The sequence below is a fragment of the Microbacterium thalassium genome (genome assembly GCF_014208045.1).
GTDB lineage: Bacteria > Actinomycetota > Actinomycetes > Actinomycetales > Microbacteriaceae > Microbacterium > Microbacterium thalassium.
This window is the reverse complement of sequence record NZ_JACHML010000001.1, coordinates 1,484,802-1,542,472: the sequence shown is the minus strand read 5'-3', so window position 1 is coordinate 1,542,472 and position 57,671 is coordinate 1,484,802. Positions and strand designations below refer to the sequence as shown.

Below are 57,671 nucleotides of genomic sequence, written 5' to 3'. Positions count from 1 at the left end.
GATCTTCGGCCCCGTCGCGACGGTGACCCCGTTCGACGACGTCGACGAGGTGCTCGCGTGGGCGAACGACTCCCGCTACGGACTGGCGGCGAGCGTGTGGACCGAGGGCCTGAGCAACGCGCACCGCATCGCGGCGCGGCTGGAAGCGGGGACGGTGTGGGTGAACTGCCACTCGTTCCTCGGCCCCGAGCTCGTCAAGGGCGGGCACAAGGAATCCGGGTGGGGGTACGAGAACGGGCCCCAGGGCCTGGAGAACTACCTCGAGACCAAGTCCGTCGTGGCGGTGATCTGAATGGCGAAGCGAATCGCGCTCGGCGTCTTCGAGATGATGAACCCCAGCAACGGGATGCCGACCTGGACCGACCCGCGCGGACGCGGCGACGACTGGGACCGCCTCGAGTACTGGGTCGACCTGGCGAAGATGCTCGATGCCGCCGGCTTCGACTTCCTCTTCTTCGCCGACACCTACGGCTACGCGACGCTGCAGGGGGTCATGCCCGAGGAGGTCGCCGCCCACGGCATCCAGTTCCCCGCACTCGACCCCATGCTCGCGATCCCGGCGCTCGCCCGCGAGACCGCGTCGCTCGGGTTCGTCGTCACCTCGCCCACCACGGTCGAGCGCCCCTACGCGACCGCACGCCGGTTCGCCTCGCTCGACCGGTTCACCGACGGCCGGATCGGCTGGAACGTCGTCACCGGCAGCTCTCAGGCCACGACCGACGAGCTGTTCGGGGTGACCGCGAAGCTGAACCACGATGAACGCTACGACGCCGCCGACGACTTCCTCGACACGTGCCTTCGGTTCTGGGAGCACAGCTGGGACGATGACGCCGAGGTGCGTGATCGCTCCCGCGGCGTGTACGCCGACCCCGCGAAGCTCCACCGCGTCGAGGTGGACGCCCCCCACCAGCGCGCGCACGGCGTCTTCGCCGTTCCCCCGACGCCGCAGCGCACACCCGTGCTGTTCCAGGCCGGCACCTCAGACCGCGGCCGCGCGTATGCCGCCCGGAACGCCGAGGCGGTGTTCATCCAGGGTCAGTCGATCGTCTCCGCCGCCGCGCACGTCGCCGACATCCGCGCGCAGGCCGAGTCGCACGGGCGCGCGGGCTCGGAGGTCAAGGTGGTGACGGGCATGACCGTCACCGTCGCCCCGACCGAGGCCGAGGCTCGCGCGCTGCGCGCGGAGTACGAGGCGCTGCTGGGCCTCGACGATGCCGCCGTCATGTTCGCCGGCATCACCGGCATCGACCTGACCGGCGTGGACCCCGATACGCGCCTGACCGACCTGCGCACGGATCTCGGGCAGACGCTGGTCGACCGCTACGCGAAGAAGGACCCCGACGTCCGGGTGCGCGCCGTGCTGGACCAGTTCCGCACCAAGGCGATCCGCGGCTTCCAGGTCACCGGATCCCCCGAGCAGGTCGCCGACGAGATCGAGGAGATCGTCGACGGCTCCGGCATCGACGGGCTCATGCTCGAGCCCACCTTCGGCGGCCCCGCCGCATACCGCGCCTTCATCGACCTCGTCGTCCCGATCCTCGCCGAGCGGGGGCGTCTGACCGCCCCCGCGGGCCCCACGCTGCGCGAGCGCTTCGGCGGCGGCGCCCGACTGTCCCCCACGCACCGCGCTCACCGGCTCTCGGCGAGCGCCGCACCGAACGGAGAATCCGCATGAGAGCCGACGCCGTCGAGGCGGTGATCCGCGGCCTGAAGAAGGCCGGGGTCTCCGTCGCCACCTACCTGCCCGACTCGCTGCTGAAGGAGCTGTATCCGGCTCTGGACGCCGACCCCGACATCCGCACGATCCCCGTCACGAACGAGGGCGAGGGTGCCGCGATCGCCGGAGGCGTCTTCCTCTCGGGCAAGCGCGCCGTGCTCGTGATGGAGAACTCGGGCCTGCGCGCCGCCACCGAGCACCTGGCGCGCATGGGCCTGGGCGCCGGCATCCCGGTCGTCATGATCATGAGCTACCGCGGCGAGATGGGCGAGAACAACTGGTGGGCCATCCCCCACGGCATCACGATGGAGCCCCTGCTCCAGGCGCTGCGCACGCCCTACACGATCGTGCGGGACGTCGAGGAGCTCGAGACCGCGATCGTCCGCGCCTACGACACCGCCTACGCGTCGTACTACCACGCCGCCATCGTTCTCGGAGGGGATCTGGTCCGATGAGCTACTCCCGTTTCGAAGCCATGAAGCTGCTCGGGGCGCGCCTCGAGTCCGAGCTCGTCATCCTCTCCCTCGGGGGCGCCGTCGACGAGTGGTACAACGCCGCACCGCACATGCGCGACGCGAGCCTGTTCCAGCAGCAGCTCGGCTGCGTCACCCCCGAGGCGTTCGGCCTCGCCGTCGGCCTGCCGCACCGCCGCATCGTGTCGCTCGACACCGACGGCGGGCTGCTGTTCAACCTGGGCATCCTCGCCACCCTCGCCAACGAGCAGCCGCAGAACCTGTTCGTCGTCGTCTGGGACAACGAGCAGTACCAGTCGATCGGCGGTCCCCGCACCCACACGAAGGGCGGCCGCGTCGACCTCGCCGCGATCGCCCGCGGCGCCGGCGTCGAGAAGGCCTTCACGGCCGAGACGCTCGAGGAGTTCGACGCGCACTGCGCCGCCGGGCTCGCCGCGACCGAGCCGTACATCGTCGTCGCCAAGACCGACGGCATCCTCGAGCCCGGCATCAAGCGCAAGCACTCCGACGGGCGCGAGGACAAGTACATCTTCGTCCGTCACGTCGAAGACACCGAGGGCATCACCATCATGGGTCCGAGCGAGCACAACTGATGCCGGTCGTCACCTTCCCTGCCGCCGCCTACGACTTCGTGGTCGTGGGCGGCGGCGCCGCCGGATGCGTCGTCGCGGCACGGCTGTCCGAGGACCCCGCGGCACGTGTCCTCCTCGTCGAGGCGGGGCCCGATCACCAGGGCGTGCGCGAGATCCTCGAGGCCGCGCACTGGGACGCCATGATCGGCGGCCCGTACGACTACGGCTACGCCTCCACCCCCACCGAGCACGTGGTCGAGCGGTCGATCGCGATGCCGCGCGGGCGCGTGCTCGGCGGCAGTTCGAGCACGAACGCGATGCTCTGGTACCGCGGCGCGCGCGCCGACTACGACGCGTGGGCGGATGCCGGTGCCACCGGCTGGGGCTACGACGACCTGCTCCCCTACTTCCGGCGTTCCGAGTCACGGCCGGGCGGCGACCCCGCCTACCGCGGGCTCGACGGTCCGATGCGCGTGGCGCCGCTGACGCGTCGGCACACCATCGCCGACGCGCTCATCGATGCCGCCGCCGAGCGCGGGATCCCCGTGATCGACGACGCCAACGCCGCCTCGAACGAGGGCGCGACGTACGCCGACTACAACGCCGTCGAGGGCGAGGACGGCTCGTTCGAGCGCTGGAGCACCGCGCGCGCCTACCTCGAACCGGCCCTGACGCGCCCGAATCTCGACGTACTCGTCGACAGCCCGGTGCACGACCTCGTGCTCGACGGCATCGCCGTCGTCGGCATCCGCCACCGCGTCGACGGCACCGTGGTCACGACACGCGCCGACCGCGTCGTGCTCAGCGCCGGCGCCTTCGACACCCCGCGCCTGCTGCAACGCTCGGGCATCGGCGACCCGCTCCGCCTGCGCCACGCCGGGATCGACCCGCGTCACGCGCTGCCCGGCGTGGGCGAGAACTTCCAGGACCACCCGCTCATCCTGGGCGTGAACTTCCGCGCCCGCGCCGACCTGGGTCCCGTGCTCGGCAATGGCGGCGGCTCGATGGTCAACTGGCGGAGCTCCTACGCGGCCGCCGGCCCCGACCTGCACGCCGTCATCGCGCACGGCTCGCGGGGCGACGACCGGCTCCACGAGGAGTACGACCTGTCGGGCGACCGCGTGTTCGCGATGGTGCCGGGACTCTACGGCTCACGCAGCGTCGGCTGGGTGCGCTCGCGCTCGGCCGATCCCGATCTGCAGGCCGACGTCCAGCCGAACTACCTCGCCGACCCGCACGACCTCGCCGCCATGGTCGAGGCGCTCGAGGCCGTACAGGACCTGATCGCGAGCCCCGCATTCGCGGACATCGCCGAAGGCCCGATCACACCACCGTCGTCGATGACCGACCGCGCCGACCGCGTGTGGTTCGTCCGCCGGAACATCGGCTCGTTCTTCCACGGCGTGGGGACGGCCCGCATCGGCACCGATGAGGACGCGGTCGTGGACCCGCAGCTTCGCGTGCGGGGTCTGGACCGGCTGTGGGTGGCGGATGCCTCGGTGATGCCGACCATCCCCACCGCCAATACGCAGGCCCCCACCGTCGCGATCGCCGAGCGCGCCGCCGAGCTCATTCGAGCAGACTGAGCACCACCCGACCCGACCGACGGAGAAGATCATGACCGACATCACGACCGCCTTCACGATGGCGCTCCCCGACTGGCTCGCGTCCGAGATCCCCTCCCTGCCGCGAACCCTGGCGAGCGACGCCGAGCGCATGGCGCTGGTGAATGCGCTCGCCGACCGCAACTGGCGCGAGGGCAACGGCGGACCGTTCGCCGCGATCGTCGTCGACGAGGCGACCGGCGAGCTGATCTCCGTCGGCGTCAACGTCGTCCTCAGCACCCGCATCAGCTCCGGTCACGCCGAGGTGATGGCGCTCGCGCTCGCGCAGCGCAGGCTCGGTCGGTGGGATCTCGGCGAGGATGGAGCGCGCCTCGCGCTCGTCGTCAACTGGCGCCCGTGCGTCCAGTGCTACGGCGCCGCGATGTGGAGCGGCGTGCGTTCGCTCGTCGTCGCGGGCGACGGCCCCGAGCTCGAGGAGCTGACCGGGTTCGACGAGGGCCCCATGGTGGAGGACTGGGCCGACCAGTTCCGCGCTCGCGGCATCGACGTCACGATCGGAGTGGCCCGCGACGACGCGCTGGAGGTGTACCGGGCCTACGGCGCCAGCGAGAGCGTCGTCTACAACGCCCGCGGCGACGACTGATCGCCCGTGACGTCGCCGCGCCCCACCGCGACCCGGTCGATCACCCACGGCCCGAGCTCGGGCATGCGCACGTCGAACGCCCACGTCACGACCTCGCCGGCGCCGGTGTCGAGCACCGAGAACACCGCGTGGTCGTTGCTCTGGACGTAGGGCTGCGGCAGCCCGTCCTCACCCGTGAACGGCGCGACCGACGGGACGACGGGCTCGAGCCCCGCCGGGTCCCCCACCGCCCGATAGTCGCCGGCGTCCCACGGCGCGGGCGGGATGACGCGCTCGCGACCGCTGCCCCGCCAGAACGCGCCGTGCGTGTTGCCCACGTTCGAGGTCTCGAGGTAGACCGTGCCGGAGGCCGCGACGAAACGGTTCCACAGGTGCGAGTGGCCGCTGAGCACGAGGTCGACCCCGGCTTCATCGAGCAGCCCGGCGAGGTCGCGCAGCTGGTCGGCATCCGCGGGGTAGTCGTAGCGCACGCCGATGAGCTCGCCGTCGTCGGAGCGCTCCTCGATCCGCACCGGATCGGCGAACGGCGGCGAGATGTTCGCGCCCAGCCCGTGAGGTCCCTCGTGCATCATCACGACGCGATATCTCGCGCCCGTGAACTCCTCGGACGCGAGCTCGGCCCGCAGCCATTCGTGCTGCGGGCTGCCGGGCGCGAGCGAGGCGAAGATGTGCTCGCCGTGCCCCTGCGCCATCGGATCGGCGAGGTTCGCCGGCGCCTCCTGCCAGCGACTGGTCGTGGTGCGCTCGGCAGGGTCGGCGACGGCATCCGTCGGTCGCCACATGCGCGTCGCGAAGAGCGAGACGAGGCGGATGTCGCCGAAGCTCACGGCGTAGTACGTCGCACCGCCGGGCGAATCGGTGGGCAGCGTGAACATCTCGTCGTATGTGCGCGTGTTGAACGAGTTGCCCTCGATCCACGCGTCCTGCACGGCGGGATCCCCCGCCGGGTTCACGGATGCCGCGACACGCTCGTACTCGGCCGCGGCCACGGCGCGCGGCACGGCGCTGAAGATGGCAGACAGCATGTTGACGCTTCCCGCGGTGCGCCCCTGCACGTCGTGGTTTCCGACGGCGGGGAACAGCGGTGCGTGCTGCACGATCTCTCCTCCGCGGTACTGGACGAGCTCGTGCCGATCGGGGCGGGCGCCCCGGCCCTGCAGCAGCGCCCAGAACGCGCTCCCGCGGGTGTCGTCGAACCACTCCGACGCACGGTCGGGCAGGTTCGCGAGATCGCCGGCGGCGAAGACCGCGTCGAAGGGCCCTGCCGCCTCGACCGCCTTCTGCAGGTTGGCGGCGACGTTCGGCGCGGCCTGGTGGTCGCTGGTCAGCAGCACCCGCAGAGCGTCGCCCCGGCGTGGGGCCGGACCGAGGGTGAACACGTCCGAGACCGCGAATGAGTCGTCCCCGAGGGACACGACGCGGTACGGCATCCGCTCCCCCGCCGCGAGGGCGTCCACGAGCGCCTCGTGCCGCCAGATCTCGCGCGGCACGATCCCGTCGCGCGTGGTGGGCCGGCGCTCCTCGGGAACCCACGATCCGGCGTCCTCGGCCAGCTGCGAGAAGCGGCGCGAGGCCGCGACGACGACGCGCACGCCCGGCGCGGGAGCCGATCCGGATGCCGCGTCGCGGGCGGCATCCGCCGTCAGCCCCGTCACGCCGTCGCCGACGAGCACGGCATGGCGGATGCCGCGCGCCTCGGTCGCCCACGCCACGTGCACCGCGGCTTCGGACGGAAGCTGCAGGAACGGGTCGCTGAGCAGGGTGATCGGGTCCATCGTCCGCACCGTATCGCTCCTCGGTTTCGCGTTGCTGAACGACCCGGTCGAAAAGAAGAGCGGCCCGTGTGCTGGGGACACACGGGCCGCTGACCGCCAGAGAATCGCGGGCACAAGCACCCGAAGCATGGCCGGCGATGGCGGGTTGAAGCAGAGCGCTGGGAAGCTCTGTTGGCAACAACGCTACGGAGCCGCAAGAGATCTGTCTGTCGGCACTTTGGGGGACATCGGATCGTTTCGGCCGGCTCTCATGTTCGTCCACCACCCGCGCACCACGCCTCACGCGCGCTCCCACACCACACGCCTCACGCGCGATCCCACACGCCACGCCGCACGCACGCTCCCGCACGCCACGCCGCACGCACGCTCCACGCCGCACGCACGCTCCCGCACGTCACGCCGCACGCGCTCCACGGCGCACGTGTGCTCCGCACTGCTACCTACGCCGCTGAGCGAAACCGTCGCGGTGGCGGGGGCACGCCGTCCCATGCGTAGCGAAGGTGAAGTCGGCGCGGCAGCGGCAGTGGCGGTTCGTCGCCCGGTGGATGGAGTTCGAATTCATCGCCACCGCTGCGGGTGATCCGCCACCCGCCGTGGTGCAGAGCCATGTGATGGTAGCGACAGAGCAGGATTCCGCGATCGACGTCGGTCTTCCCGTCGGCGGCGGCCCATCCGTCGATGTGGTGCTTCGCAGTACGACGCGGGCCGGTCGCAGCTGCGCCACCGGCATCCGCCGTCGCGCACGGCGAGCGCGATCCGCTGCTTCGCCGAGAACAGACGCGATTCCCGCCCCAGGTAGAGCGGATTCCCGCCGGAATCGGTGATGACCTCGGTGTAGCCGAGGTCGCACCCTCGCCGGGCGACCAGCCAAGCCGGCAGCGTCGCGCCATCCTCCTCGAGGTGCCCGACGGCGGCGGGCGATTCGACGCTCTCGGCCATGATCACCATCCGCACCCCCGCCTGCCGCGTGCCGAACACCTGCTTGGCGTCGGCCAGAGCGCCCGCGCGCAGCACATCGATGAAGAGGTCGTAGGCCAGTTGCTCGTTGGTTCGCGGGTCGGCCACGAGGTCGTCGGCCCGGCTCTTCTCCTCGGCGTCGACGAAGCGGGGCCCACCCCGCCGGGGGCGCAGGCCTGCGTCCAGGATTGCGGCCGCCCACGCACCGCCTTCGTCGTCGAACGCGATCGACGCGCGGCGCACGCCGTCGCTGTCGGTGTAGAGCCGGAACGACCGACCCGTGTTGCGCTCGTCGAACCGGCGCTGCGCGCCTTCCGGGTCGAGGATGTCGCGGATCGACCGCGCCGCCTTGGCGAGTTCTTCGATGGTCCGGTTCGGAGCCTCGGCAACCAGCCTCTCCACCGCCAGCGACCACGCCTCGCGTGCATCGTCGGCCGACGATTCCACCGGCGCGCCCAGACCGCGCACGATCGCATCGTGCTGCGCGTTCGTGATCGTGCCGGTGATCAGCGCATCGTCGGCGGGGGCCCGCCACGTCCGCGCTGTCTGCGGATCCTCGGTCTGACGGGCGATCAGCGCGTCGACGTCCTGTTCGCCGCCCGTGGTCTGGGGCTCGTCCGACCCGGCCGACTCCGCCGCGGCGCCTAACACGAGCGACTCGCCGACACGAACCGCCTTCGTCGCCTCGGCCCGCGTCGACCCGGTGATCTCCTGCACCAGCGACTCGGGCGTGCGGTGCCCGCGCGTCTGGGCCGCTCCGGCGTGACCACGGTCGCGCGTCGACGCGGCGGCGACGACGCCCGCTGCGGTGGTTCGCAGCAGCTCGAGCGAACGGATCGCCTCGGTGACGTCGGTCATCATCTCGACCGCGGCGTCAGCCCCCAGCCCCACGACGCGCGCCGGCACTCCGGCGACGTCCACATCCTCACCGAACGTGGCTCGCACGCGGCCGATCGCCGCCTCGAGATCGGTGAAAATGAGCATGCTTCACGCTATCGCGACCCTCGGACATTAGTACTGATGTTCCCCGCAACCGCCCGCGCGTGCCATACAGCAGGGCGCGGCGAGCGCGACAAGACGGGCGAGGGGGGCGGATGCCGCCGCGCGCGGCATCCGCCCCCTTCACACGCCCGAAACACGCGTGGGGCATACTGGGCCGTGCAGCGTAAGCCGTTGTGGGCGCTCCGGGCCAAAAGAACCTGGCGGCGTGTGGAGGAGTCGTGTGCTCCACAGCCCAGAGCTACGTGGACTCGCGACATCTCCGTTCCCTGTCAATCGGTACGGATGTGAGCAGCAGATGTCGTTGAAAGTCATGGTCGTGGTCGGCAATCCCAAGCCGGCGTCGCGCACGCGCAAGGTCGCGGAGCTTCTCGTCGCGAAGCTCCTGACGCCGGGCGCGTACGAGCTCGAGGTCATCGATCTCGCCGATCACACCGACGAGATCTTCGCGTGGCCCTCGGAGAAGATGGCGGCGATGAACGCGGCCGTCGCTGAGAGCGACCTGGTCGTGTTTGCCTCGCCGACGTACAAGGCGACCTACACAGGTCTGCTCAAAGCCTTCCTCGACCGGTATCCGGCGAACGGCCTGGCGGGGGTCACCGCGATCCCGCTGCACACCGGCGCGGACTTCGTCCACGCCATGGGTCCGACCTTCACGCTGTCTCCGCTGCTGGTGGAACTCGGCGCGACCGTGCCCGGTCGCGGGTTCTACCTGTCGCTGAGCCAGATGGACAAGCTCGAGGAGGTCGTCGACACCGCCGTGGCGGAGTACACCGCGAACCTCGCCGGGCTCGCCAAGGTCCACGCGGCGACGACGACACCCGCTCACGTCTGACCGATTGCATCAACACAGATAAGGAGGAACACATATGTCGCAGTCCGTCACCCCGCCCACACCCATCGACGCCCGCCTCTTCCGCGACACCCTCGGCCACTACGCCTCGGGCATCACCATCGTCTCGGGCCTCGAAGGCGACGAGCCGATCGGCTTCACGTGCCAGTCGTTCTACTCGGTCTCGATCGACCCGCCGCTGGTCTCGTTCAGCGTCATGAAGACGTCGACGACCTATCCGCGCATCGCCGCCGACGGCAAGTTCGCCGTCAACGTGCTCGCGCACGACCAGGACCGCATCTCGAACCAGTTCGCCCGCAAGGGCACCGACAAGTGGGCCGGCATCGACTGGCAGCCCGCCGCGTCGGGCAACCCGATCATCGCCGACACCCTCATGTGGGTCGACTGCGAGATCTGGGCCGAGCACGAGGCCGGAGACCACCTGATCGTGATCGGCAAGGTCGTCGAGATGAGCCCCGCCGAGTGGCACCAGCGCGAGCCGCTCCTCTTCTTCAAGGGCGGGTACCGACACCTGCGGGAGCTGGATCAGCTAGCCGGCTGACCGGGAGTCACGTCGAGCGACTGGCGCGGGGGCGCGCACCGCTCTACTGAGGTCCGACCCTTGCTCTGCAGTAGCACTTTTCTGCGTTCAAGCACATTTTTGTGTGTTCAACGCTATGATTCTACGCATGGAGCTCCAGCATCCGCTCGCCGTCGTCACCGCCGGTGTCGACGGCGAGGTGCTTAATGCGTTGGCGTCGACGACGTCCGGCCTCACTGTCCCGCAGCTGGTCGCCGTCATCGGCGCGCGGTCGCCGGCAGGGATCCGCCGATCGCTGGAACGTCTGACGACCCAAGGGATCGTGACGCGTCAGGTCGTGGGCAGGACTCAGCTCTTCTCTCTCAATCGCGAGCACCTCGCCGCAGGCGCGATTCGCGATCTGGCCGGACTGCGTTCGAGGTTTCTCGAGCGCCTGCGCACGACGGTCGCGGCTTGGCCTGAGCCGCCCGTCTTCGGAGCGATCTATGGTTCCGCCGCCCGTGGCGAGATGCACGCAGACAGCGACATCGATCTGCTGCTCGTCCGCCCCCCGGGGGTGGGCGACGATCAGTGGACTTCCCGACTCGCCCAGCTGACGTCGCAGGTGACGCAATGGACCGGGAACGACGCCCGGATCGTCGACATGGACGAGAGCGAAGCTGCCGCCCGACGTGACTCCGAGTTCCTCCGCAACATCGTGCGGGACGCGGTCGTCTTTGCCGGTCGAGAAGACTGGCTCGAGCGAGCGGGTCGGGCGGGGCACGCGGCATGACTCCACGCGCGAAGCGAACTGTCACGTGCTCCCCCGTGGAGCGGGCGGGTCGCCAGGCGCGAGCCGAGGAATTCTGGCAGTCCGCAGAAGATCTCCGCGAGCTCGACGACGGCTCGAACGCCGTGCTGTCCCTCTACGTGCTCGCCGGCATCGCCGCGTCCGATGTCGTCTGCTGCGCGCGACTGGGCGAGTACTCGAAGTCCGAGAACCACGCCGACGCGATCGGTCTCCTCCGGCGAGCCGATCCCTCACTCGTGCCACCGCTTCAGCGGCTGCTCAGCAGAAAGAGCGAGTCCGCATACGGTGTCGCACCGATGTCGGCCACGCGGGTCACCGAGGCGCGCAGTGCGGCCGACAAGCTGGTCCGCGCCGCTCGCCGCCTCTAGCTGGTCTGCGCCCCTCGTCACCTCGCCGAAACAGGCCGCGCCTACGGTTGACGTGCTCGCTCCGTTCGCCAGGGCCGTCGCGTGGAGCGCGAGCGCAGATCCGAACAGAGACGGAGCCCGCAGATGCACACCGCCGCCCCCGAGCCGACCGACGCGGCCCCCAAGACCCTCCACTTCGGCGTCTTCGAAGTCACCGCACCCCAGGTGGGCGGCACGTACAGCTGGCCGCATCCGCGCAGCAGCAGCATCGACTTCCTCGATCCGCAGCACTGGATCCGCATCGCCCGCGTGCTCGAGGACACCGGGTTCGACTTCCTCTTCTTCGCCGACGGGTACGGCTACCCGATGATCGACGGCGACGTCGACCCGGTGGCGGTCGAGAAGGGCATCAACTTCTCGGGGGTGGACCCGGCGTTCGTCATCCCGATCCTGGCGCAGCACACCGACACGCTCGGGTTCGTCGTGACGCAGTCCACGGGACTCGACCACCCCGCGCAGATGGCGCGCCGCTTCTCGACGCTCGACCACCTCACGGGCGGCCGCATCGGCTGGAACATCGTCACGGGCGCGTCGCAGAACGCCGTCGCCGACCTGTTCGGGCACACCGAGATGGTCGCCCACGACACCCGCTACGCGATGGCGGCCGAATACGTCGAGCTGGCGTGCCGGTTCTGGGAGCAGGCATGGGACGACGACGCCCGCGTCGCCGATCGCGAGTCGGGGCTGTACGCCCGGCGCGACGGCATCCACCGCATCGTCTACGACGGGGAGCACTACCGGTCGCGCGGCTACTTCGGCGCTCCCCCGTCGCCGCAGCGCACTCCCGTCCTGTTCCAGGCGGGCACCTCGCCCGCCGGCCGCGCGTTCGCAGCGAACCACGCGGAGTGCGTGTTCGTGCAGGCGACGACCCCCGCGCGGACCGGCGCCGCGGTGGCCGACATCCGCCGTCTCGCCGCCGAAGCGGGGCGCGATCCGCAGGCGCTGAAGCTCATGGCCGGGCTCACCGTGTTCGTCGCCGACACCGAGGAGCAGGCGCGCGCGTACGAGGCCGAGTTCGACGCCATGCAGACCGACGAGATCGTCGCGTCGCTGTACGCGGGGAACACCGGCATCGACCTGCTCGCCCTGGACCCCGACCGCACGCTCCACCAGGTGCTCGACGCGGGCGGCCCGATCGGCCAGATGGGCACGAGCAACATCGACCGATTCCTCGGCGACGACGCCCCCACGGTGCGCGAGATCCTGGATCAGCTGCGCGGCCGCGGCACCCGCGGCTTCCGCATCGTCGGCGATGCGGCGCAGGTCGCGGACCAGATCGAGAGTCTCATCGCCGACACCGACCTCGACGGCTTCCTCATCGAGCCGGTCTTCCCGCCCAGCGACCTCGAGGACTTCGGTCGCCTCGTCATGCCGATCCTGCGCGAGCGCGGCCGCCTGCGCGACAGCGAGGCGGGCAGCACGCTTCGGGCGCGGATCACGGAACGGCCGGGGAACGATCGGCTGGGCGCCGGGCATCCGGTGCTCGTGCGCGATCGCGTCGCGCCCTGACGGTCCGCCCCGCCGTGATCGCCGCCCACACCGCGACGACGAACACCACCGAGGCGATCACGGCCGAGACCGGGTCGAGCGTCGTGAGAAGCGGATGCAGCAGCACCAGCGCGGCATTCCCGCCGGCGAACGCCAGCAGCGAGGAGCTGCCGAAGGGTCCCGGCGGCCGCCCGCGCGTGATGCCCCACTTCTCGACGACCACGTAGCAGAGCCCCAGCACGGTCATCGCGGCGAGGAACCCGAGCACGAAGTATCCCCAGTGGTTGGTCTGCCGCAGCACCGAGATGTCGATCCAGCCGGCGATCGTCTCGCCGACGCCGCGCTGGGCAACGAGGACGACGGCGGCGACGAGTGCCGCGACGATCAGACCGCCGGCCTCGAGCACGACGCGCCGCGGAACCTCTCCGCGCAGCTTCGCGCTCACGACCTGCCCGATCACCATGCCCGCCGCGACGAGCGCGAGCCCGTGGAACATCGACGGCCCGGCGCCGAAGCCGATGCCGAACACGGTCGACAGGAAGCGCGAGTTGCGGTCGATCATCGAGTCGATGAGTTCGGCGATCGGCCACCACGACAGGCACACGAGCAGCACCCCGAGCGGGCCGATCCGGTTGCGCAGCGGGATGAGCACCAAGCATGCGAGGCACGCGAACGCGTAGAACGCGAGGATGGCGCCGAACGGGACCGCTTGGCGCAGGGTGAGTCGGCGCAGGAGATCCGACCACGCCAGCCCGCCGGCGAGGACCCCCGCCAGCGCGACGAGCGCGTACCCGCCGTAGCACTGCAGCGCTCGCTTGAGCAGCGCCCGGCGCACCTGGACCTTCTCGCCCGCCTGCCACCGGCGCACGTGCACCAGTTCGACGGCGACGCCGAAGATCACGAGGAACGTCGGCGTCCCTGCGCGGACGACGACGAGGAGGGCATCCCACAGCCCGTCCGGCGCTGGCGCCGCCCATCCGCCGAGCATGTGCATCGCGTGCGAGAACAGCACCAGCGCGATGGCCGCACCGCGGGCGCGGTCGACGTATTCAGCGCGCGCACGCGTCACCGGAACGGCCGTGGCCCGGGTCTCCACAGAAGCGACTCTAGCGAGTCCCGCGCCAACCGGAGTGCGGTGTCCGCAGCCCGCCCGTCAACCGCCGTCGCAGACCGAACCGCCCCGGCAGGCCGACGCCGCGCGCGTCATTCGCCGGATGCCGCCCCCGCCGCCGCCCCGACCTGCTGCCGGCGGGCGCGATAGCGCGCGGCGTGCAGCCGGTTGCCGCACGTCTGGCTGTCGCAGTACCGGCGGGATGCGTTCTTCGAGACGTCGATGAAGACCTTGTCGCAGCCGTCGCCGTCGCACGTGCGGAAGCGGTCCGTCTCGCGCGTGGTGAGCAGGCGCGCGAGACCGATCGCCGTCAGCGCGGTGAGCTTCGACGAGAACGACGCGTCGTCCATCGTGTAGTGGAAGTGGGGGGCTTCGTCGCCCTCATGCGTTGCGAGCTGCGGCGTGCTGCCGGCCGAGATGAGCAGCGCATTGACGAGATCCAGGCGCTCCTGCTCATCGTCGTGGCGGAGGAACTCCTCGAGCCTGCTGCGCAGAAGCCTGATCTCGACGTCCTCGGCGCGCGTGCGCTCGGGCGAATAGGACAGGGCATTGTCGGCCACGATCGCATCGAGCGTCGCCGGGTCGTCGAGCAGCTCGTACTCGCCGGAGCGGCGCGCCGAGGAGTTCATGAGCTGGGTGATGACACCGAACGCGGCTCGTACGTCAGTCTCAAACAACATATGGATAGTGATCCTCTCCCGCGTCCACCGACTGCCGCACGCCGGATTCGCTCAGGTTGTCAATATAGCTTCGATCCTGATCCCGACGACCCGCCTGTGGAACACCACACGTGGCTCGATGCTCTCTGACGGCGTCAGAAGTGCTGGGCTCACGCTAGCCCCGCAGTACCCAGCACATCGCCGTCAGTCTCAAAAGCTATTTCGATCATGTTTCCATCCTGAAAACAGTCGCCGCAAGTGGTCATCTCACGTTGCAGCACACCTGTTCGGTCATTAGCTTTTGTTCAAATGACCCTGACACGGGGATTACCCGACCTCCCTCTCATCCCCGGGTCGAAGCATCGAACAGGAGACACGGCATGAGCACCATCCACACTCGCTTCACCCGGCGAGCCTGGACCGCACTGGGCGTCGCGGGCGTCGCGACTCTCGCACTCGCAGGCTGCGCGAGCACCGCGAGCGAGGCGGCCGAGGAGTCCATCGTCCCCGCCGCCGATCAGGGCGCACTGCTCGACAGCGTGCCCGAGGAGTTCGCCGACGGCATCACCGTCGCGACCCAGGCCGACATCGCCCCGCTGACCTACACCACCGACGAGGGCGACGTCGTCGGCTTCGACCAGGACCTGCTCGCCGCGATCTCGGACGTCCTCGGCGTCGAGATCACCGTCGAGCCCGTGACCTTCGAGAACCTGATCCTCGGACTCGAGTCGGGCACCTACGACTTCGTCGGCGACACCACCATCAAGAACGAGCGCCTCGAGAAGTACGACATGCTCTCGTACCTCACCTCGTCGTACAGCGTCGCGACGCTCGCGAGCGCCCCGGCGCTCGGCGACGATGTCACCGCCCTGTGCGGCACCTCGATGGGCGTCGTCACCGGCGAGCTCATCAGCGACTACGTCCAGACGGCGATCGACCCCGAGTGCGAGGCCGCCGGCCTCGAGCCGGTCGGTCTCACCGAGTACAAGGACTTCGCCTCGAACGTCCTCGCGGTCCAGAGCGAGAACGTCGAGGGCATGATCGTCGACACCATGACGTTCGGGTACTTCCAGAGCGGCGACGCCGGCGCCGACTTCGCGTTCAACGGCCCCAGCCGCATGACGCTGTCGGACTCGGGCTACTCGTTCCTGCAGACCCAGGAGCAGGTGCTCGCGCCGGTCATCCAGGAGGCCCTGACCCTGCTGGTGTCCGACGGCGTCTACGCCGAGCTGCTCGACAAGTACGGCCTGACCGAGTCGGGCATCGAGGGCGACCCGGTCCTCAACCCCGAAGCAACCATCTAAGGAGCCTTCCATGGCAGTCCTCGAAACGGGGACGACCGATGCGAAGCGGCTGGCCTTGGCCGAGCTCAACACTCGGCCGAGGCCGGCCTACGGTCGGTACGTCGCTGCAACCGTCGCGGTCGTCGCCGCGGCGCTGTTCATCTGGAGCCTCGCGATCAACGAGGCGGTCGACTGGAGCATCGTCGGCCGCTACCTGTTCAACAAGCGCATCCTCGACGGTGTCGTGGTCACCATCCAGATCACCGCGCTGTCGCTTCTGCTCGGGTTCTCGAGCGGTCTCGTCATCGCCCTCATGCGCCTGTCGGACAGCAGGATCCTGCAGACCCTCGCCACCGTGTGGGTGTGGTTCTTCCGCGCCGTCCCGGTGCTGGTGATCCTGATCCTGGTCAACAACATCGCCCTGCTCTACCCCGAACTCGGCATCGGGCTGCCGGGACTTCCGATGATCATCGGCGTCGATACGAACGCCGTCATCTCGCCGTTCCTCGCCGCCGTCGTCGCCTTCGGCGCGAACGAGGGCGCGTACGCCTCCGAGATCTTCCGCGCGTCGATCAAGAGCGTCCCCACGGGGCAGTTCGAGGCGGCCAAGGCGCTCGGCATGGGCTCCACCCGCATGTACTGGCGCATCGTGCTGCCGCAGGCGATGCGGATCGCGGTGCCGCCGCTGAGCAACAACACGATCAACATGCTCAAGAACACGTCGCTCGTCTCGTACATCGGCGTCTCCGATCTGCTCTACACGGCGCAGTCCATCTACGCGCAGAACTACGAGGTCATCGCCCTCCTCCTGGTGGCGTGCCTCTGGTACCTGCTGCTGGTCAGCATCCTGAGCGTCGCCCAGAGCATGATCGAGCGCCGGCTCGGCTTCGACCGCAAGAAGAAGCAGAAGGCCGTCCTGAGCTCGGAGGTGACCTCGAATGCCTGAGACTCTTCTCGAAGCGGTGGGCGTGACGAAGCGATTCGGTGACGACACCGTCCTCGACCACGTCAACCTCACCGTGAACAAGGGCGACATCGTCTGCCTGCTCGGCCCGTCCGGCGCGGGCAAGACGACGCTCCTGCGCTGCCTGAACCACCTGGAGAAGCCCAACTCGGGTGCGGTCTTCCTGGACGACGAGCTGCTCGGCTACCGCCGGGTCGGGGACTCGCTCATGGAGCTCCCGCCACGCCTCATCGCGCGCCAGCGACAGCGGATCGGCATGGTGTTCCAGTCGTTCAACCTGTTCCCGCACATGAGCGCGCTCGAGAACGTGATCGAGGCGCCGACCAGGATCGCGCGGGTGCCCAAGGCCGAGGCCGTGGCGTACGCGCGCGAGCTGCTGGACTCGGTCGGGCTCCTCCACAAGGCCGACTCGATGCCGCACGAGCTGTCGGGCGGCCAGCAGCAGCGCGTCGCGATCGCGCGCGCGCTGGCGATGCGCCCCGAGGTCGTGCTGTTCGACGAGCCGACCTCGGCGCTGGACCCGGAGTTCGTCGGCGAAGTGCTGCAGGTGATGCAGAAGCTCGCCGAGCAGGGCACCACCATGGTCATCGTCACCCACGAGATCGGGTTCGCCCGCGAGGTGTCGGCGCGCGCGGTCTTCATGGAGAAGGGGCGGATCCTCGAAGAGGGCACCGTCGAGTCGCTCACCGACTCCCCCAGGCACGAGCGCACGCGCGACTTCTTCGCGAAGGTCCTCTGACCGGCACCGAGCCGCGTCACGCGACACGAGGGGCGGGAGCACATCATGCGCGCTCCCGCCCCTCGTCGTCCCGCGGCTATTGCGCGGTGTACCCGCCGTCGGCGGCCAGCACCGCGCCGGTGATGAAGGACGCGCGGTCGGACAGCAGGAAGACGACCGGCTCGGCGATCTCCTCGGGCGCGCACGCCCGCCCCATCGGATGCGACGAGAGGATGCCGTCCCGAGCGGCTTCGGGGTCGGGGAGCCCGGCGAGGTACCCGTCGAGGAACTCGCCGCCGATCGACCCCGGCGAGACCGCGTTGCAGCGGATGCCTTCGCCGGCCAGGTCGACCGCCAGCTGCTTCGTCAGCATCTTCACGGCGCCCTTCGATGCGCAGTAGGCCACCTGCCCGGCGAGCCCGACTTCGCCCGAGATGGACGTGATGTTCACGATGGAACCCCCGCCGTGACGCCGGAAGCGCTCCACCGCCAGCTTGGCTCCGAGGAACGCACCGCGCGCGTTCACCCCCATCGCCCGGTCGAAGTCCTCGACCGACACCTCGTCGATCGCGCCCACGACCATGAGCCCGGCGTTGTTGACGACGCCGTCGACGCGCTCCCACTCCTGCTCGGCGAGGTCGAACGCGGCCCTGAAGGACTGCTGGTCGGCGACATCGACGCGGATGCCGCGAGCCTCGCCACCGGCATCCGTGATCCGCCGCGCGGTCTCGACCGCACCGGCCTCGTCGAGGTCGGCGACCACGACTCTGGCGCCCGCCGCCGCGGCACGCTCGCAGATCGCCCTGCCGGCTCCGCGAGCGCCGCCGGTGACGACGATCACCCTCCCCTGCAAGTCCTGCTGCTGCATCCTGTCTCCGTCTTCTCCGGTGAGGGGCGCGCTCGCGCGGAGGTCCCGCGACCGCACGCCCACTGGTGACTATCAAAAAGATGAAAGCCAATGATTGTGAACGCGGTGTTACGCCCTGTAAAGCATTGAGTCACTATCTAAAATAATTTGACTCCTGAGCCACGCGCTGGTTAGCGTCGAGGCAGGCAATCGTTGTGTGCGAGAAAGTAGAGACCGAAATGACGGCAAGGATCCGCGTCTGCGTGGTCGGAGCGGGTGTGACCGGACTGGTCGCCATCCGCGAGCTGGTGGATGCAGGCTGCGAGGTGCAGGCATACGAGCGCACCGACGACGTCATCGGCGTCTGGGCGGATGTGTACGACTCGGTCCAGCTGCTCACGCCGCGCGAGGCGACGTCGTTCCGCGGCTACCCGATGCCCGAGTCCTACCCCCAGTTCCCGACCGGCGAGCAGTACCGGCAGTACATCCGCTGGTTCGCCGACGCGGCAGGCCTGCGCCAGTACATCTCGTTCAACACCGAGGTCGTCGCCACGACGCCGATCAACGGCGGCACCGACGGCTGGTCGGTCGAGCTCGCCGACGGCACCGTCGAGCACTTCGACGTCCTCGTCGCCGCGCACGGCCACCTGCGGGCAGCCCGCATCCCCGAGTACCCGGGCACCTTCACCGGCAAGCAGCTGCACACGTCGCAGTACCGCAATCAGGACGACTTCGAAGGCGAGCGTGTGCTCGTCGTCGGATCGGGCAACTCGGCGTGCGACATGGTCACCGACGCGATCGCGTCGGGCCGCAGCGCCATGATGTCGCTGCGGTCGGGCACGTGGTTCGTGCCGCAGTCGTTCTTCGGCACGCCCCGCGGCAACCTCGACTTCCTCAAGCACGTGCCCTTCGGCACCCTCGACGACTTCAACCGCTTCCTGGTGAAGGCGACGGTCGGCGTGCCGAGCTCATACGGTTTCCCCGAGCCCGCGAACGACGACTGGGCCTCGACGCCGCCGACCTTCAGCACGCTCATCCCCTACTGGGCACAGCGCGGTCGCGTGCGCGCCGTCCCCGAGATCGCGCGGTTCGCCGGCGACCTGGTTCACTTCACCGACGGATCGGTCGAGAAGGTCGACACCATCATCTGGGCGACCGGCTACCGCGCTCCGGTGCCCTTCGCGCCCGAGGGCGTCGTGAGCGAGATCGGCGGATTCCCCGCCCGCATCGTCGGCGGTCTCATCTCGGCCGACGCCGACAACTTCTACTACTCGGGCATGTGCAGCCCCCGCGGCGGCGCCCCGCACAACTACGGCCTCGGCGCCCAGACGATCGCGAAGCTCGTGCTCGCCCGCGCCGCCCTGGGCGAGCGCCTGAGCGAGACCGTGTTCGCCGGCGAGACCCCCAGCGGCCGCATGGACTGGCTGCTGCCGGTCTGGATCAAGGAGCTCGAAGCCGCCGAGGCACGCCTCGACGCCGCCCTTGCGGATGCCGCGCAGCAGGACGCGGAGCAGGAGCTGCTGAGCGCGTGACCCCGCGCGTCTCCGGCCCCATGACGGCAGCGCCGGGCACGCTCCGCGCTAACCCGAGCCGCCCCGTCTCGGCGGGCGATGCGCGCCCTGTCGCCGAGAGCCCTCAGCCGGCGCTCGCGACCTCGGCCGTCGTGATCCTCGGATACGACTGATCCGAGCGGCCGGCCGACCATACTTCGCGGCGGTGACGCAGCCTCATCCGCGTCACCGCCGCGAATCCATGCCTGCAGGAGAGACGGATCGGCGCAGCAGTTGTCAATCTGAAGAGACTTCGATCGTCAATCTGAAGGCGTCCGCCGCCGCCACCACTCCGCGCCCTCGACGATCAGCAGTCCCACACACGCGCCGGTGACGTTCGCGACGATGTCGAGCACGCTCGGCACGCGCGCCGCCAGCAGCAGCGCCTGCACCGACTCGATCGACACCGTCGTCACGACCGCGATCGGCACGATCAGGTAGCGCCGGGTGAGCAGCAGTGCCAGCAGGGCCCCGAGCGGCACGAAGTAGAGGATGTTCGCGGCGAACTCGACCCGGTTGATCGTGACGGGAGGGATCACGCGGCCGACGGCATCGATCCACGGCCGCGCGCCCTGGTCGACCGGGGTCGGCCATACCGCGATCAGCACGAGCGCGATCGCGTAGGCGGCGAGCGCCCACATCGCGATGCGCCGGACGTCCCACGTCGCGATGCGGCGGACGTCCCACGTCGCGATGCGGCGGATGTCCCACGCACGGGGTCCCGCGGCCGCGCGGGCCGCGGCATCCACCTTCCCGGCCGCGGACGGTCGGGCCCCGACGGTCGGCGCCGGCACGGGCATCGGCGGCCGTGGAGGCACCGCAGCGGCGCGAACCGGCAGCGGCGGCCGCGGCGGCACGACGATCCCGGCGGGCTCGTCCCCGCGCTGCACGGGCGTCGCTCGCCCCGTGTCCTCGGTCATGCGGCCTCCCCGATATCGGGCGCCGCGACCTCGCCGCGCGTGTGGAGCGAGCATAGCCGAGCCGCCGCATCCTGACACCGCTGGAGTTCTCGGCACGCGATGCAAGCCGCCGGATGCCGATTGGCCCGCACACCCCGATCCACGGGCGCCGGATTGGCCCGCGACATCCGCCGTGGCCTGCGCTTGCCTGGACGCACGTCAACGCATTCGGCGAAAGGAGCGGTGCCGTGTTCATTCTGGTTCTGCTGGGAGTCCTCTCCCTCGCGGGTGTGGTCGCGTCGATCGCCGCGTTCCGCACCGACGGCTACGGGCGCGTCCCGACCCGCACCGGCTACGACACCCGGGCGCCGGCGCCCTGAGCATCAGCAAAGACGTGCAGGCCGCTCGCGTTCATTCACGGGCGGCGCTGCATCGTCCGCGCGCAATGGGCGAACTCGTCCTACGATGCACGCTTCGGGTCAGCCTGGCTCCGACACCGGGATGACACCGACATGGCGGATCGCGACCTCGGTGATGTCTTGACCGACATCGAAGAAGTCCTGCACTCCGACGGGGGTGAGGGCGGCGCCGCCGACGGCGGGCTCGACCTCGGTCAGTGCGAGATGCAGGCGCCCCGGCGTCGGATTGATCCCGCCATTGGTCACCTCGATCCCCACTTCGAATCCGGTCGTGGGGCACGTTCCCGTGCCGATGACTCGGATGTGCCGGCTCTCGCCGGTGTAGATCGCAAACGCTTCGAAGTCCTCCACGGACCACGAGCAAGACAGGCCATCCATGAGCAATCAATACACCCTCCGGCTGGCCGCACGCCATAGGTATGCGCGTTGCAGCTCGGCAGGCGGAACTCTTCTTCCGTCGGCCTATGGACCGACCGCACGGTTGGCTGTAGCTTGAGCGCAGATTCGGTCATTGTCGACGCGAAGGCGGGGGCGATATGCGCGACGAGATCTTGTATCGACTTCTCGTGCCGGACGGCCCGGAGCACCGGAGAACCGAGAGGGATGCACCATCCGAGCCACGGGCAAGGATGCTCTTCGACGGCGCCCGGGCACTGCAAGTCTCACGACCCGGACTGCAGGAGCCATCGCTGATTCCGAGCGCCGACGGCGCGATCGCCGAGATCCTGCTCGTGCTGCCGGACTGGGCCGTCACGCGCCCCGAGTTCGCGCAGGGATACCGATCGGTCATCGGCGAGTTGCGCCGCGGCACGCGCTTCGTCGTCGTGCACCAAGACGAACTCGACCTGATCTCCGGCTGGTTCACGGCCGCCGGCCATCACCTCGACCAGGTGACGTTCGTTCCCGTCCCCGGGTACGTCTCCTTGACCGATTGGGCAGAGGACGCCTACGTCGCTCTGCAGGACAGCGACTCCCCGCAGACGATCCTCATGGAGCCGTGGACGTTCGCGCGTTCCGGGGACGCGCTGATCGCCCAGTACGTGCAGGACTTCGCGGGCATCCCCGCGAGCCAGGCGCCGCTCATCTTCCAGGGCGGCAACATCCTGATCGGCGACTCGTTCTGGCTGCTCGGGCGCGACTACGTGGCCGAGTCGGCGGAACTGTTGGACTCACCGCGCCCGCCGGTGAAGGCGCCCGGTCAATCCATCGCTGAGACGCTTCGGAACCTGTTCAACCAGTACCTCGATGCCAACCGCGAGCTGCTGACGCTGGGGACGTCCCGGCCGATCCCGCTGCGGGAGTACTATGCGACGCGGTCCGAGCGCGGGTACACGCTCGACGCCCCGTCGGGCGGCGTCGGTGCGTTCCAGCCGATCTTCCACATCGACATGTTCGTGACACTCCTCGGGCGTGGCGAAGACGGTGCGTACGAGGTGACCGTCGGCAGTCCGCGCCTTGCGGACGAGGTGCTCGGCACCGTGTCCCCCTACGCGCTCGACGATGTGTACGACGCGATCGCGGGGGCGCTTGCATCGGCCGGCATGACCGTCAGTCGCAACCCGCTCGTGCACCGCCCGACCTTCGTCGAAACGCGAACTCTGTCTGAGGTCGACGAGGCTGCCGCCAAGCGCGACTCTGAGGACCTGCGGCTCGCGGCGGCCGAGCTGCGCCGCCTCGGCGCGGCGGCCGACGATGTCATCCATGTGCGCGACTGGCATCACATCACCTGGAACAACTGCCTCGTCGAGAACAGCGAGAGCGTGGGCAAGCACGTCTACATGCCCACCTACGGCGCCTCGAACCCCGATCTCGCCCCGATCGACGACGAGATGGAGCAGTGGTGGACCTCACGCGGCTTCACCGTGCACCGGCTCGCCGACTTCAGCTCGTTCGCCGAGCGCCAGGGCGTCGTGCACTGCATCAAGAAGTACCTCGCGCGGTCGGCGTAGGTGGGTCCGTCAGCGACGGGCTCGGTGACGACGGTCACCGACTATTTCCACCAAACCCTGCATTTCACTGTACAGTGAAACTGTGCGAGCAAATGAAGAGATGGCGGCTGCCGCCATCCGGCGTGTGCTTCCACCGGGCGCCGAGATGACGGAGTGGTTCGCCCCCGAGGCCGACTTCATGGTCGGATTCGCCGCGCACAGGGTGCCGATCGACATCACGTGGGCGGGGGCGGGCTACCCCCGTGACGTCAAGCGCGCCCTGGGCGAGCGCCCGCCGGGCCGCGAGGCAGAACTCGTCGTCGTGGCGAAGGAGTTCTCCGAGGGTTCCCGGGAACTGCTGTCCTCTCTTGGCGTCAGCTGGGTCTCGATGACGGGCTCCGCATCCCTTCGACTCGGCCCGATCTGGGTGGACCGGCAGGAGGTTCCGCCCAAACCCGCTCCACTCGCGCCATCCCCGCAGACATGGACTGCGGCCGTCTCAGAAGTCGCCGAAGTATGTCTCGCCGATCGCATCCACGGCGGCGAGCGGGTCCCCCGCGTGGAGGATCTGTCTGCTCGAACCGGCCGTTCGTTCGGCACCGTCTCGCGTGCTCTGCGGATGTTCGATGCCTCGCAGTGGACCGGGATCGCAGCAGAAGCGCATCGCGACGGGTCCCGGCGCGTGTGGATCGACCCGTCGGACATGCTGGACAGCTGGGCGGCGTATCAGCGCGACCACCGGACCGCCATCGCGTGGTTCCACACGCTGAGCGACGACCTCGATGTGATCGCCCGCCGACTGGAGGATGCACTCGGCCGGATCGCTATCACGGGCGGCTACGCCGCAGGCCTGCTGGCCCCATTTGCGACTGCCGTGACATCCGTCCGCTGCTACACACGCGACGAGCACATTCAGCCCGACGCGCTGCGCGAGGCCGGGCTGACACCCGTCGCGCGTCCGAGCCGCGTGGGCGTGTCGGTGGCTGGGCCGAGTATCCTGGGCGAGTCGTCGCGACACGACGGGCTCACAATCGCCTCGCCGGTACGCGTCTACGCCGATGTACTCACCGAGGGCGTCCGGGGCGAGGATCTCGCCGACCACCTGCGCACGCACGCGATCGGCTTCTGATCCATGACCGAGCAGCCGCGATCTCGCGAGGCGCGCGCACGTGCTGAGACTGCACTGGCCGCACTCCTCGATGCCACAGGGGAGCATTGGCGCGAGATCGTCGTGATCGGCGGGCTGGTGCCCGATGTCATCGCGCCGGGCGCCGTCGCACATCAGGGGACCGCCGACGTCGACGTCATGCTCGACCTCGCTCTCGTGTTCGACAGAGACGAGCAGGACTTCGGCTGGCTGGAGCAAGCCCTCACCGCGGTCGCCGCGTTCAGCGCAGCGTTCGAACCAGCGATGGACGATCGCAGTAATCCGTGACGCCGAGGGTCCGCCGTCTGCATCCCGCGGCCCCTCCGCGCGAGCGTCTGGCCATCATCGGTGAGATCGCCTCGCTGACCCTGTGCACTCGTCAGGCGGGCCCATCCCCCAGCCGCTCCGCGAGAAACTCCCGCACCTCGGCGATCGCGCGGTCGCTCGCATCCGGCCCGGTCAGCGTGGAGTGGGAGCGCCACCGGGGCTTGGCGAGGGTCGTCACGACGATGCGGTCCTTCAGCAGCTTCTTCGCCGCGGCCGCCTTGGAGGCCGGCGCCATCGCGTCGCATCCGAACCGGTACGCACGGACCCGCAGATCGGGATGCTCCTCCAGCGCGTCGCGGTCGTCCTGAGACAGTCCCAGCCCTCCGACCGGGAACAGCGGTGCCGCGTGCTGAGCCACGACGGCCGCGGCGACGGCTTCGTCCACGGCGAGCGCGAGCGCGTACCCACCGCTGAAGCACATCCCGATCACGCCGTACCGGCCCTGCGGGGCGAGGTGCTGCGCGGCGAACGCCTTCAGCCATCCGGTGGATCGGCTGGCGGCGCCGCTTCCGAACATGTGCACCTCGCGTCGCACGCAGACCTCGCGCGCACTGCCGATGAAGCCCGGATCGCCGTCCCTGCCCAGGATCGAGGGGACGAAGACCCGGAAGTCCGCCGACAGCGTGTTCGCGAGCCTCTCAAGGTGCCTGTCGATCCCGGGCAGCTCGTGCAAGAGGAGCACTGCCGGGCGCGACGGCGGATGCTTCTCGTGCTCGGCCTCGTAGAAGACGTGGGTCCGCCCGTCGTGCTCGAAGATGTCGCGACGCCAGCCTTCGGGGCACCAGAGTCGGTCGGTCGGTGAATCCGTCATCGCGCGCAACCCCTGTCCGCTGCCTTCCGAGAGCGATGCGATGAACAGTAGCGGCGCGATGCTCGCGAGGGACAGTCCCGGGGGTCGCCGATCTACCCCAGCCACGTCCCCGCAAGTGCCAGCACCACGAAGCTCGCGTTGTACACGACGTGCACCAGCACCGCACCCCAGATGCGCCCCGTCAGGAGCACCAGCGCCGAACACACCACACCGAGCACCGCGACCGACAGCACCTCCCCCGCGCCGTTCGCGCCGACCAGCCAGTGCCCGAGCACGAACAGACCGGTGCTCACCAGCCCGGCCGCGAGCCCCGCGACGAGCTTGCCGAACGGTCGCCGCAGGATCGTGTAGAGCGACACGAGCACGACCGCGCGGAAGAAAAACTCCTCGAGCACCGGCGCCACGACCACCGGGGCGATCAGGTCGGTGAAGACCCACCCGTCGGGCAGCGCCCCGCCGATGGTCGGGTACGACGGCAGCGCGCCGGTTCCCCCGGTGGCGACGTCGATCCACCCCTGGCACGTGCGCACGATGAGCCCCAGCCCGAGCCCCCACACGAGGTCCTTCGGCGAGAACCGCAGCAAGTATGCCGGCCGCGAGCGCAGGAACGCCCACAGGACGGTGCCGCCCATCGCGACCCACAGCACACCCGTGGCGACGAACCCCGATACGGATGCAGGCAGCAGCCGTTCCGCCCCGGCCCCGATCAGGACGCCGGCGCCGAGCGCGAGGATCGCGACCCCGAGCACCAACTCCCGCCATCGGGACGTCGTGCGCCCGCCGAGGCGCCAGTCGGTTCGGCGCGAACTCATCGAGCGTGAACGCCGGGTCGGCGTCTCCTCCGCGGGTTCAGCATCCGAATCCGGCCCGTAGCCGGCCGCCTCCGGCGCCCCCGCGGCGTCAGGATCGCGAAACCTGGCCAGGTCGGCCTGCTCGCCCTCGATCCCACCGTCCCGCACGCCGACGGGCTCATCGAGCTCGTCGGTAGAGTGGGTCGGCACGCGCCATACGCTACCGCCCTCCCGCGCGATCCGAATCACGTCACGGAGCACTCTTGGTCGAGATCCTCACTGTCTGCACGGGCAACATCTGCCGTTCTCCGCTCGCGGAGCTCCTGCTGCGCACGCGCCTGATGGACCTGCACCCGACCGTCTCGAGCGCCGGCACACGGGGTCTCGCCCGCGCCCCGATGACACCCGAGTCGGTCTCCCTCGCCGACCAGCTCGGTGTGCCTGCAGACATCGCCACGCAGCACCGCTCACGGTTCCTGACCGAGCACATGCTCAAGTCTCCCGATCTCATCCTCGCGATGAGCCGCAATCATCGCCGCGTCATCGCCGAACTCGCCCCCACCCGCCTCCGCTCGACCTTCACGGTGCGCGAGTTCGCGCGGCTCGCCGCTGACCTCTCCGACGCCGAGATCATCGAGGCCGCGACGACCGCCGGAACGGACGCCGCGTCCCGCGTTCGCGCCGCCGCAGCCCTCGTCGCCACGCGGCGCGGCATCGCCCCACCGCCGAAGTCGCAGACCGACGACGACGTAACCGACCCGTTCGGCCACTCATGGCAGACCTACGTCAGCAGCGCGAACCAGCTGGTGCCGGCCCTCGACGAGGTGGAGCGGGTCGTGCGAGCGGCGCTCGCCTGACCATCGCCGATGTCCGGCGCAACCGCGTAGGTCTCGCACCTGAGTAGGTTCCTCGAGCGGGTCCTATGCGCGCACCGGGTGACCAGGACGGCCAGACCTTCGCCATCGCTCAGGAAAGCCTCAGCATCCCCGCGACCATCGACTGTGATGAGACGTTGAGTGCCAAACTGGCTGTCCACTTCGCTCACTCCCAATGATCGGCAGGCCATGTGCTGTCAGGTTCCCGTCACGCGCGCGTCACACGACGCCGCTAACCTGCGTGCGGGGCTACATGGGGGAAGGGCCATTACGTGACGTCGAGCCTTGAGAAGGTCGACGCGACACCGACGTCGCGGTCCGACCCGGCAACCGCTCAGACAGACAACGAGCTCGACCCTGGAGTGTCATCTGCCCCGTCCGCGGCGACGAACGAACCTCGTCTTGCCGTGCCCCCCGATGGGTGGCGCAAGCGCTTCGCGCGGCGCCTGTGGATCAGCGACCTGCTCACGCTGATATGGGTCGTCTATGGCACGCAGATCGCATGGTTCGGTCTCGGCAATGCTCAGGTCTCGATGCGCGAGGACCATCGCCTGAGCGACATCTCCTACTGGATGTTCTCGGCGGCCCTGATCGTGCTCTGGATGTGGGTCCTGAGCCTGTCGGACTCACGCAGCGACCGCATCATGGGATCTGGCAATACCGAGTATGTGCGCATCGTGGACGCGAGCATCCGGCTGTTCGGCGTGATCGCGATCGGTGCGTTCCTCTTCCGGGTCGATGTCGCGCGCGGCTTCCTGCTGATCAGCCTGCCGCTTGGCATCTCCGTACTGCTCTTCGAGCGCTGGTTGTGGCGGCAGTGGCTCATCTCACAGCGCCACATCGGCAGGTACTCCGCCAAGGTGCTACTGGTGGGCTCAGATGCGTCGGTCCGCGAGATCGCGCACGAACTCGCGCGCACTCCCAGCGCCGGATACCGCGTCGTCGGCGCCTGTGTCCCGACAGGCCGCGTCGCCGCCACGATCGACGGGACCGACATCCCGATCATGGGCAACGTCAACGCGATCGAACAGGCCATCGCGATCACAGGTGCCGATACCGTCGCCGTTTCCAGCACCGACGAACTGCCCCCGCACAAGGTCAAGCAGATCTCGTGGAATCTCGTTGCCGGCCAGCAGCACCTCGTACTGGCACCGAGCATCATTGACATCGCGGGCCCACGCATTCATACCCGGCCTGTTTCCGGTCTGCCCCTGATCCACGTCGAGACGCCGAGGTTCAGCGTTGGTCAACGGTTCCTTAAGCGGTCGATGGATGTCGTGATCACGACAGCGGGGACCGTCCTGATCAGTCCGGTCCTGGCGTTCCTTGCTATCTCGGTTCGCCTGTCCGGCCCGGGCCCGATCCTGTTCAAGCAGGTGCGCGTCGGCTACCAAGGCCGCGAGTTCACGATGTTCAAGTTCCGGTCGATGGTCGACAACGCCGAGGACCTCCTCGAGGACCTCAAGGACAAGCAGCGGGACGCTGGCAACGAGGTGCTGTTCAAGATGAAGAACGACCCGCGCATCACCTCGATCGGCAGGATAATGCGCAAGTACAGCCTCGACGAGTTGCCGCAGCTGTACAACGTGATCGGCGGCTCCATGTCCCTCGTCGGCCCGCGCCCGCCGCTCCCGTCGGAGGTCGAGCAGTACGCGGATCATGTGCATCGCCGCTTTCTCGCGAAGCCGGGCATGACCGGTCTGTGGCAGGTCTCGGGGCGCTCGATGCTCTCGTGGGAGGAGTCTGTCCGCCTGGATCTTTCCTACGTCGAGAACTGGTCGCTCGTTGGCGACATCACGATTCTGGCGAGGACAGGCAGGGCAGCTCTAGCGCCCGGCGAAACCGCGCACTGAGCGAGCGAGCCAGGATGCAACGTAACGATTGGGAGGCACAGACTTGAGCGAGACCACCGACTTCACAGTGCCCGAGCGAATCCTTGTCACAGGGGGTGCCGGGTTCCTCGGCTCCCACCTCGTCGACCGGTTGCTCGACGACGGGCATGAGGTACTTTGCGTCGACAACTTCTACACGGGCTCGAAGCGCAACATCGTGCACCTCCTGCAGCATCCACGCTTCGAGTTGCTGCGCCACGACGTGACGTTTCCGCTCTATGCGGAAGTTGACCGAATCTACAACCTTGCGTGCCCCGCGTCGCCGATTCATTATCAGCGCGACCCCGTGCAGACGACCAAGACCTCCGTCATCGGCGCAATCAACATGCTTGGGCTGGCCAAACGACTGAAGGTGCCCATCCTCCAGGCCTCTACCTCCGAGGTATACGGCGATCCGGAGGTACACCCTCAGGACGAGTCCTACTGGGGCCGCGTGAACCCCATCGGTCCACGATCCTGCTATGACGAAGGCAAGCGCGCTGCAGAGACCCTGTTCTTCGATTACCACCGGCAGCACCGGACTGACATCAAGGTGATGAGGATCTTCAACACCTACGGGCCGCGCATGGACCCGGCGGACGGTCGCGTGGTTTCGAACTTCATCGTTCAAGCTCTGCGCGGTGAACCGATTACGATCTACGGCGACGGGTCGCAGACACGGTCGTTCTGCTTCGTCGACGACCTGATCGACGGAATGGTTCGACTGATGGCCACTCCGCCTGGGTTCACCGGACCGGTCAACGTTGGGAACCCCGGAGAGTTCACGATGCTGGAACTCGCTGAGGCAGTTCTGCGACTTACAGCGAGCGAATCCGAAATTGAGTTCCTGCCGCTTCCGCAAGATGATCCGAAGCAGCGCCAGCCGGACATTTCTGTAGCGGAAGGAGAGCTCGGATGGCGGCCGCGGATCGACCTCGAGTCCGGCCTCGCCAGCACCGTGGACTACTTCAGGATGCTTCTGTCAGTCGACCCCCGAGCGGTCGAGCGGACGGCATGAGGACCATACCCCAACCGATCCTCGGGACGACCCGCCAGCCCCCGGAATCTACCGCTACGCGCATCGCGGGGAGGGGCACCGGAATCGTCCACTCCCTTGCTGCGAGGCGAAGCGTCGCGAGGAGGTTCCTGTGCGTCTGTCTGTGATCGGCTGTGGTTATCTCGGCGCCGTCCACGCGGCGGCGATGGCGTCGATCGGGCACGACGTGGTCGGCATCGACGTCGACGCCCGCAAGATCGAGTCGCTGCAGGCCGGGCGCGCGCCGTTCTTCGAGCCGGGACTGCAGGAGATCCTCGAGGACGGGATCGCGTCGGGCCGGCTGCGGTTCTCGACCGATTTCGCCGATGCCGCCGGCGCCGCCGTGCACTTCGTCGGCGTCGGGACCCCGCAGCAGAAGGACGGCTACGCCGCCGACCTCACCTACGTCAACGCGGCCGTGGACGCGCTGATCCCCCACCTGAACGCGGGCGACATCGTCGCCGGGAAGTCCACCGTCCCGGTGGGCACCGCCGCCGCCCTGGCCGAGAAGGTCGCGCCCACCGGCGCGACGCTGGTGTGGAACCCCGAGTTCCTCCGCGAGGGCTTCGCCGTGCAGGACACCATCGACCCCGACCGGCTCGTCGCCGGCGTCCCGACGGGCCCGGCCGGCGAGCAGGCGACCGGGATCCTGCGCGAGGTGTACCACACCGCGATCGCGAAGGACACGCCGTTCATCGTCACCGACTACGCCACCGCCGAGCTGGTCAAGGTCGCCGCCAACGCGTTCCTGGCCACCAAGATCAGCTTCATCAACGCCATGGCCGAGATCGCCGAGTCCACCGGCGCCGACGTCACCCAGCTCGCCGACGCGATCGGGCACGACGCACGCATCGGCCGCCGCTTCCTCGGCGCCGGCATCGGGTTCGGCGGCGGCTGCCTCCCCAAGGACATCCGGGCGTTCTCCGCCCGCGCCGAAGAGCTCGGCCGCGGCGAGTCCGTCGCGTTCCTGCGCCAGGTCGACGAGATCAACCTGCGCCGCCGCGAACGCGCCGCACAGCTGGTCGTCGACGCGCTCGACGGCTCCGTGCACGGCAAGAACGTCACCGTCCTCGGTGCGGCCTTCAAGCCCCACTCCGACGACATCCGCGACTCCCCCGCCCTCGACGTCGCGGTGCGCCTGCACGGCCTGGGTGCGAACGTCACCGTCACCGACCCCGAGGCGATCGACAACGCCCGCCGCGTGCACCCCCAGCTCACCTACGTGCACGACCGCGACGAAGCCCTCGCCGGCGCCGACGCCGTCATCGTCGTCACCGAATGGGACCACTACCGCCGCGAACTCGACCCCGCCCACGCCGCCACCCTCGTGAACGGCACCATCGTCGTCGACGGCCGCAACTGCCTCGACCCCGCCGCCTGGCGTGCCGCCGGCTGGACCTACCACGGCATGGGACGGCCACGATTGTCAGCTCTGTCAGATGTGAGCCGCGCGATCGCTGGTTCACCTAGCGGTAACAGCGCGACGCTAGCGTGAGGCTTATGGAGGTGACGAGCGACGGCAGTCGGTACGCGTCGCGGCTCGATTCGCTCACTGGGTTGAGGTGGTTCGCAGCTCTCGCTGTTTTCGTTCACCACTCGACCGGGCTCTTCTCGCGCGTGCCCGCCGCACCCCAGGCCCTCGACTTCGTTGTTGGTGAGGGCCGAGTGGGTGTCTCCTTCTTCTTCGCCCTCAGTGGATTTGTGCTCGCATGGGCGTGGCGGCCGGAGTTGTCACATCGGGAGTTCTACCGTCGGCGGGTAGCGCGAATCCTCCCGCTCGGGTGGCTGACAACGGTCCTTGCGATGATGCTCGTCTCTGCAAGAGGAGCCACTGAACTGATTGGCGCTCTTCCAGGAGCGACAATGTCGCTCGCATTCATTCAGGCGTGGGTTCCGGACGAGCGCTTCTACTTCGGCGGCAACCCCGTTGAGTGGTCGTTGTCGGTCGAGGCGTTCATGTATGCGCTCTTCCCGTTTCTGGTTCCACTTGTTCGTCGCCTTACGATCTCGGGTCTCATCGCCCTCGCCACGGTCACCGCCTCCACAGGGATCGTCTACTCGGTCGCCATGCAGTTCACGGCGACGAATCTCGAGTGGACCACGTACATCTTTCCCATTCCGCGGCTCACAGAATTCGTACTTGGCGTATGCGCCGCCGTCGCGGTAAGGCGGGGCGTCCCACGGATTCCGCTGTGGGCGGCGACCCTAGGTGCGATTTCAGCTTGGCAGGGCGCTGCATGGCTCCCGGGCACCATTGGGTGGGGACCTGCCGTCGCAGTCCCGTTCGTCGTGCTGATCGTCGCGGCCGCACAAGCCGATATAGCACAGGAGTCGAGCGTCTTCCGCAACCGCTGGATTGTGCGATTGGGAGAATGGTCATTCGCCTTCTACTTGATCCATCAGATGGTCATCCGCACCCTCGCAGCAACGTTTGGGCTCCAAACGAACTGGTCTGGTGCCATCGCGATGGCGCTGGGTGCCGCAGCCGCCGCCGTGACGCTCTCAGCTGCTCTCTATCACTCCGTGGAGTTGCCGCTCGAGCGATGGATTCGACGCACGAGGCTCCCTCGACTTGATGCGGTACTTGTACGCGGCCGGCGTTCGTCCGGGCGAGGCTAGAGATGGCGCTTGGGACGGAGCGAAGTCGGGCGGCTCACGGGGCACATCTCAACCAGGAGGACAGACACTTGTCTGACCATCCACCACCCGCGAGTTCGGATCGCGTCCATGCAACTGGCAACGCTGGTCGCGACGCCGCAGATCGCACAGCAACAGCCGACCTGAGAAGAGCGGATCCACCAAGACATGATGAAGCACCTCCTAGTGGCACTTGTGGGCGTGGCCCCGGCAAGCCGACCCAAGAACTCGCTACTCCGAAAACTCGGCTGGTCAATCGGGCACGACACCGCGATCGGCCCGGGCATCTATTGGAGGCTCGACAGTGTGTCCGTAGGCGCCTGTGCGCGCATTGGACCATTGAACGTCTTTCGTGACCTCGCAGACCTGGAACTTGGCGAACGAGGCAGAATTGGCCAGTGGAACTGGATATCCGCATCCCGACCGCTTCGCCGAGCCGGAGGCAGTGGGTCGCTAGCTATCGGGGCGGACTCGGCGCTCACTGCGCGCCACTACCTGGATGTGAGCGGTGGTGTTCGCGTCGGGCATCACACGACGGTCGCCGGAGTCAGATCAACCTTCATAACGCATGGAATCGATTGGAAGCGCGCAAGGCAACGTACGCGAGGCATCTCGATCGGAAACTACTGCATTGTGTCGTCAAACGTTGCGCTAGCGCCGGGTACACACGTTTCAGACTGTGTGGTTGTCGGGATGGGAACCACTTTGAGCGGCGAGGTAGGCCCCAGCGGTGCGCTCGTGACGGCGTCGCGTGGTAGTGCTGTCAGGACCGGTCTTGAAGGAGCGTACTTCTCACGTGAAATCGGCTACATCAATAAGGTCGAACATGCCGTCGACTAGCTCTCGCTCGACGTTGCGCGGCCTGGCTACCGATCCCAGGACTCGGGTCGTGGGTGCCGTGCACGCGCGTCTAGTGGCTCCTCTCGCGCGCTTCCGACTCGAGCGAAGGGCGCTAAGGGAGTCTTCCCTGGTGACGGGGTCCGTGCCCGTCGATGTCTCACTGACAAGCCACGGCGACCGATTGCAGCAGGTTCACGTCGCAATAGAGTCGATAGCACAGGGGTCGATGCGACCACGCTCGATCACGCTGTGGCTGGACATTCCAGAGACCTCCTGGGAGCCGACGCCCTGGCTCAAGTCACAGGTCTCCCGAGGGCTCACCGTTCGGTTTACGAGCAACTATGGCCCACATACGAAGTACTACCCCTATTGTCTGGAGCGACCGGACGCCGGCTCGACGTTGGTCACCGCAGACGACGACATTCTGTATCCACGCAATTGGCTCGAGGTCCTATGGAGCGAGTTTCTCCAGTCCGGGGGCGAGACCGTCGTGTGCCATCGTGCGCATCACATTGAGCTAGCGGATGACAACACGATCGCGCCGTACCTTGACTGGACTCGTTGCACCACGACCGCGCCGTCGCCACGAATATTCGCAACCGGCGTCTCTGGAGTCATCTACCCCAAGCGAATGGTTTGTGCGCTTCGAGACGCCGGAACGGCCTTCCTCGATGAGGCCCCCCGCGCAGACGATGTCTGGCTCCACCGAGTCGCCCTTCGAGAGCGCGTACCAGTTCGGCAGGCGACGCGTGCACCTCTCGACTTGACCGCTGTATCGGGAACCCAGGCGATGAGTCTGGGGGCTGCAAATGTCTTCGGGGAGGGAAACGACCTACAGATACGCGCCACATACTCCAGCGCGGACATCGCGCGACTTCAAGCTGGGTAGGACCACGTCTCAGCGGGCCGATCGCTCCACTTGTCATCTGAGCAGCATTGCGTCCGTGATGGCCGCCTCATATGCGCCTATGACGTTCTCAAGAGCATGACGCTGGATGTGGGGGGCGCGAGCATCCCACTCTTCAGGTCGCAACGGTCCGTCCGCGAGAGACTCCTCCAACGCACGCGAGAGGCCACGAACGTCGCCAACCTCGACAATGCGTTCCGTGCCGCCCACGGCCTCGGGTAGCCCTCCGCTGTTGGTCGCGACCACTCGGCATCCTGAGGCCAAGCCCTCGATCGCCACGAGTGGATACACCTCGGGCGGAGAAGCCGATGACGGGATCACGAGCACCTCGTGCGCTCGCATTTCAGACGCAATCTGCGCTGGTCCCATCGCGCCGAGAAAATCGACCCGAACACCGCGGGTCTCTGCCAGCGCCGAGAGGATGCCCTCCTCGGGGCCAGCACCGATGACCGTGAGACGCGTGTCCGGGCGCAATGTGGAGATTGCATCCACGGCGATGTCGAGGCCCTTGGCACCGACGAGCCGCCCGACAAAGAGCAACCCGCTGCGCCGTCGTCCCGGCACTGGGTAGAAGAGGGAATCGTCATACGGATTCGGCATGAATCGTACCGGTACCGGTAGTTGGTCACCCAGCCAGCGAGAGACGACATAGGTGGATCGCCGCGGAAGAGCCGCCGCCTTGATGCGGTCGCGCAACCGCGGTGAGTTGCGACTGGCCGCTCGCAGCGGCGCATGGAGCACGGTGATGCGGGGAGTGCGCACAATCCCAACCACCAGCGGCCAGGCGAGCGCCAGGCTCACGTTCGACTCGACGACCACTGACGCGCTACGTAGGAGCCGCGCAAGCTTCCACCATCCCGGATTGCGTACGACCCCAGGGGCTGGGCCCCCCGGCGTCGCGGTGACAACGGTCACCTCCCACCCACGCGCGGCCAGGCCCTCCGCGAGGATCTGTGTCACTCGTTCGATTCCTCCAATGCTAGGCAGGTATGCATATGACAGAATGACCACTCGGCGTACCCGCCGCCTTGCCTCAGTTGGCATGTGCACCGCCTCTCATCGAACTCGCCCCTTGACACTGCGAGCACGTTCCCCCAGCGGGCCATCCCGTAGGATGCGGTCCAACATATCGACAGTGTTCCGCGGGCTCATGTGCGCCTCGTAGTATTGCGCGCCACGTTCGCCGACTGAAGTCCTCGCGGACCGGTCACCTATCAGCTGAACTACCCGGGATGCGTACTCGGAGGCCCCTGCATTTGCGTCGCTTGCCGCAATCGCGCCAGCACTCCAGGCGGACTGATAGGTGCTGCCCGAACTGGGCCCGATCGTGGTCACGACGGGAACGCCGTTCGCTAGGAACGCAGCCACGCTACTCCGCCGCGGGTCTACGCCCGACCGAGGAAACGGCGCCAGCGCGAGGTCAGCGGAAGCCAACACGCGTCCAACTTCCTCCGGAGCCAAGCCCTCGAGGAACCTCACTCGCTCCGACCCAAGGGGTGCAAGCGCACGTTGAGCCAACGATCGGTGCCTCCCGACGTACACGGCCGCAATGTCCGCTGCCACAGCACCTGACGTCGCCTGCCGAAGCCACTCCGCGCGTTCTGCGTCCAGGCCGCCGAATACAGCAAGCAGGACGTCGCTGGAAGCCAAGCCGAATTCGGACCGATCAACTCCCCTCGGGGCCACCGGTATGTTGCTGAATACCGGCACCACACACCCCCGCGGTGCGAGGCCTCTCGCCCGCCTGGCCCATTCGTCACTGGTGAACACGCAGGAATCGGATAGCGACACAAGCCGTCGAAACTGGGCTCGCTGATACGCCCACATCACGACGCTGCCAAGCGTGCCGGCAGGCGTCGCGTAGCTCTCGTGCGCGAAGAGAACGAACTGCCCCCGATAGCCCCGACGCCGTAGTTCTCTGGGCAACCAAGCGAGCCGCGGGTTGAATCCGCGAGCACCATAAGCGAACTGTTCGAACTGCAGCACGACCGCATCGGGCGCGTCTGCGACGATCACGTCTATCAGCCGTGAGAGCGAGTGGTCACCCTGGCCATGCCATGCAACTCTCGAGCCGATGCCAGAAATCGGGGCCGCGCTCTCGCTGCTAACAAGAGTGACTTGGTGCCCCCGCGCGCCCAGGCCGATGGCGATCACAGCCGAATGATCACCGATTCCGTTGATCCGTGGCGGAGCGACGGGAAAAACGACATGGACTCTCATCTGACCGACCAGGAGCGGGCTGGTGAGCGAGTCCGCCAACGCGTGACACCGTGTGCTATCGGCATCACAGCTGAAGTGTCGGGTGCACTTGTCGGGTGCATCCACCGCGTCGCGAGCAGGATCAGCATGATCGCAAACACCCCCTGAGTCGACGGCTGCTGCGTGACTCCGCCAATCAGTAGCGTTGCTGAGAAGAGGGCGCCCACTGTGACGACGTGGGCTGGGGCCTTTCCTGCGCCAACAAGAATGTATGTGAGCACACCGGCGACGACAACCAAACGAGCCGTTGCCAACAGGAATCCCACGACGCCGAGTTCATACACCCACTTCTGGGACTCAGTCTCGATCACGACTGTGGACCCGAGGGCTAGAAATGCCGCGCTACTGCCCGCGCCGGCACCCGCACCAAACAAGGTGAGTGGTCCTTCCGCGTAGCCGAGGATTCCTCCGAGAATACGAGCATCTGTCTCTTCCGCCTGGGAGGCCAGTTCGACGCGGTCCGAGAACGAATCAATGACGCCAGGGAAGAGCGTTCCGGCGATCCAGATCGTCGCGGCAATCAACGCAGCCATCGCCGCAAGCCCGAGGAGGCTTGAGAACGAGCCTCTTCTGATCAGCATCCAGACGAACGCGGCTACCACGACCATGACCAGAATGACAGCCGTTCGCGCACCGGACAATGCTGTCAACGTGACAGCGGCGACAACGCAGGCGATCGCCACCCATCGGGGGATCACCTTTGACTCGGTACCGGCGAGCCCCAACGCGGCGCCGAGCCCCGCGAGGCCCACCAGCCCAATCGGCGCGCTGAACGTGCCAGACGGCCGCACCACTTCTCCGGGATTCACGAAGTAGGCCGCCTCGCCGCCAATCTCCTGATTGACGACGGAGTCCGGTGCGCTCAGCACCTGAACGATCACCAGAGGCAGATTTGCCATCAACGCAATCGCCACCACCACCGTCACGACAAAGACGGGCCTTCGCGGCGGGAAAGCGAGAAGAAACGCGAGCAGCATCAACGGCGCCAGATACGAGCGAACCCCAGCGGTTGCCGCACCCAACGATAGTGAACCCCCGATCACCTGGAGCGCAGTCATCACCGCCGCTACCAAGGCAAGCGCCCAGAACCAGCCGGTCCGTCTCGCGCGCCAGTGCCCAGCCCAGAGCAGCGATACGAACGTGATCATGAGCACTGCATCGCGGAACACGTACATCACAGTGCCTGTGCCAGGAACCCACTTGCGAACCGCGCCTTCGAAGCACCACAGGCCGACGTAGATGGCCAGCATCCAGGCACTCACGCGACTGGAACCCACCTGCGCCGAGCGGCCCGCGAGTTCGCGGTCTGCACGAGGAGTACTCACCACCACAACCCCACATAGGAAGGACTCCGACCGCGCACGGTTGAAACACCGACTACGACAGACTTCGGAGGAAGTGGGCTGAAGGCACCGTCACCCGTACGTCGACCGTCCGCGCACCGCACACACCCTGCGCACAAACGAGCACTCTTCCCTTCATCGCGCGATCAGCGTTTCTTCCCGGAGAGCGCTCCACCTCGTTGCGCGCGAGTTGCAGGTCTGGCGCCAGAAACAGACTAGCCGGTCATCATCGCGCCGCTGATCGCTGGACCAGACAGTTAACTTGCTCGCAACGAGGCCGGCGAAGAACGTCCTGCACGCGGCTCCCGTCTCGCTAGTCGCGACCCGCATGCCCAGCACGTCGCGATGCCCGTCGTCGTTGACGCAGGTAGCCCTGACGAACCTTGATGACGCGCCCACCCTCACAGAAGTTCATCGTCAGCGCGTCCGCTGCGACAAGCGTGGGTGGGCCCGCGTCGCGCAGGCGCCGGTGCCGGAACTGGTGGACGTGCTCGTCGAGATACGCGGCCATCCGGGACACCTGCGACTTCGACAGCGAGTGGATCCCGAACTGCTTGACGAGCTTGTCCTCGGGTCGCGTGGCGACGCCGGTGAGGCGGCAGTCGGCGGCGACAGTGATCATCGCCGACTCAGCGCGCTTACACCGGTCGAGCAGCCAGTCCGCGAAGTAAGTCCTCGCCCCGAGCGTTCGGACGTGAACGTCGACCATGCAGACGCGGGTGGCCAGGTCGCACTGCCGGTATCCGCTACGCCGCGCGGTCCGACCAGGGCTCGGCATGGACCGTTCGGCGCAGACAACAGCGTCGGCATGCTCGTGCAGCAGTGGGTTAGCCCTGGTCTGCAGCAGGCTGCGCATCAGAACGGCGACGCATCGTGAAGGGCTTCAGCGGGCACACTCGCAGGTCGACAACACGCGCGTCTCCTACGAGCCAGACTCGAGATTCAATACGCCATGCACGAGGCGGACAACCTGGCTAGCGAGGCCCACAAGTGCGAGGCTGGCAGAGAAGGCGATGGCACCCCAGGTAGTCGACAAGTCCAGCGCCGAGAGCCCGACGATTGCCCAGACCACCGCAAATGGAATGTAGGACCAGCTGTAGCGATTCCACCCACGCGCGTAGTTGATCGCCCCGATGCCGCCCCGGCTGAAATTGACGATCACCGTGCCGAGCCCAAGGGCTGCAAGTTCAGGGGTTAGACCAGCGTACTCGGGGCCCAGAATCGACAACAGGAGTGGTCCAGCCAGGATGAGTCCGGTCAAGTAGGCCACAGCGAGCAAGAGGTACACGCTGGACACCTGTCCCAGCGACCGCAGCACGCTTGAACGCGTGGGCGCACTTCGCGCGATCGATGGCGCGACGATATTGCGGACGACATCGTTCACGACGGCGAAGGCGACGGCGAATCTAGTTAGTGCGGCGATCTCCGCGATCGCATCGGTGTTGCCGTTGATTGTAAGGAGGATTGTCACGAGTTGTTCGGCGAGGATCAGCGCGAGCGCGGATGGCAATGCGCTACGACTCGCCGAAATAAAGTCCTCACGTCCCACTGGGTGGGTTCCCGCACCCCAGTCCGCGTGGTGTTTCGCAGTGCGCGAACGCGCAAGGTACAAATACGCAGCGGCAATCGCACCTGCGAATAGGAAGGCGGGCGGCGACGACACCCCGAGCAGAAATAGAGCCGCCACAAGACCCAAGCGGACGATGGCACTCCAAAGGGCCGTACCCTGGAGCGACTTGTATTCGCGAAACACCTGCAGGGCGACGGTTACGAGACTCGTTGAAATCGCCGCAAGCGCGGTCAAGGCAATAGCGAGCACTGACAATGCCAAAATGAGGGGGCTCGCACCATTGGCAAATAGTAGATAGATAGCCAGCACGAGTCCCGGGAGAACTACCGCGGCCGCTAGAATTCGTCGGAACTGCATGGCGGCTCTGAAGTAAGGCGACACGTCCTTCCCAGCCGCCGCCCCTTCGCCAGCCAGGGCGAGCAGCTTGCTGTTGACACCGGCATCCGAGAGCGTGGTGACAAGACCCAGAGCGGAAAGCGCAATTGCGTAGAGTGCGTAGTCCTGCTTGTCCATCGAACGCACGATCATGACACTGGCGAATAGGCCAATTGCCTGGACAGCGAAGCCATTGCTAGTGAATGCGGCGAGCAATCGTAGTCGCCTCACACGACCTCCCTATGCACTCCAAGGAGCGTTCGATCTCGTCGCACCTCAAAGGCTCGTGGCTCCAGGGAGCGGTATGCGGGCAAATTCACTTGGTTCATCTCATGGTGCCCCAGTAGGGCGACACCGCGCCGCTTCTGGCTCCTATCAGGAATCGCGCCGTGGGGCTCGACGGCTCCTGGGCCGGGGTAAGGGTAATGGTGGCGGCCTACGATCGGCGGTAGAATCGTCCGATCGCCGCGGCAGACCTGGCCGCAGTGCGCTGGAGCGCAAGACGCAAACTAGATTCGGCACGAAAGGGTCCCCCCGCAACCTTGAGATACTCCTTCTGCGCGAAGCTCGGCGCGCGACCCGACATTACGGCCCGCTGAATGTATCCGCCGCGCCACGGCTTCGCAGACCCGGTTGCGTGCGCAAGAAGGTTGTTACCCATAACAAAACCCATCCCATCGGGCCCAGTGGTATTGATCTCAACTTTCGTCGTCATGAGGGCATAGTTGAGCCTGTCCTGATCCCACCGTTCGGGCGTCCAGCCCACGCGATCAGCTTCGCGACGGATCTCCTCGGGAGGAATCGCGCAAAGTCGCTTCCACTCATCGAGAAATCCCGCTTCCGTTCGCGTAATACCGACAAATCCCGAATTGTAGTAGCGCGAAAGATCTCGAAGGTCTGCGGCGCCCCAGTGTTGGAATATTTCAATCCATGCCAGGCGATATGGATGTCTCGGCGGCATGTTTGGATTTACATCCTCGAACAACGACACACCACCGCTAGACACCCAATTCGCCAGCAAGCCCCAGCGGTACGTCAGGACGATATCAGGATCCATGTAGACAACCGCGTCCGACGAAGTATCTAGTCTGTGGAGAACATCCAGCATGAGCGCCGGTTTAAGATACGCTGGATGGATTTCAGCGTCTATCTCGGCGAACTGAATTCGAATACCATCAGGACTATCGATTCGAAGGCTCTCGCGGTCATACAGAGGGTGTTCAGCAACCCACCCCGGCAACTCGCCGCGAAAGAAAGCCCAGAACGTTCCAGTGTACCCGAATCGGATCAGGGAATTTAGAAGGGCCGCAAGACCAAAATGGTAGTCCTTCTCGAAGATCGTGAGAATAGAAATCGGCAAGCTACTTCCTCCGGTTGTGAAAATTGGTGCTCATGCCCGAGTAAGTACGAGTTGTTGGCGCTCTTCCGTGCGCTTGTCCATCCTGGCGCGAAGCCGCTGCACGGGACTCTCAACGAAGAACCAACTGGCCGTAGCCATGACCAGCGTCGCGATGATCGACGCGAAACCATCCCAAGCGCCAAGGTGAAGGAAGGCCACCCACGCCACCATCGGCAAGTTCCAGAGATAGGCCGCGTAAGAAACCGAGCCCAACCACTGGAAGGGCAGTAGGAGCTTTGAGGGGAGCTCTTCCCAGTGCAGCAGGAATAGGATCATGACCACGGTCGACAGCGCGACTGCTGGACCCAAGAGCGCGTAACTTAACCACTGGTGCTTTGCCTCAGGCATGAAGGAGAGAGCCATGATCGCGAGCAACGCGAGCGCGGCCAAGAACCTCAGTGATGTCGAACCAGGCTTGAGGAGTGGAGTCGCAGACAGGCGAGCTCTAGCCATTCGCGCCGCTGAGCCAATGATCATCGCGATGGCCCAACTGGTCGGGTATGTGTAGACCAGCGCGTAGTCGGGGGCTGCCCACACGAGAGAAGCGGCAAGAGCGATCAAAATTGCGCCGGCAAGACCAGCCGTGGCCAGATGAGCAACACGTCGCCCCATTCGGAAACTGAAGGCAAGGAGCAGGGGCCATAGGAGATAGAACTGCTCCTCCGTTGCGAGCGTCCAGAGATGATCGAGAACCCAACTCCCATCACCAATGCCCGGGATGTTCATCGTGTATGTGAGCGCAAGCAGTGCGGTATGGGGAACTAGGTCGCGCTGGCCACGTACGTCCAGGATTCCCTCGATGACAACGAAGGCCAGGACGACAACGACGAGCGCTGGAAGCAGCCGAAAAGCGCGATGGAGGTAGAACCTGCCGTACCGTACGCGGCCGAAACGCCCCAAGTCATTCAGCAGCAACCCTGTTATCAGGTAGCCGGAGAGCGCAAAGAAGATCACTACTCCCACAATCCCTGCGCCGCCGAAGATCTCGGGCCACGCATGGCGCAGCATGACGAGAAGGATGGCGAGGCCCCGCAGAAGATCGAGGCCTCGGACCCGTCGAGCGTCAGACATCCAAGTCCTCGACTGAGCAGCGGACCTTTGGTCTCGCTATGGAGCGCCTCCCGATCGTCTCGTGCGCAACCCATCCCGATGTAGCCAAGCCTGGCCGCAGGCACCGCCTGGTCTGGCCAACGCGACCCCACCGCTCACTCACTTCGCCCCCTTCGCGCTGCCAATCCAAGTGCGAAGGTGGCTGCAACGCTTCCACGAGGATACAAATCTCCGCGAGCAGCCGAGACCATGTCGATCAGTGTTTACATCCTCGTAAACGACAGGAACGATACTTGAGACTGCACGTACTGTCAGCAGGAGCCCGCGACCGCGCCAAGCTGATGGCCGTTTCCCGTCGACCGAAGGACAATACATGACTTCGACCCCCGCTCCCAGCACCACCCCCGCAAAGGGCCGTTCCGCGACACTGCCAATCTCAGTCATCGTCTTCACCAAGAACGAAGAAGAGACGATCGGCAACACGCTGTCGCACCTCGGCGTGTTCGACGACATCGCCGTGGTGGATTCGCTAAGCACGGATCGCACGGGCGCGATCGCGCGAGCAGCCGGCGCACGAGTCGTGGACTTCGACTGGAACGGCGAGTACCCGAAGAAGAAGCAGTGGAGTCTGCTGCACGCCGGCACCAAGCACCGCTGGATCCTCCTCCTCGACGCCGATGAGTACCCCTCACCCGAGATGATCGACGAACTCCAAGACCTCCTCCCCGAACTGGAGTCGGGAAGGTACGCCGCGTACGAGATGCACCTGCGCTATCGCTTCGTCGGCAAGTTCCTCGAGCACGGACACCGCGTCACCAAGCGCTCGCTCATCGACAGCCAGCACAGCGCCTTCCCCGAGATCGACGATCTGTACGCCCCCGGCATCCGCGAGATCGAGTTGCACTTCCAACCGCAGGCCGACGGCCCGATCGGCATGATGAAGACGCGCCTCGTCCACGACGACCGCGACCCGGTAGCCAGCTGGTTTACCCGGCACAACTTCTACGCCGACTGGGAAGCCGCCCTGCACATGCACCCCGAGGCGCGACGTGACCTCGCCACCAAGCGCACTGCGAAGGGTGCGTTCTGGGACCGCGTCCCACTCAAGCCGCTCGTGTTCTTCGTGTATTCGTACATCGCGCGCCTCGGCTTCCTCGACGGGCGCGCCGGATTCGACTACGCGTTCGGGCTGTCCTCGTACTACTGGCAGATCGGGGTCAAGGTTCGCGAACTCAAGCGGATGGCCGCGGACGCGGCGTGACCGCCCGCGTCGTCATCGGGCACCCGGTCCTCAACGACAACGTTCGGCACACCGCTCTCGCGCTCGCAGAAGCGGGAATACTCGATCGCTTCCACACTGGGCTCGACACCACGAGAGCGCAGAACCTCAGGCTCGGCCCGCTGAGTTCGGAGCTCCGCCGGCGCACGCTACCCGAATCGGTACACCGCAGAACGCGCGCCCATCCATTCGGCGAAGTCGCTCGGCTCGCCGCATTGCGGCTTCCGCGCAAGATCAACCCGTTCGATCCCCACCTTGGCCCCCTATCGATCCAGGCACGTTCGCAGGCGATCGATCGCGTGCTTGCGCGGGAGGTTCGGCGGCCCGAGATCACGACAGTGTACGCGTACGAGGACTCCGCGGCCGACGCGTTCGCTGCCGCACGCAGCCAGGGCGTGCGCACCCTCTACGACCTGCCAATCGGCTACTGGCGAACGGGGCGAGCCATCTTCGCCGAGGAAGCAGAGCGCAGGCCGGAGTGGCGGGGCACCCTCACCGGACTTCGTGACCCGGAGTGGAAGCTCGAACGCAAGGACCGCGAGCTCGCCGGCGCGGATGAGCTGATCGTCGCGAGCTCATTCACCGCGCGAACGCTTGCGGACTATCCCGGGCAGGTCGGTTCGGTGTCGGTCATTCCGTACGGCACTCCCGCGCGCGCCCAAGAGGAGCTGGTCGCAGGCGAGGGCGCCATCCGCGTCCTGTTCGTCGGCGGCCTCAGCCAGCGCAAGGGAATCGCCGACCTCTTCGACGCGATCCCGCTCGTCGACGCCTCGGTGGAACTCACCGTCGTCGGTCGTCGCGTGGGCGAGTGCGCGCCGCGGGATCGAATGCTCGATCGGGTGACCTGGCACGAGAGCCTGCCGCACGCCAGGATCCTTGAGCTCATCGCGGCACACGATGTGCTCGTGCTCCCCTCCCTGTTCGAGGGCTTCGGCCTTGTGCTGACCGAGGCGTTGAGCCAAGGTACGCCGATCATTGCGACCGACCACACCGCAGCGCCCGACCTGCTGGCCGGCGTCGAGGACGCTGGGTGGATCGTTCCGATCCGCAGCCCCGAGGCGATCGGGGCGCGGATCACGGACCTCAACGATCCAGCGTTTCGCGCGCACTCGCGCGAGCAGGCGTTGTCCGCCGCTGCCCTTCGCTCATGGGAGGCCTACCGCCGACAGATTGTCGCGGTCGTGGAGGGTGGTGACGAAGGATGAGCGACTCTCCCACGCAAGCTCCCGACCGCCTCGTCGGCGTTCAGTTCGTCAACACGCTCGCGCGCGCCGACGGTGGGCCGGCCCGCAACAGCCTCGAAGTGAACCTCGCGCTCAATGCACTCTCCGGCGTCGCGATCCGCATGTTCTGGTTCTCAGGCAACGCCGATGACTCGGTGCTCCGAGGTGAGGCACGGGCCGCGCCGCTCGTGGCGAGCGTCGTCGGTCGTCGCTGGCAAGCGCTACGCGCCATCCGCCACGCGGATGTGGCGATCATGCACGGCTTCTACCTCTGGTGGGTCCCCCTCGTCGCGCTGGCATGCGCGGTCTCCGGGGTCCCATACGTGATCATGCCCCACGGTGTCTTCACCGCGTTCCAGCGGACGCACTCGCAGGGTCGCAAGCGGATTTTCGACACGCTCGGCGGGCGAAGCATCCTCCGCCGGGCCGCCGCGGTCGTCGTGGCCTCTCCATCGGAGCGCGACGAACTGCTCGAGTTCGCACCGGATACGCGTACCGCGATCACCGGTGTGGGGACAGGCGTGGTCGCCCACCCCGCGGTCGGCCCCGCCCACACGCCGGCGACCCTCGTCTCGATGTCACGCATCGCTCCGAAGAAGCGGATCGATGTGGTGATCGAGACCATCGCCGAGCTTCGTCGGCGAAACGTTGCCGCCCGCCTCAGCATCGCGGGCACGGGCGACGAAACGCTCGTCGCCAACCTGCACGCACTCGCGAAACAGTTGGGCGTCGAGGATTCGGTCGACTTCGTCGGCGAGATCGCCGGTGAGCGAAAGCGCGACCTCCTCACCGGGTCGGATGTCTTCCTCGCACCCAGCGAGGACGAGAACTTCGGCATCGCCGTCGCTGAGGCGCTCGCCCATGGACTGCCCGTCGTCGCGACAGAGCGCGTCAGTTCGGCCGCGATCGCGGACGGGGAAGCGGGCGTAGTGATCCCGTCACCGTCCGCCGAGCGCGCCGCCGATGCGGTCATCGCCCTCCTCGAGCACGACGACTTCGCTTCTCTTCGAGCACGGGCCACCCAACTCGCGACACAGCATTACGCCTGGAGTGCGGTCGGTCGGCAGTGGGAGGCGGCGCTCCGGAGGGCCGCGGGTCGCTGAGTCGACGACCGCCCTTGGCTACGAGGTCGACCGCGCGAAGCGCTCCCCTACGAAGGCGAGAGGGTTGCCGCCCCACACTTCGCCGGCGGGGACCGACCGACCGTCGATGAGGCTGAGCGGCCGAATCAGAGCCGAGCGGCCGATCCGCGTCCCCCCGACCACCACGCATCGCGAGGTCACCCACGCCCCCGCCTCGATGTGGATGGGCCGGGTGACGAGCGCCATGTCGCGGCGATGGGCATGGCTCCCGGTGGTCAGGAACGTCTCCTGCGAGATCACCACATCGTTGGCCACCCAGATGTGGTCCTGGTTGTGGAACCACACTCCCTCCCCGATCCAGGAGCGGTCGCCGATGTGGAGCTTCCACGGGAACTTCACGCGCGTGCGTGGCCGGAAGACGACGCCATCGCCGATCTCCGCGCCGAAGGCGCGCAGCACACGAATCCGCAGCGACGAGCTGATCTGCCACGCGTTGGTGACGAAGAGCAGTTCGCACACAGCCCACAGGTACACGACCCACCCAGGTCGGTCCCACGCGGCGCGCTCGCCGGGCGCCTTCGACAGATCGATCACCGGGATCTCCGACACCGTGCGATTCCCTCTCTCGTAACCAAATTGAAACGCTGAGTCTCTAGTCTCATCCGCATGACCGCACCTCGCGTGTTGGTCTTGGGGGTTAACTTTCCGCCTGAGACGACCGGCATCTCTCCGTACACCGGCGCCATGGCCAGAGGCTTGGTGCGCCGTGGCTTCCTGACGCGTGTGCTGACCGCGCACCCTCATTATCCAGAGTGGAGGGTGCGGCCAGGTTACGGGCAGTGGTCGCAAGATGACGAGCACCACGGCGTCGAGGTCACGCGACTGCTCCACTACGTACCGTCCCGGCCGCATGGCATGCGCCGGCTCGTGTCGGAGATGAGCTTCGGCGCGCGCGTGCGCGCGACTCGGTGGAGGGACGCCGATGTGATCGTCGCGGTCTCGCCGGCGCTGATCGCATCGCTGCTCGCGGTCTTACGCGCACGCATCACGCACCCAGGGACGCCGTTCGTGGTCTGGGTGCAGGACCTGTACACGCTGGGACTCGCCGAGACCGGGCAGGGGCGCCGAGGCGTCGTGCAGATCATGTCGGCGATCGAAGGCACGCTGCTGCGCATGGCCGACCGCGTCGTCGTCATCCACGGCCGATTCGCCGACCGCATCGCGGAGGACTTCGGCGTGCCACGGGAGCGGATCGAGGTCATCCGCAACTGGAGCCACCTCGCTCCCGCACCCGACATCGACATCGAGGCGGCGCGCTCGCGTTTCGGGTGGAGCGACCGCGAAACCGTGGTGCTGCACGCGGGCAACATGGGGCTCAAGCAGGGACTGCACAACGTGGTCGAAGCCGCGCGTGAAGCGCATCGAACTGGCGCGCCGATCCGGTTCGTGCTCCTGGGCGCCGGGTCGGAGCTCGCAAAGCTCAAGGCCGCGGGCGCCGACCTGCCGACACTCCAGTTCATGGAACCGCTCGACGACGACGGCTTCGCCGCGGCCCTCGCGGGTGCCGACATCCTGCTCGTGAACGAACTCCAGGGCGTCGCCGAGATGGCCGTGCCCAGCAAGCTGACGTCATACTTCGCGGCCGGGCGCCCCGTCGTGGCCGCCACCAACGTGGATGGGATCACCGCCGACGAAGTGCGCACAGCCGAGGCCGGGGTTGTCGTTCCGGCTGGAGCACCCGCCGAGCTGGTCGAGGCAATCATCGGTGTCGCGTCGGATCCGGAGGCAGCCCGCCGCATGGGTGAGAACGGGCGCCGCTATCGCCACACCGTGCTGGGCGAGGAGGCCGCTGTAGACAGCTTTTCGGCGATGCTCGACCGACTCATCGGACGAGACCCCGAGACGATCGATATCGTGCCAGACTCACTGACTGTCGACGCACAGTAAGGCTAGATACGGAGCACCACTTGGCGAAGCGCGCACTCATCACCGGAATCACGGGCCAGGACGGGTCCTATCTCGCCGAACTCCTGCTCTCGAAGGGCTACGAGGTGCACGGGCTGATCCGTCGCGCATCTACCTTCAACACGTCGCGCATCGACCACCTCTACGTCGACCCGCACGAAGAGGGAGCACGCCTCTTCCTGCACTACGGCGACCTCAGCGACGGCGCACGACTCGTCACGCTGCTCGCCCAGATCAACCCCGACGAGGTCTACAACCTGGCCGCGCAGTCGCACGTGCGCGTCTCGTTCGATGAGCCCGAGCACACCGCCGACACCACCGGAACCGGCACGATCCGCATGCTCGAGGCCGTGCGCCTCTCGGGCATCGAGACCCGGTTCTACCAGGCGTCGTCGTCGGAGCTGTACGGTGCCACTCCCCCGCCGCAGAACGAAGAGACGCCGTTCTACCCGCGCTCGCCCTACGCTGCGGCGAAGCTCTACAGCTACTGGATCACCAAGAACTACCGCGAGGCCTACGACATGTTCGCGGTGAACGGCATCCTGTTCAACCACGAGTCGCCGCGCCGCGGCGAAACGTTCGTGACTCGCAAGATCACGCGCGCGGTCGCCCGCATCCAGGCCGGCGTGCAGAAAGACCTCTATCTCGGCAACCTCGAGTCGATCCGCGACTGGGGCTACGCAGCCGAGTACGTCGAGGGCATGTGGCGGATGCTGCAGGTCGACACTCCCGAGGACTTCGTACTCGCCACCGGCGTCGGCTACACGATCAAGGACTTCCTCGAGGCATCCTTCGGGCACGTCGGCCTCGACTGGAAGGAGTACGTCAAGTTCGACGAGCGCTACCTGCGCCCAACCGAGGTCGACGCGCTCATCGGCGACCCGAGCAAGGCCCAGGACAAGCTCGGATGGACCCCGTCGGTGGACGGCCTGCAGCTGGCGAAGCTGATGGTCGATGCCGATGTCGAGGCGCTCGAGCACGAGGGCCGCGCATGGATCGACACGGTCAAGCTCGCGAGTTGGGGCAAGGCGGCGTGACAGCTTCGGACGGCCTCGAGTACACGCCGGGCGAACTCGACCGAGACGCGACGTTCTATGTCGCCGGGCACCGAGGACTTGTCGGATCGGCGATCGTGCGCAAGCTCAAGGCCTCGGGCTTCGAGAACGTGGTCGGCAAGACCTCGGCCGAACTCGACCTCAAGGACCGCTATGCCGTGTTCGCGTACATGGCCGAGGTCAAGCCTCGGTACATCGTGCTCGCCGCCGCCAAGGTCGGTGGCATCCTCGCCAACAGCACGTACCCGGTCGACTTCCTCAGCGACAACATGCGGATCCAGACGAACGTGCTGGACGCCGCGCTCGCGAACGACGTCGAACGCGTCGCGTTCCTCGGTTCGTCGTGCATCTACCCGAAGTTCGCCGAGCAGCCGATCCGCGAGGACTCGCTGCTCACTGGACATCTCGAGCCGACGAACGACGCGTACGCGATCGCGAAGATCGCCGGCATCCTGCACACGCAGGCCGTGCGACGCCAGTACGGTCTGCCGTGGATCTCGGCGATGCCGACGAACCTGTACGGACCCAACGACAACTTCTCGCCGAAGGGTTCGCACGTTCTGCCGGCGCTCATCCGCCGGTACGACGAGGCGGCAGCATGCGGAGCGCCCTCGGTCACGAACTGGGGCACAGGGACGCCGCGACGCGAGTTCCTCCACTCCGACGACATGGCCGACGCGGTGATGCATCTCATGGAGCACTACGACGGGCCCGAACAGGTCAACGTGGGAACCGGCACGGATGTGACGATCCGCGAGATCGCCGAGACGATCGCGGACGTCGTCGGGTACACCGGCGAGACCGAGTGGGACGCCTCGAAGCCGGACGGGACGCCGCAGAAGCTGCTCGACGTGTCGAAGCTCGCCGAGGCGGGCTGGACTGCGAAGATCTCGCTCGCCGAAGGCCTCGAGCGGACCGTGGCCTGGTACCGGGAGCATGTCGGAGCTCTTCGCGAGTGACGCGGGAGCCCGCCAACGCCCTTCACGGGACACGCGCCGGATCGCGAGACTGCGACCCGGCGCGTCTATCGCCGAGCCCGCTACTTCCTTTGCGCGACGCGGCAGACCTGGCGTCAGCTCTGGTGCAGACTCTGGCCAGCAACCACGCGATTCGCGCACTGATCATCAAAGGCCCTACGCTGCACCATCATGGTCTTCGCGCACCTCGCGAGTCGACCGACGTCGACGTGCTCGTCGAACCCCCTAGAGTCGAGCAGCTTGCACATGCTCTGTTGCAGGTCGGGTGGACGCCGCGGCGAAGCCGCCATCCTCGACAGGCCGACGCTCCACACTCCCTGACATTCGTTCACCCTCAGTGGCCCTGCGATATCGATCTTCATGCATTCTTCCCCGGGATTCTTGCCACGCCCACGGAAGCTTTCGAGCTGCTTTGGCAGAGCCACGAGCAGCTGGCCATCGCAAACGTGGCGTGCGATATTCCGGACGCGACAGCCAGCAGCGTCATCCTGATCGCGAACCGCGAACGCACCCGTTCAACCACTGCCGACATCCCGAGCCGCCCAGAATCGAGTGGCATGAGTTCTGGGGTCCGCGATCTTGCCGACGCGCTCGGCGCGGTATTGGTCACGCGCGCGCTGGGGCATGAGCGGCGGATGACAGTAGACGAGCTCCTCGCTGCCGGGTCAGGAAATCATGGCCAAAGGCTCGCCGCGGCCGCGCTCGCGGAGGCTCCATGGCCGGTCAAGCTCCGGATCGTGAGGTCGTTGTCGACACCCCAGGCAATGCGCCGATGGGTCCGCGGGGTTTCGCACCGTCGCCGGCAACGTTAAGCGCAAGTAACGTCTTGAGAGCACGAACCGGCGTGAGACTCCCCGTCTGATAGCGTTTGAACGCGACGCTGCCCTGGCTAGTCCTCGGCGGCGTCATCGATGCCACCACGTCTTGGGCTGCCGAGAGGCGTATTCATCTATCAGGGGGAACAGATGACCAGCGAAGCCTCGACCGCTCAACGAACCGCCGCGTCCGATGGCTCCCGGCTAACGCGTCGCCAGCTCGTGAAAGCGGGGGTATGGACGGCACCGGCCGTGGCCGCCGCGATCGCCACTCCGGGCGCTACCGCTTCGCCAGCCGTCTTCACTATCTCTTCGGTGGTGGTTGACTTCAACACTCCGGGGAACGCGATCACCGTTCTCAGCGGCACCATCACCAACTCCGGGCCTGAGGTAGTCAATCAGACCGTCAGGCTCGAGATCACCAAGACCGAGGGCGGAGTAACAACGGTGGTGCTGCCGGTCGAACCCAACGTCTACGAGACGACCGTTTCCCTCAACGGGTACGGCGACACCGATTTCGAGTTCGGAACGCCCCCGCTCCCGATTGACATCAAGCCTCTCAAGACGTCAGGCGGCGGTACGACGACCTACACGCTCCGGGTGACGTACGTCCAAGGGGCTGTTGCGAACGTGACTCAGTCGTTCAGCTACTAGCCGCCATTCCAGAGCCACACCCAACAGACCGGGGGTAGGGCGCCCTAAGCCACCACATCAGGGAGACCACACCGATGGACCTGCGTGACTTCCTCCGCGTTATCCGAGTCCACTGGCTCGTCATCATCCTTCTGACGTTGACGGGAGCGCTCGCCGCGTGGGGTTACAGCGTGATGCAGCCCAAGGTCTACACCGCCACGACGAGCGGCTACGTCCAGGCCGCGCACACGGGCGGAGATGCCGGATCTCGGCTCGTGAGCAACCAGCTCGCCGAAACGGTCGCGCAGTCGTACCTGGACATCGGAAACTGGCGCTCGGTGGCGGAGTACGTGATCGACGACCTCGACCTCGACGTCGCGCCGGAATCGATCGTCGGCCAGGTCACGGTGTCGAGCGCCGGGACCGTCGTCATCCACGTCTCGGCCCAGGCGAACACTCCGATCGGCGCTCGAGACCTCGCGGAGTCGTGGATCCGCGGAATGGTCCAGCAGGTCGATGAGCTCGAGGGCAGCAACGCCGCCGCGGTCAGACTGATCCCGGGCGACTCCGCTCGACTCCCGGGAGCGCCGTCATCGCCCAACACCAAGCTCAACATCGTGCTCGGCGGGCTCATCGGTCTCGCCCTGGGCCTCGCGTACGCGATCATTCGCCACATCCTCGATCAGCGCGTGCGCGACCCGCGTGAGGTGGAGCGCGAGACCGGCGTCTCGGTGATCGGCACCCTGCCCGACTCGAAAGACCTCTCCACCGAGCGACGCGTGCTCACGTTCACCGGGCGAGGCGACTCGGCGTCGGCCGTGGCCGAGGCGACCCGCGAACTGCGCACCAACCTGCGGTTCGTCGACATCGACAACCCGCCACGCTCGATCGTCGTCACCAGCCCGGTTCCCGGCGACGGCAAGTCGACCGTCGCGGCGAACCTCGCGACCAGCCTGGCGGCCGCCGGCGAGCACGTCGTGCTCGTCGACGCCGACCTGCGCCGTCCCATGATCGCGAACATGTTCAACCTGCCCGAGGGTGCCGGACTCACCGACCTGCTCACCGATCGCGCCGAGCTCGCCGACGTCGCCCACGTCGTGGGCGACACCGGCAACCTGGTCGTCATCGCCGCGGGGCGCGTGCCGCCGAACCCCAGCGAAGTGCTCGGGTCGCACCGCATGAAGGACCTGATCGCCGACCTCTCGAAGCACGCGATCGTGATCATCGATACCCCGCCGCTGCTGCCCGTCACCGACGCCGCCGTGCTCAGCACCGCGACAGACGGTGCGGTCGTGGTGCTGTCCACCGGCAAGACGACGTACGACATGCTGCTGAAGGCGTTCGAGAACCTCGACAAGGCCCGCGCACGTCCGCTCGGCGTCGTCATGAACAAGGTTCCGCGCCGCGGTGCCGGGGCGGCGTACTACGGCTACCAGTACCAGGGCGACTACGGCCCGCGGGCGCAGGCGAAGGCGACAACGCGCTGAGCGGTGGCGGCGACCGCCGAGGGCGGCACCGGTGACCTCGCCGACCCTCCCGCGCCCCCTCCGGGTCGCAGGTACCGTGACGCTGTGGGTCGTCGCCGGCGCGCTGATCGCCACGATCTGCGCACTCGCCTGGGTCGCTGTGCGGGGAGCCATCGCGGCAGACCTCCTGCGGAGCGCCCGCGGCCAGGCGCTCGAGGTTGTCGCCAACGTCGACGACCCTGCGGCTGTGTCGGAGCTGATCACGGGGCTCGCCGCTGACACCGGCACAGCACACGCGCTCACGAGCGATGTGACCTGGCAGGCGGTCGAGCAGCTGCCGTGGATCGGGCCCCAACTGCACGCGATATCGACCATCGCCGCCTCGGCCGACGCCGTCGCGGTCGATGCCCTGACGCCACTCGCCGAAGTCGCCTCGACGCTCCCAGCCGACGCCTTCCGGCCGATCGATGGCCGAATCAGCCTCGACGGCTTCGTCGCCGTGCAGAATGCCGCAGCCCGTGCCGCCGACTCCATAGGCGGCGCGGCAGAAGCCATAGAATTCGCCAACTCCCCCGCGCTGATCGGCCCTCTCGCAGACGTGGTCGATCAGGTGTCGGACCTGTTCACAGAGACCGCGCACGCCACCGATGCGCTCGCTCGGGCATCCGTCCTCATCCCCGCCATGCTCGGGCAGGACGAGCCACGCGACTACCTGGTGATCTTCCAGAACAACGCCGAATGGCGCTCGCTCGGCGGGATCGCCGGCGCACTCGCCGTCGTGCACACCGACGACGGCGGCCTAATCCTGACCGAACAGGACTACGCGGCCAATATCGGTTCCTTCGTGCCGCCGGTCCTCGACCTCGACCCGGAACTGACCGCTGTCTACGGCGTGCGACCGGCGACGTGGATGCACAACGTGACACAGGTGCCCGACTTCGAGGTATCGGGCCAGCTCGCGCAGGCGATGTGGGCCGACCGGCACGCCACGCAGGTCGACGGGGTCATCGCGCTGGACCCCGTCGCCCTGTCATACATCCTCGAGGCGACGGGTCCTGTCGAGCTTCCGACCGGCGACACGCTCACCGCCGGCAACGCGGTCGAGCTGCTGCTGAACGAGGTGTACGTGCGGTACCCCGACCCGGAGCAGCAGAACCAGTTCTTCTCCGACACGACGTCGGCGATCTTCCAGGCGCTGACACAGCGCGGATTCAACGCGGGCACGCTTCTCGCGGGTCTCGCCCGCGCGGGCGACGAGTACCGCGTGATGCTGTGGAGCGCGCACGACGAGGATCAGGCCGTGCTCGCCGATACGACGCTCGCCGGCGCGCCGCTCGAGACCACGCGACGCACGACGCCGTTCGGGGTATACCTCAACGACGGAACCGGCTCGAAGATGGACTACTACCAGTCCGTCGAGACGACCGCGCTGTGGGAGGCCTGCACCCTGGATGCCGCCGGCGCGGCATCGGGAACCGCCGTCCTCGAGGTCACGATCGCGAACGAGGCACCCGCATCGGGACTGGCCGAGTACATCACCGGCGGCGGAGCGTACGGCGTCGAACCGGGGTCGGCCTCGACCGTCGGGTACCTCTATCTGCCCGAAGGGTTCGAACTCGCCGACGCCACACTCACGACCGGCGATGGGTTCGGGGGCGGGTTCATCGACGGCCGCCAGGTGCTGAGCTTCGAGATCCTGCTCGCCCCCGGAGAGTCCGCGACCGCACGGGTTGCCGTGCGCACGACCGAGCCCAGCGGGGCACAACTGGCGGTGCGGCAGACGCCGACAGTTAATCGAGATGTAACGCCCGAAACTGGGAGTTGCCTGTTGGGACCCCTAGACTCAAATCAGGGGGCGCCGTAGCTCGGGATTCCGAACTCGGCGTTTATGCTGTCTGCCCTGTTTTCCCAGAGGCGCCTGTGGGCCAGCACGAAAGAGTTGAAGAGCATGAAGCACAAGATCCGCAACGCAGCCGCGATCGCCGCACTCGTCGCCGTCTCGACGCTCGGTCTCGGCTCGGCCGCCCAGGCGGCGACGATCTACCCGCCCTCGGGGGCCTGCACCGTCGCGTCGAACGTCGCGTCTCCCAACTCGCGTGTCGCGATGGAGTGCGCAGACGGCACCTTCTCGCCGAACGAGCGGGTCACGATCACCGTCCGAGGAGCGTCCTCGGTCTCGATCGGATTCTTCAAGTTCGCCACGACGTCGACCGGCACCGCACAGTCGTCCTCGACCGGGTCGCTCTCGACCGGCATCACGTTCCCGACCGATGCGTCGGGCGTCTACGAGATCTCCGCGACGTCTGAGACGTCGACCGGCGGCAGCGCGACGATCACGGTCGCGACCGACTCGGAGGCCGATGGCGGAGGATCGCTCCCCGTCACCGGTATGGAGAGCGGCGAGCTGCTCGGCCTGTGGGTCGGCGGCGGGGCGCTCGTCCTCGCCGGCGGCGCGATCGCGGTCGCGGCATCCGTCCGCCGCAACCGCGCGAAGGTCGACGCCTAACCAACGCTTCCCGCAGCAGACTTCAGGATCCCTCGGCCGCCTTCGGCGGCCGGGGGATCCTTCGTTTTGGCTCAGGACCACAAGCAGGTTTCGCACGCGCGCTTGACGGCCCTGCTGGTGGCCCGACACGATGTGTGCATCGCGCCGATGGGGGTCGGTGCACGGGCGAGCGGGGGCTCACATGTCCGATGACGCGATCGCACCAGGAAAGCGGCGGGCGCCGGCTGTCACGCCGGGAGTTGTGATCCTCGTCTCGCTTGCGATCCTCCTGTTCGTGCTGATCGGTGCGCTCATCGGCAGCGCTCGCGATGCCGCGGCCGGCGACACCGCCGACAAGAGCGTCGAGTGCGAGAGCACGTGCACGGCAGACGAGGCGGAGCCCGTCACCGAGAGCATCACCGTGAGAGAAACCGTCGTCGCGACTGCGACGGCCGAGGGAAGCGCGCAGGAGTCCGTCACCACGACGGAGACGACCACGACGACCACCTCGACGCCCGCTCCGACCCCCGCAGGCGGGTGTTCCGACGACGAGTCCGAGAAGGAGTCGAGTCCATGCTCGACCCCTACCCCCACCCCTCCGACGGCCGCGTTCGGCGAAGCATGGGACGAGTACTGGAAGTCGCAGCTCGAGCCTCTCGCCGGCTCCGTCGGATTCATCGCCGGTGCCGCACTGGCGATGTTCGTCCTCGCCCGGCTCCTCATGGAACTGCCCCCGATCCGCATGCGCCAGTCGTCGCGCGTCGATCGACGGATCGTCGGGACGACCGGAATCTCGCTGCTCGTCAGCGTGCCGCTCGTCATCTCCGCTGTCGGCGCAGCGACACAGCAGAACACCCTCGCACCCGACGTCGCGCTCCTCCTCGCGTTGGGGGCCGAAGCGATCATCGGCGCGATCGCGCTCGCCTGCTGGCTCGCATCGCGGATGCGGCTCGACCTGACGGTGACGAGCGAAGCGAAGGATGCCGACGCGACGACCAACCTCACCCGCGACGACGTTCTGCGTCGCCTCCACTCCATCGCCGGCCCCTCACGCGCCGTCGAGGTGCCGACCGGGGCAGAGCTCGAGACTCTCTCCACATCGCTCACTGCCCTCTCCAGCCAGGGCTGGATTGAAGGCGTCAAAGGGATCGTCCTGTTCGTGCTCGGTATCGTGCCCTGGAAGATCACCGTCACCCAGCACGGCGTCAACGAGGCATCCGTCTCCATCTCTCGCCACGACCGTCTGCGCAAGTCCGCCCGCGTCCGGCTCGCCTCGGCGCCGTACGGTCAGCTCGCTGTCGTCGCCGAGGCAATCGCCCCGCCCCCGGACAAGCCGAAGAAGCGGCCCGTACTCCGGCTCGCCGGGCTCTACGCCGCCCAGGCGACGCCCATTGCGGATGCGGCCACGGGCTCACCCGGCGCCGCGCCAACCCCTCCAAACTCACGAGACCTTCTCGCCACCGTCATCGCGGCACACGTGCTCGTCGAGCTCGCAGCGACCGAAGACCACGACTTCGCGCCGGCGCTGATGGGGGCGACGAGCCCGACGAGCATCGCGCTCGTCTCGATCGCGATCGGGTGGCTGCTCCGAGGGAAGGACCCCACAGACGCCGTCGCGACGCTCGAGGCCGCGACACTCGCCGACCCGTACAACCGCCTCGCCCAATGGATGCTGGACTACGCGCGCAACCGCGCCGAGGTCGATCCAGATCGGATCCTGGCCTACGGCGAGAGACTGCGAGACCGCTTGACTGCCCGGAAGATCGAACTGGGCTCCGTCGCACGGACTCGCTCGGACGCACCCTACAAGACCGCGCTCGCGACCCTCGCGGCGATGACCCGCAACTACCTCGCACAGCGCCCGACGCAGGGCTCAGGCGCGCTCGCGACGGACGCCCACGCGCTTCTCACCCGATGGGTGGACGGCGTCGCCCCAACGACCGAGAATCGCATGATCCGCGCCCGCGTGAAGATCGACCTGCTCGCGCTGCGCGCAGCAAGAGGCGAGCCTGGGAACGCGGGCCCGTTCATCGAGGACGCCGCACTCGCGATCGACCCCATCCTCGCCTATTCGCTCGGCTGCTACCTGGTGCGATGGGAGAGGCGCCCTCTCAGCGACGACATCGTGCGGGAACGACTCGCGACGGGACTCGGCAACCCGGCCGTCCGCGACTTCATGCCGATCGACCCGGAACTCACCTCGGTGCTCTCCGACTCCGAGATCGCGGGATTCCTCGCTGCGAACCGGTAGCGTCCACACGCGGCGCAATGCGCCGCGCCCACGCGAAGAGCGGAACGCTGAGGATCCACCCGCGC

The 57,671-nt window shown here is 67.4% G+C and carries 52 protein-coding genes and 1 pseudogene (1 of these 53 only partly in view); 37 read left to right on the top strand and 16 right to left on the bottom strand.

All coding sequences use genetic code 11. The annotated features are described in order from the left end of the window. The 6 genes in view from HD594_RS07110 to HD594_RS07085 are tightly spaced (at most 31 nt apart) and all read left to right on the top strand, a layout consistent with a single transcriptional unit that may run on beyond the window. Positions 1 to 292, top strand: the 3' portion of a protein-coding gene (locus HD594_RS07110) for an aldehyde dehydrogenase family protein (protein ID WP_221446573.1). The gene continues 1,223 nt to the left of window position 1, outside the view; 292 of the gene's 1,515 nt are visible here — the last part of the coding sequence; its start codon lies beyond the left edge, outside the window; its stop codon occupies positions 290 to 292. Beyond that, positions 293 to 1,675: an NtaA/DmoA family FMN-dependent monooxygenase gene (locus HD594_RS07105; RefSeq protein WP_184750280.1), complete on the top strand. Its 1,383-nt coding sequence runs from the start codon at positions 293 to 295 to the stop codon at positions 1,673 to 1,675. Further along, positions 1,672 to 2,172 (top strand): thiamine pyrophosphate-binding protein, encoded by a 501-nt coding sequence (locus tag HD594_RS07100; RefSeq protein ID WP_184750279.1) that lies wholly within the window; start codon positions 1,672 to 1,674, stop codon positions 2,170 to 2,172. Before HD594_RS07105 ends, HD594_RS07100 begins: the two co-directional genes overlap by 4 nt. Next, entirely contained in the window at positions 2,169 to 2,783 is a 615-nt protein-coding gene (locus HD594_RS07095; RefSeq protein ID WP_184750278.1) for a thiamine pyrophosphate-dependent enzyme, read from the top strand. The genes HD594_RS07100 and HD594_RS07095 overlap by 4 nt, the downstream gene beginning before the upstream one ends. After that, positions 2,783 to 4,348 carry a GMC family oxidoreductase gene (locus HD594_RS07090; protein WP_184750277.1) on the top strand — a complete coding sequence of 522 codons (1,566 nt, stop codon included), beginning with the start codon at positions 2,783 to 2,785 and terminating at the stop codon, positions 4,346 to 4,348. The genes HD594_RS07095 and HD594_RS07090 overlap by 1 nt, the downstream gene beginning before the upstream one ends. Positions 4,349 to 4,379: 31 nt before the next feature. Next, the gene (locus HD594_RS07085) at positions 4,380 to 4,970 is read left to right on the top strand and encodes a nucleoside deaminase (protein ID WP_184750276.1); all 591 of its coding nucleotides are present in this window, start codon (positions 4,380 to 4,382) and stop codon (positions 4,968 to 4,970) included. Here the strand turns inward: HD594_RS07085 and HD594_RS07080 are convergent. Both HD594_RS07080 and HD594_RS07075 read right to left on the bottom strand, forming a co-directional pair. Beyond that, complete coding sequence (locus HD594_RS07080; RefSeq protein WP_184750275.1) at positions 4,946 to 6,745, bottom strand: metallophosphoesterase; 1,800 nt, start codon at positions 6,743 to 6,745, stop codon at positions 4,946 to 4,948. The genes HD594_RS07085 and HD594_RS07080 overlap by 25 nt on opposite strands. Before the next feature lie 558 nt (positions 6,746 to 7,303). Further along, positions 7,304 to 8,686, bottom strand: a complete 1,383-nt coding sequence (locus tag HD594_RS07075; protein ID WP_184750274.1) for a DUF222 domain-containing protein — start codon at positions 8,684 to 8,686, stop codon at positions 7,304 to 7,306. Positions 8,687 to 8,999: 313 nt separating this feature from the next. Between HD594_RS07075 and HD594_RS07070 the strand changes: the two genes are divergently transcribed. The 5 genes from HD594_RS07070 to HD594_RS07050 all read left to right on the top strand — a co-directional run bounded on the left by HD594_RS07070 (position 9,000) and on the right by HD594_RS07050 (position 12,780). Then, positions 9,000 to 9,536 carry an NADPH-dependent FMN reductase gene (locus HD594_RS07070; protein WP_184750273.1) on the top strand — a complete coding sequence of 179 codons (537 nt, stop codon included), beginning with the start codon at positions 9,000 to 9,002 and terminating at the stop codon, positions 9,534 to 9,536. Positions 9,537 to 9,570: 34 nt separating this feature from the next. Beyond that, a complete protein-coding gene (locus tag HD594_RS07065; RefSeq protein ID WP_184750272.1) occupies positions 9,571 to 10,095 on the top strand; it encodes a flavin reductase family protein in 525 nt (174 codons plus the stop codon). 127 nt (positions 10,096 to 10,222) lie between these two features. Further along, positions 10,223 to 10,846, top strand: coding sequence for a nucleotidyltransferase domain-containing protein (locus HD594_RS07060; RefSeq protein ID WP_184750271.1), 624 nt, complete (start codon positions 10,223 to 10,225; stop codon positions 10,844 to 10,846). Continuing rightward, a complete protein-coding gene (locus HD594_RS07055) occupies positions 10,843 to 11,232 on the top strand; it encodes a hypothetical protein (RefSeq protein ID WP_184750270.1) in 390 nt (129 codons plus the stop codon). Before HD594_RS07060 ends, HD594_RS07055 begins: the two co-directional genes overlap by 4 nt. Positions 11,233 to 11,355: 123 nt before the next feature. Beyond that, on the top strand, positions 11,356 to 12,780 hold the full coding sequence (locus HD594_RS07050) for an NtaA/DmoA family FMN-dependent monooxygenase (RefSeq protein WP_184750269.1): 1,425 nt from the start codon (positions 11,356 to 11,358) through the stop codon (positions 12,778 to 12,780). Here HD594_RS07050 and HD594_RS07045 read toward each other — a convergent pair. Both HD594_RS07045 and HD594_RS07040 read right to left on the bottom strand, forming a co-directional pair. Further along, entirely contained in the window at positions 12,707 to 13,855 is a 1,149-nt protein-coding gene (locus HD594_RS07045) for a heparan-alpha-glucosaminide N-acetyltransferase domain-containing protein (RefSeq protein ID WP_184750268.1), read from the bottom strand. The two genes, HD594_RS07050 and HD594_RS07045, sit on opposite strands and share 74 nt — an antisense overlap. Before the next feature lie 107 nt (positions 13,856 to 13,962). Continuing rightward, complete coding sequence (locus tag HD594_RS07040) at positions 13,963 to 14,550, bottom strand: CGNR zinc finger domain-containing protein (protein ID WP_184750267.1); 588 nt, start codon at positions 14,548 to 14,550, stop codon at positions 13,963 to 13,965. A 359-nt stretch (positions 14,551 to 14,909) separates the two neighbouring features. Between HD594_RS07040 and HD594_RS07035 the strand changes: the two genes are divergently transcribed. From HD594_RS07035 to HD594_RS07025, 3 genes are read left to right on the top strand one after another with little or no spacing between them, the layout of a single operon-like run. Beyond that, positions 14,910 to 15,833: a transporter substrate-binding domain-containing protein gene (locus HD594_RS07035; protein ID WP_184750266.1), complete on the top strand. Its 924-nt coding sequence runs from the start codon at positions 14,910 to 14,912 to the stop codon at positions 15,831 to 15,833. Positions 15,834 to 15,843: 10 nt separating this feature from the next. Next, positions 15,844 to 16,758, top strand: a complete 915-nt coding sequence (locus HD594_RS07030) for an amino acid ABC transporter permease (RefSeq protein WP_184750265.1) — start codon at positions 15,844 to 15,846, stop codon at positions 16,756 to 16,758. Continuing rightward, positions 16,751 to 17,515, top strand: coding sequence for an amino acid ABC transporter ATP-binding protein (locus HD594_RS07025; protein WP_184750264.1), 765 nt, complete (start codon positions 16,751 to 16,753; stop codon positions 17,513 to 17,515). The genes HD594_RS07030 and HD594_RS07025 overlap by 8 nt, the downstream gene beginning before the upstream one ends. Before the next feature lie 76 nt (positions 17,516 to 17,591). Here the strand turns inward: HD594_RS07025 and HD594_RS07020 are convergent, their stop codons facing one another. Further along, on the bottom strand, positions 17,592 to 18,362 hold the full coding sequence (locus HD594_RS07020) for an SDR family NAD(P)-dependent oxidoreductase (RefSeq protein WP_184750263.1): 771 nt from the start codon (positions 18,360 to 18,362) through the stop codon (positions 17,592 to 17,594). A gap of 218 nt (positions 18,363 to 18,580) precedes the next feature. Between HD594_RS07020 and HD594_RS07015 the strand changes: the two genes are divergently transcribed. Both HD594_RS07015 and HD594_RS07010 read left to right on the top strand, forming a co-directional pair. After that, positions 18,581 to 19,873, top strand: a complete 1,293-nt coding sequence (locus HD594_RS07015) for a flavin-containing monooxygenase (protein WP_271171189.1) — start codon at positions 18,581 to 18,583, stop codon at positions 19,871 to 19,873. Beyond that, the gene (locus HD594_RS07010) at positions 19,870 to 20,025 is read left to right on the top strand and encodes a hypothetical protein (RefSeq protein WP_184750261.1); all 156 of its coding nucleotides are present in this window, start codon (positions 19,870 to 19,872) and stop codon (positions 20,023 to 20,025) included. The genes HD594_RS07015 and HD594_RS07010 overlap by 4 nt, the downstream gene beginning before the upstream one ends. Before the next feature lie 126 nt (positions 20,026 to 20,151). Here the strand turns inward: HD594_RS07010 and HD594_RS17395 are convergent, their stop codons facing one another. Beyond that, positions 20,152 to 20,811, bottom strand: coding sequence for a VanZ family protein (locus tag HD594_RS17395; protein WP_246413907.1), 660 nt, complete (start codon positions 20,809 to 20,811; stop codon positions 20,152 to 20,154). Between the two features lie 227 nt (positions 20,812 to 21,038). Here HD594_RS17395 and HD594_RS17680 point away from each other — a divergent pair, with 227 nt between their 5' ends. After that, entirely contained in the window at positions 21,039 to 21,170 is a 132-nt protein-coding gene (locus HD594_RS17680; protein ID WP_271171190.1) for a hypothetical protein, read from the top strand. A 99-nt stretch (positions 21,171 to 21,269) separates the two neighbouring features. Here HD594_RS17680 and HD594_RS07000 read toward each other — a convergent pair whose 3' ends face one another. After that, entirely contained in the window at positions 21,270 to 21,587 is a 318-nt protein-coding gene (locus HD594_RS07000) for a hypothetical protein (protein WP_184750260.1), read from the bottom strand. A gap of 251 nt (positions 21,588 to 21,838) precedes the next feature. On the opposite strand from HD594_RS07000, the gene HD594_RS06995 reads away from it, so the two are divergent. The 3 genes from HD594_RS06995 (at position 21,839) to HD594_RS06985 (ending at position 24,572) form a co-directional block, all read left to right on the top strand. Beyond that, positions 21,839 to 23,158 (top strand): hypothetical protein, encoded by a 1,320-nt coding sequence (locus HD594_RS06995; protein ID WP_184750259.1) that lies wholly within the window; start codon positions 21,839 to 21,841, stop codon positions 23,156 to 23,158. A 202-nt stretch (positions 23,159 to 23,360) separates the two neighbouring features. Then, on the top strand, positions 23,361 to 24,266 hold the full coding sequence (locus HD594_RS06990) for a hypothetical protein (protein ID WP_184750258.1): 906 nt from the start codon (positions 23,361 to 23,363) through the stop codon (positions 24,264 to 24,266). Between the two features lie 3 nt (positions 24,267 to 24,269). Then, on the top strand, positions 24,270 to 24,572 hold the full coding sequence (locus HD594_RS06985) for a hypothetical protein (protein ID WP_184750257.1): 303 nt from the start codon (positions 24,270 to 24,272) through the stop codon (positions 24,570 to 24,572). A gap of 91 nt (positions 24,573 to 24,663) precedes the next feature. Here the strand turns inward: HD594_RS06985 and HD594_RS06980 are convergent, their stop codons facing one another. Continuing rightward, on the bottom strand, positions 24,664 to 25,422 hold the full coding sequence (locus HD594_RS06980) for a dienelactone hydrolase family protein (protein WP_184750256.1): 759 nt from the start codon (positions 25,420 to 25,422) through the stop codon (positions 24,664 to 24,666). A 92-nt stretch (positions 25,423 to 25,514) separates the two neighbouring features. Then, positions 25,515 to 26,423, bottom strand: a complete 909-nt coding sequence (locus HD594_RS17840) for a CPBP family intramembrane glutamic endopeptidase (RefSeq protein ID WP_184750255.1) — start codon at positions 26,421 to 26,423, stop codon at positions 25,515 to 25,517. Between the two features lie 53 nt (positions 26,424 to 26,476). Between HD594_RS17840 and HD594_RS06970 the strand changes: the two genes are divergently transcribed. The 5 genes from HD594_RS06970 to HD594_RS06950 all read left to right on the top strand — a co-directional run bounded on the left by HD594_RS06970 (position 26,477) and on the right by HD594_RS06950 (position 32,614). After that, positions 26,477 to 27,070 (top strand): arsenate reductase/protein-tyrosine-phosphatase family protein, encoded by a 594-nt coding sequence (locus HD594_RS06970; protein WP_184750254.1) that lies wholly within the window; start codon positions 26,477 to 26,479, stop codon positions 27,068 to 27,070. 290 nt (positions 27,071 to 27,360) lie between these two features. Further along, positions 27,361 to 28,941, top strand: coding sequence for a sugar transferase (locus HD594_RS06965; RefSeq protein ID WP_184750253.1), 1,581 nt, complete (start codon positions 27,361 to 27,363; stop codon positions 28,939 to 28,941). Positions 28,942 to 28,984: 43 nt separating this feature from the next. Next, entirely contained in the window at positions 28,985 to 29,977 is a 993-nt protein-coding gene (locus HD594_RS06960) for a UDP-glucuronic acid decarboxylase family protein (protein WP_221446572.1), read from the top strand. 130 nt (positions 29,978 to 30,107) lie between these two features. After that, a complete protein-coding gene (locus tag HD594_RS06955) occupies positions 30,108 to 31,490 on the top strand; it encodes a UDP-glucose dehydrogenase family protein (protein ID WP_184750252.1) in 1,383 nt (460 codons plus the stop codon). 5 nt (positions 31,491 to 31,495) lie between these two features. Next, positions 31,496 to 32,614, top strand: coding sequence for an acyltransferase family protein (locus HD594_RS06950; RefSeq protein WP_184750251.1), 1,119 nt, complete (start codon positions 31,496 to 31,498; stop codon positions 32,612 to 32,614). Between the two features lie 1,780 nt (positions 32,615 to 34,394). On the opposite strand, the gene HD594_RS06945 is transcribed toward HD594_RS06950, so the two are convergent. From HD594_RS06945 to HD594_RS06920, 6 genes and pseudogenes are all read right to left on the bottom strand, one after another. After that, positions 34,395 to 35,180, bottom strand: a complete 786-nt coding sequence (locus HD594_RS06945; protein WP_184750250.1) for a glycosyltransferase family 4 protein — start codon at positions 35,178 to 35,180, stop codon at positions 34,395 to 34,397. Between the two features lie 1,415 nt (positions 35,181 to 36,595). After that, positions 36,596 to 37,888 (bottom strand): hypothetical protein, encoded by a 1,293-nt coding sequence (locus HD594_RS06940; RefSeq protein WP_184750249.1) that lies wholly within the window; start codon positions 37,886 to 37,888, stop codon positions 36,596 to 36,598. A 348-nt stretch (positions 37,889 to 38,236) separates the two neighbouring features. Continuing rightward, positions 38,237 to 38,914, bottom strand: a pseudogene (locus tag HD594_RS06935) (transposase); the annotation flags it as partial. Continuing rightward, the gene (locus HD594_RS06930) at positions 38,904 to 40,064 is read right to left on the bottom strand and encodes a polysaccharide biosynthesis protein (protein WP_184750247.1); all 1,161 of its coding nucleotides are present in this window, start codon (positions 40,062 to 40,064) and stop codon (positions 38,904 to 38,906) included. The pseudogene HD594_RS06935 and the gene HD594_RS06930, both read right to left, overlap by 11 nt. 298 nt (positions 40,065 to 40,362) lie before the next feature. After that, positions 40,363 to 41,286, bottom strand: coding sequence for a hypothetical protein (locus tag HD594_RS06925; protein WP_184750246.1), 924 nt, complete (start codon positions 41,284 to 41,286; stop codon positions 40,363 to 40,365). A 30-nt stretch (positions 41,287 to 41,316) separates the two neighbouring features. Next, entirely contained in the window at positions 41,317 to 42,396 is a 1,080-nt protein-coding gene (locus HD594_RS06920) for an acyltransferase family protein (RefSeq protein ID WP_184750245.1), read from the bottom strand. Between the two features lie 352 nt (positions 42,397 to 42,748). Between HD594_RS06920 and HD594_RS06915 the strand changes: the two genes are divergently transcribed. From HD594_RS06915 to HD594_RS06905, 3 genes are read left to right on the top strand one after another with little or no spacing between them, the layout of a single operon-like run. Continuing rightward, positions 42,749 to 43,636, top strand: coding sequence for a glycosyltransferase family 2 protein (locus HD594_RS06915; protein WP_184750244.1), 888 nt, complete (start codon positions 42,749 to 42,751; stop codon positions 43,634 to 43,636). After that, positions 43,633 to 44,859, top strand: coding sequence for a glycosyltransferase family 4 protein (locus tag HD594_RS06910; protein ID WP_184750243.1), 1,227 nt, complete (start codon positions 43,633 to 43,635; stop codon positions 44,857 to 44,859). Before HD594_RS06915 ends, HD594_RS06910 begins: the two co-directional genes overlap by 4 nt. Next, positions 44,856 to 45,980, top strand: coding sequence for a glycosyltransferase (locus tag HD594_RS06905; protein ID WP_184750242.1), 1,125 nt, complete (start codon positions 44,856 to 44,858; stop codon positions 45,978 to 45,980). The genes HD594_RS06910 and HD594_RS06905 overlap by 4 nt, the downstream gene beginning before the upstream one ends. Before the next feature lie 18 nt (positions 45,981 to 45,998). Here the strand turns inward: HD594_RS06905 and HD594_RS06900 are convergent, their stop codons facing one another. Beyond that, entirely contained in the window at positions 45,999 to 46,568 is a 570-nt protein-coding gene (locus HD594_RS06900) for an LbetaH domain-containing protein (RefSeq protein ID WP_184750241.1), read from the bottom strand. Between the two features lie 57 nt (positions 46,569 to 46,625). Here HD594_RS06900 and HD594_RS06895 point away from each other — a divergent pair, with 57 nt between their 5' ends. The 9 genes from HD594_RS06895 (at position 46,626) to HD594_RS06855 (ending at position 57,606) form a co-directional block, all read left to right on the top strand. Continuing rightward, entirely contained in the window at positions 46,626 to 47,906 is a 1,281-nt protein-coding gene (locus HD594_RS06895; protein ID WP_184750240.1) for a glycosyltransferase, read from the top strand. 20 nt (positions 47,907 to 47,926) lie between these two features. After that, complete coding sequence (gmd, locus tag HD594_RS06890) at positions 47,927 to 48,961, top strand: GDP-mannose 4,6-dehydratase (protein WP_184750239.1); 1,035 nt, start codon at positions 47,927 to 47,929, stop codon at positions 48,959 to 48,961. Next, positions 48,958 to 49,938, top strand: a complete 981-nt coding sequence (locus HD594_RS06885) for a GDP-L-fucose synthase family protein (protein ID WP_338103844.1) — start codon at positions 48,958 to 48,960, stop codon at positions 49,936 to 49,938. The genes gmd and HD594_RS06885 overlap by 4 nt, the downstream gene beginning before the upstream one ends. Before the next feature lie 122 nt (positions 49,939 to 50,060). Further along, positions 50,061 to 50,768, top strand: a complete 708-nt coding sequence (locus HD594_RS06880; RefSeq protein WP_184750237.1) for a nucleotidyltransferase family protein — start codon at positions 50,061 to 50,063, stop codon at positions 50,766 to 50,768. Between the two features lie 255 nt (positions 50,769 to 51,023). Next, a complete protein-coding gene (locus tag HD594_RS06875; RefSeq protein ID WP_184750236.1) occupies positions 51,024 to 51,425 on the top strand; it encodes a hypothetical protein in 402 nt (133 codons plus the stop codon). Between the two features lie 74 nt (positions 51,426 to 51,499). Continuing rightward, positions 51,500 to 52,891, top strand: coding sequence for a tyrosine-protein kinase domain-containing protein (locus HD594_RS06870; protein WP_184750235.1), 1,392 nt, complete (start codon positions 51,500 to 51,502; stop codon positions 52,889 to 52,891). A gap of 76 nt (positions 52,892 to 52,967) precedes the next feature. Further along, a complete protein-coding gene (locus HD594_RS06865; RefSeq protein WP_184750234.1) occupies positions 52,968 to 54,734 on the top strand; it encodes a DUF4012 domain-containing protein in 1,767 nt (588 codons plus the stop codon). Between the two features lie 84 nt (positions 54,735 to 54,818). Continuing rightward, positions 54,819 to 55,376, top strand: coding sequence for a cell wall protein (locus HD594_RS06860; protein ID WP_184750233.1), 558 nt, complete (start codon positions 54,819 to 54,821; stop codon positions 55,374 to 55,376). A 181-nt stretch (positions 55,377 to 55,557) separates the two neighbouring features. Next, the gene (locus HD594_RS06855; protein WP_184750232.1) at positions 55,558 to 57,606 is read left to right on the top strand and encodes a hypothetical protein; all 2,049 of its coding nucleotides are present in this window, start codon (positions 55,558 to 55,560) and stop codon (positions 57,604 to 57,606) included. The last annotated feature ends 65 nt before the right edge of the window (positions 57,607 to 57,671 follow it).

Coding starts and splice junctions, on each gene's coding strand:
- HD594_RS06995 (WP_184750259.1), top strand. CDS start 21,839: ATGCTCTTCGACGGCGCCCGGGCACTGCAAGTCTCACGACCCGGACTG.
- HD594_RS07080 (WP_184750275.1), bottom strand. CDS start 6,745: ATGGACCCGATCACCCTGCTCAGCGACCCGTTCCTGCAGCTTCCGTCC.
- HD594_RS07065 (WP_184750272.1), top strand. CDS start 9,571: ATGTCGCAGTCCGTCACCCCGCCCACACCCATCGACGCCCGCCTCTTC.
- HD594_RS06860 (WP_184750233.1), top strand. CDS start 54,819: ATGAAGCACAAGATCCGCAACGCAGCCGCGATCGCCGCACTCGTCGCC.
- HD594_RS06895 (WP_184750240.1), top strand. CDS start 46,626: ATGACCGCACCTCGCGTGTTGGTCTTGGGGGTTAACTTTCCGCCTGAG.
- HD594_RS07095 (WP_184750278.1), top strand. CDS start 2,169: ATGAGCTACTCCCGTTTCGAAGCCATGAAGCTGCTCGGGGCGCGCCTC.
- HD594_RS07020 (WP_184750263.1), bottom strand. CDS start 18,362: ATGCAGCAGCAGGACTTGCAGGGGAGGGTGATCGTCGTCACCGGCGGC.
- HD594_RS07105 (WP_184750280.1), top strand. CDS start 293: ATGGCGAAGCGAATCGCGCTCGGCGTCTTCGAGATGATGAACCCCAGC.
- HD594_RS07000 (WP_184750260.1), bottom strand. CDS start 21,587: ATGGATGGCCTGTCTTGCTCGTGGTCCGTGGAGGACTTCGAAGCGTTT.
- HD594_RS06855 (WP_184750232.1), top strand. CDS start 55,558: ATGTCCGATGACGCGATCGCACCAGGAAAGCGGCGGGCGCCGGCTGTC.
- HD594_RS07015 (WP_271171189.1), top strand. CDS start 18,581: ATGACGGCAAGGATCCGCGTCTGCGTGGTCGGAGCGGGTGTGACCGGA.
- HD594_RS07025 (WP_184750264.1), top strand. CDS start 16,751: ATGCCTGAGACTCTTCTCGAAGCGGTGGGCGTGACGAAGCGATTCGGT.
- HD594_RS06985 (WP_184750257.1), top strand. CDS start 24,270: ATGACCGAGCAGCCGCGATCTCGCGAGGCGCGCGCACGTGCTGAGACT.
- HD594_RS06870 (WP_184750235.1), top strand. CDS start 51,500: ATGGACCTGCGTGACTTCCTCCGCGTTATCCGAGTCCACTGGCTCGTC.
- HD594_RS07040 (WP_184750267.1), bottom strand. CDS start 14,550: ATGTTGTTTGAGACTGACGTACGAGCCGCGTTCGGTGTCATCACCCAG.
- HD594_RS06930 (WP_184750247.1), bottom strand. CDS start 40,064: ATGGACAAGCAGGACTACGCACTCTACGCAATTGCGCTTTCCGCTCTG.
- HD594_RS07070 (WP_184750273.1), top strand. CDS start 9,000: ATGTCGTTGAAAGTCATGGTCGTGGTCGGCAATCCCAAGCCGGCGTCG.
- HD594_RS17395 (WP_246413907.1), bottom strand. CDS start 20,811: ATGACCGAGGACACGGGGCGAGCGACGCCCGTGCAGCGCGGGGACGAG.
- HD594_RS07050 (WP_184750269.1), top strand. CDS start 11,356: ATGCACACCGCCGCCCCCGAGCCGACCGACGCGGCCCCCAAGACCCTC.
- HD594_RS07100 (WP_184750279.1), top strand. CDS start 1,672: ATGAGAGCCGACGCCGTCGAGGCGGTGATCCGCGGCCTGAAGAAGGCC.
- HD594_RS07060 (WP_184750271.1), top strand. CDS start 10,223: ATGGAGCTCCAGCATCCGCTCGCCGTCGTCACCGCCGGTGTCGACGGC.
- HD594_RS07075 (WP_184750274.1), bottom strand. CDS start 8,686: ATGCTCATTTTCACCGATCTCGAGGCGGCGATCGGCCGCGTGCGAGCC.
- HD594_RS06940 (WP_184750249.1), bottom strand. CDS start 37,888: ATGCTGGCCATCTACGTCGGCCTGTGGTGCTTCGAAGGCGCGGTTCGC.
- HD594_RS07035 (WP_184750266.1), top strand. CDS start 14,910: ATGAGCACCATCCACACTCGCTTCACCCGGCGAGCCTGGACCGCACTG.
- HD594_RS07085 (WP_184750276.1), top strand. CDS start 4,380: ATGACCGACATCACGACCGCCTTCACGATGGCGCTCCCCGACTGGCTC.
- HD594_RS06905 (WP_184750242.1), top strand. CDS start 44,856: ATGAGCGACTCTCCCACGCAAGCTCCCGACCGCCTCGTCGGCGTTCAG.
- HD594_RS06920 (WP_184750245.1), bottom strand. CDS start 42,396: ATGTCTGACGCTCGACGGGTCCGAGGCCTCGATCTTCTGCGGGGCCTC.
- HD594_RS07030 (WP_184750265.1), top strand. CDS start 15,844: ATGGCAGTCCTCGAAACGGGGACGACCGATGCGAAGCGGCTGGCCTTG.
- HD594_RS07055 (WP_184750270.1), top strand. CDS start 10,843: ATGACTCCACGCGCGAAGCGAACTGTCACGTGCTCCCCCGTGGAGCGG.
- HD594_RS06915 (WP_184750244.1), top strand. CDS start 42,749: ATGACTTCGACCCCCGCTCCCAGCACCACCCCCGCAAAGGGCCGTTCC.
- HD594_RS06950 (WP_184750251.1), top strand. CDS start 31,496: ATGGAGGTGACGAGCGACGGCAGTCGGTACGCGTCGCGGCTCGATTCG.
- HD594_RS07090 (WP_184750277.1), top strand. CDS start 2,783: ATGCCGGTCGTCACCTTCCCTGCCGCCGCCTACGACTTCGTGGTCGTG.
- HD594_RS06980 (WP_184750256.1), bottom strand. CDS start 25,422: ATGACGGATTCACCGACCGACCGACTCTGGTGCCCCGAAGGCTGGCGT.